The organism is Arcanobacterium wilhelmae, assembly GCF_029632765.1.
Lineage (GTDB): Bacteria > Actinomycetota > Actinomycetes > Actinomycetales > Actinomycetaceae > Arcanobacterium > Arcanobacterium wilhelmae.
In genome coordinates, this window is sequence record NZ_CP121247.1 from 1,436,931 (window position 1) to 1,494,601 (window position 57,671).

Here is a 57,671-nt window from a genome sequence, read left to right on the forward strand (position 1 = left end):
CCAAAGGAACGAACTTCGCCACCATCACCGATGCCCAAGTCCAAGAAGCCCAAGACGAACTCAACAACCGCGCCCGCGTCGTCCTCAAAGGCGCCACCCCACATGAGACACTAGCCCAACAACTAAATGATGCATTGACCGCCTGAACCCGCCGCAACCCCTCACCCAACTGATTGAGTTCTGCACACAACATCAGCAACGCCCAGACGCAAGCCGCACACCGGCGTCGCAAGCCGCACACCGGCGTCGGCGGGAAAACTTCTACGGGCGCAACTCGGCAGCCAAACGCACCTCGGTGCCGCCCTCAGGCCGGTTCGCCCACTCGATCGATCCCGCAAGCTCACCCTTGACCATCGTGCGGACGATCTGAGTACCCAAACCCGAACCCGGGCCCTTCTCACCGATCCCTGTGCCGTTGTCACACACCGTCACCACAAGCTCCTGGCCGAAGCGGCTCGCATCGATCTCGATCGTCGGATCAGCCTGACCATCACTCAACCCGTGCTCAATCGCATTCGACAGCACCTCATTCATCACCACGGCGAGCGCCGTGGCCTGCTCGGCCCGCACGCGGCCAAACGAGCCGTTGAACGTGGTGCGCACATCCACATCCGTCACCGCGGCGTCGCGAATCAGGCGCATCAACGGGACAAACAGGTGATCGAAATCCACCACCTCGTCGATCGTCTCCGACAGGCGCTCATGCACAAGCGCGATGGTGGACACGCGGCGCTGGGCGTTCGCCAGCGCGTCTGCCGTCTCCTTATTCGTCGCGCGCCGACCCTGAAGCCGAAGCAGCGCGGAAACCGTTTGCAGATTATTCTTCACGCGATGATTAATTTCGCGAATCGTGGCATCTTTCGTCATCAGCTCGCGCTCTTGACGGCGAAGCTCCGAAATATCGCGGCACAAGATCACGGCTCCGGTGCGTTTGCCCTGGTAAAGCAGCGGAACCGCGCGCAGCGAAACCACCACGCCGTGCGATTCCACCTCGCTCATCCACGCCGCACGGCCCATCAAAACAACTGGAAGTGACTCGTCGACGTCGTGAGAATCGAGATGCGACGTGACCGCCTCGGCAAGCACCGAACCCATCAGCGTGTCGTCCACTCCGAGCCTGCGAAAATGCGACACCGCGTTCGGCGACATGTACAACACGTGCCCCGCGCCGTCGATATGCACTACGCCGTCGGACACGCGCGGCGTGCCGTGCCGGTAGCCGGTGGGCGAGCCCTCCACTGGGAACGCGCCCGAGCGAACCATCGTCAGGAGCTCGTTGGCGATATCCTCGTACGAAAGCTGCGCCTGCGAGGGCAGGCGGTCCGGTTGCGGCGCGCTCATGATCGCAAGAAGCGCGATCGGCTGTTCTGGAATACGGCACACCGGCACGATCACCACGCGCCTGTCCCCCAACTGCGTGTGAACCATCTTGTTACGAAGGTAGACGTCATCGAGATCATCGCTCGCCTCCTCCGAGGCCGGCATCCCCACCACGTCATACTCGTAAAGTGTGGCCGCGGTTGCCGGGCGAGTTTGCGCCGCAATCGTGTACTGGTTGCGATACGACACCAGCAGGAGCACGTCCGAGAACGTGAGATCTGCCAGTAGCTGCGAATCGCCGATGAGGCGGTGGAGCCAATCACGATCATCCTGGGTGAATTCCGGGATGCGTTCAAGAATCTTCGTTAAAGTAGGCACAAACTTAAGAATAGGCGAAATGCCTGAATAAGGAGTGAACTCATGGAGTTTTCGGCACGAGTCAAGTATGCGGGCACGCCCCAGGAGGTTGCGGGTTTGCTGGTGAGCCGCGAGCTGGCGCAGGCGCGTGCCGCGAAGGCAGGTATGGGCGAGTTTGAGTATGCCGTTGAGGACGGCGCCACGGTGGTGCGGGTGCGCGTTGGCGGGGAGGCATTGCCCGATTTTGCGCGCAAGTTCGCCAAGGGCGGGCTTTCTGGGCAGATACAGGCACGTTCCGAGGGGAACGTTGTGCGGCATCTGGTGAAAGTTGCGGGCATGCCGGTTTCGGCGCGCTTCGACGTAGTGTTGTCACCCGACGCCGGTGGCACGGTTGGCGAGGTGCGCGGCGAGGTGACAGTGTCGGTGCCGTTCGTGGGCAAGAAGATCGAGGAGAAGGCGGTGGTTCACGCACAACGGGCTGTGGAGGAAGATGCCGCGATCGTGAACTCGCTGCTGGGGTGAGTGTGTGAACTCGCTGCTGGGGTGAGTGTGTGAACTCGCTGCTGGGGTGAGTGTGTGAACTCGCTGCTGGGGTGAGTGTGTGAACTCGCTGCTGGGGTGAGTGTGTGAACGATGCCGCCCGCCGGATTCGGCGGGCGGCATCGTTCTTCCACATCGCAGGCCTGAGGAATAGACGCTGATTATTCCTTGAGTGAACTGCGCTCAACTTTTCTTGACATTTCAATTTCGTGGGCGCATGATCGATATCAGTTGAGGCGATGGGGATCCTCCCCGGAGCCTGTGGGAATATTGGAGGCTAAAAATGGCACGCATGAATGATCCGTTCCGCGAGATTGAGCGCATGATGACTGGCTCGCTTCGCACCGCTGGTTCAAACGTGATGGACCTGTACCGCTCGGGCGATGAGTTCGTGGCAGAGGTCGATCTTCCGGGAGCGGATCCGGAATCGATCGATCTGGATATTGACGATCGCACGCTCACGATCCGCGCGGATCGCAAGGCGAAGGATTCGGATGTGCAGTGGCTCGTTCGCGAGCGCGCAACCGGCACGTTCGCACGCCAGCTCTCGCTCGGCCGCGACGTGGACGTGGAGAAGATCTCCGCAAACTATGAGGGCGGAGTGCTCACGGTCCACATGCCGGTGGCCGAGGAATCGAAGCCGCGTAAGATCGCAGTGAATATGGGCGGCACCTCACAGGTGATCGAAGCCGAGTGATCTGATCGGTCAACTGATCCGATCAGGCAAGTCATTTGATCGGACAAGTGATTGGTTCGGCCAGGCGATCGCATTTCAGTGCGAGAGTGTGACCGACTCGTGGTGGCCGGGGCGGTGTTCCGCCCCGGCCACCACGTTATACACTGACGGCATGATCGATCGACAGTACGAGGATCTCCTCGAGGACGTTTTGGCAAACGGAGCGCTCAAAGGCGACCGCACAGGCACTGGCACTCGCTCGGTTTTTGGCCGCCAGCTGCGCTACGACCTAGCGAAAGGCTTTCCCCGTATCACCACCAAGTTCGTGGCCATGAAGGCCGTGAAGGGCGAACTACTGTGGTTCCTGCGCGGCGAGACGAACATCGCGTGGCTCAAGGAGCACGGAATCACAATCTGGGACGAGTGGGCGGATGCGAGCGGAGAACTCGGCCCCGTCTATGGCGCACAGTGGCGAAGCTGGCCCACGCCGTCGGGAGAACATATCGACCAGATCGCGAAAGTCATCGAGCAACTCCGCACCGATCCCGATTCGCGCCGGATTATCGTCTCCGCGTGGAATGTGGCCGAACTGGACAAAATGGCACTCGCCCCCTGCCACGCGTTCTTCCAGTTCTACGTGGCTGACGGCAAACTTTCCTGCCAGCTCTACCAGCGCAGCGCCGATCTGTTCCTCGGCGTTCCGTTCAACATCGCCTCCTACGCGTTGCTCACCCACATGGTCGCCCAGCAGACCGGGCTCGAAGTAGGCGACTTTGTGTGGACCGGGGGCGACTGCCACATCTACCTCAACCACGAGACACAGGTGCGCGAACAGCTCATCCGCGAGCCCTACCCCTTCCCGACCCTGCACCTGCGCAAGGCCGATTCGATTTTCGACTACCAGATGGACGACATCGACGCCTCCGACGGCTACCAGCACCACCCTGCGATCTCGGCACCGGTGGCGGTATAACAACGGAGGGCAACCCCGCAGCGAAACGTGACCGACCGGCGTCGGGAACCAGAACCAGGAGGAACCGCATGCTTGGTGCGATTTGGGCACAGGGCCACGGCCGCGCGATCGGCGCGGGCGGCACCCTGCCGTGGCACCTGCCCGAGGATCTGGCTCTGTTCAAGAGGGCAACCCTCGGCTGCGACGTGATCATGGGCCGGCGCACATGGGAGTCGATTCCGCAGCGCAACCGTCCGTTGCCTAGGCGGCGCAACATTGTGGTCACCAGCGCCGACGCCGGGGCGGGGCTTTTCGACGGCGCCGAGGTGGTCCGCTCCGTGGAGGCGGCCGTTGCGGCCAGCCGAACCGACATTGTGTGGTGCATCGGCGGGGCTGGGCTGTTCGAGGCGCTCACGCCGCGGGCCGATCTCCTCCTTGTGACAGACGTTGACGTGGACGTACCGGATGCGGATACGTTCGCGCCCACATGGGATCTGGCGGCTTTTGACGTGGCACAGGCAGCGCCGGCGCGCGGCTGGCTCACCTCGCGCACAGGGCTTCGCTACCGGACCACGCTCTATGCACGCCGCGGCGTACGGGCGCCGGAAATCGAACTCGAGTAAACACATGCGAGCAACTTAGGGACAGCTCACCCCGAATAGACGCCACAAAAATGTGACCCTGGTAACGTTGGGTTATGGCAAAGTTACTCATTCTTGGAGGCGGTACCGCTGGCACGATGGCCGCCAATCTGATGCGTGCCAAACTCGATTCGTCGTGGGAAATCACCGTTGTCGACGCCGATAACGCCCACCACTACCAGCCCGGCTACCTCTTCGTGCCGTTCTGGATGAAACCCTCACGCGTGGTTCGCAAGCGGACCAAGTTTTTTAACGACGGCGTGACCTTCGTTGAGGACGCCGTGACTCGCGTGGAACCCGAGGCAAACACGGTTCACCTCGCCTCCGGGCGCACCCTGACCTACGACTATCTGATCGTCGCCTCAGGCACGCGGCCCGTCCCGTCCATGGTGGAGGGCATGGCCGAGGAGCTCGAGCGCGGGGAGAAAGTTTTCCAGTTCTACACGCTCGACGGCGCGGCGGAGCTCCACGATGCGCTCGAGAAGTTTGAGGGTGGCAAGCTCCTCGTTCACATTTCCGAGATGCCGATTAAGTGCCCGGTTGCTCCGCTCGAGTTCACGTTCCTCGCAGAGGATTACTACCGCAAGCGCGGGATCCGGCACAAGGTAGATATCACGTTCGTAACCCCGCTGGACGGCGCCTTCACGAAGCCTGTTGCAACGCGCGAGCTCGGCAACATGCTCGAGGATCGCTCGATCCGCCTCACCACTGACTTCCAGGTGGAATCCGTGGGCGACGGCGTGCTGGCCAGCTACGACGGGCGCGAGCTCGATTTCGACCTGCTGGTGACGATCCCACCGAACATGGGCCAGCAGTTCATTATCGATTCTCGCATGGGCGACGCATCGGGCTTTGTTGAGACCGACAAGCATACGTTGCGTTCGGTGCGTTGGGAGAACGTGTTTGTACTCGGCGACGCCGGTAACCTGCCGACGTCGAAGGCGGGCGCGGTTGCGCACTTCTCGGCAGAGATCCTGGTAGAGAACTTGTGTGCCGCGATCAACGGTAAGGAGCCGGAGGCGTCGTTCGATGGGCACGCGAATTGTTTCGTCGAATCCGGGCGCGGGCAGGCGATGCTGCTGGACTTTAACTACGAGACCCAGCCACTGACCGGCACGTTCCCGCTCCCATTCGTGGGGCCGATGAGACTGCTCAAGCCGAGCCGTATCAACCACATGGGCAAGCTTGCGTTCGAACAGATCTACTGGAATATGTTGCTCCCCGGGCGGCCGATCCCGTTGCCGTCTGCCATGATGACCGCCGGTAAGAAATTCCCGAAGGAGGATTAAGATGCCCACAAATACGCTGGGAAAATACAGCTTTGAGGTGGATTCGGAGGGCTTCTTCACCGTCTCGAGCGAGTGGAGTGAGGATTTGGCGCGCGAAATGGCCACACTCGTGGAGATTGAGCTGACCGACGAGCACCTCGCCGCACTGAACTTCATGCGCAAAGACGCGGCAGAAACTGGCGCGACGCCGACGCTTCGGAGAATGCAAAGCGTGGGAGGCTTCAAGATCAAAGAGCTCTATCAGCTCTTCCCCGGAAAAACATTGAAGATGATGGCCTGGCTTTCCGGGCTGCGCAAGCCGGTTTCGTGCGTGTAGGAGGACACCATGGCGAATATTCCACAAGGTTTCATCATCCCCGATTTCGGGCCACGCCCGGGAGCAACCGGTGCAGGGGCTGCGAGTGGAGCGACTGGCGCCTCCTCGGGTGGCGGAGTGCCCGCATACTCCGGGCCGCGCAAAATGGCGTTCATCTGTTCGAAGGGCAACCTCGACATGGCCTATCCTGCGCTCATTATGGGCAACGCGGCGCTCGCTGAGGGCGTGGAGGTGCATATTTTCTTCACGTTCTGGGGCCTGGATATCGTAAACAAGAAGACGAACAAGAATCTGAAGTTCACGATGGCCGGGAACACGGCCATGCATATGCCCGATTTCGGGCGGATTAAGCCCGGGCTCGAGCATTGGTCGATCCCGCAGAACATGGGCAACCTGCCGGGCATGACGGCTTTTGCCACCCGCTACATGAAGAACGAAATGGCGAAGCTGGAGATCCCGGACATCCCGGAGTTCCTCGATCTGCTCCAAGATTCGGGCGCACACATGTACGCCTGCAAGCTCACGTTCGACATGATGAAGCTGCTTGCCGCGGATCTGCATCCGGGCGTGGAGGGCGTGATCACGGCCGGAGATTTCATCGGGATCTCCGAGGGTGCGCAGATCGTGTTCGTATAGTCGAAGCAGATGCAGTGGTGGCCTTCCCTCGTGTGAGGGAAGGCCACCACTGTGCCATGCAATCAGCCGTCACTTACCGGCAAGCGGAGCACCGGCGTCGGGAAGCAGATGCTCCTGGCGGGCGATGCGCGCCCGGCTCACGCCGAAGTAGGCCACGAAGCCGATGATCAGTGCAAGGATCACGCCGATATTGCCGAAGGCCCACGGGCTTTCCTTCCCGCCAACCATCCACAGCAGGTAGCCCTGCCAGTTGTTCCAGGCGGCGTCCTCGGCGAAGCCGTTGATCACGAATCCCCAGCCAACAACGCACGCCACGGCCATGATCACGAGCGCACCCCAGTTGAACGCCCCGTAGCGGCCGGCGGAATCGAAGAGCGCCCGCTCGTCGTAGGAGCGTCGGCGCAACGCAATATCGGCCATCATGATGCCAGCCCACGCCGCCAGCGGCACACCGAGCGTGATGAGGAACGACTGGAACGGCCCAACAAACGTGGGCGAGAAGAACACCACGTAGATCGTGCCGAGAGTGAGGATCACGCCGTCGATTAGGGAGGCAAGCGGGCGCGGGATCTTAATGCCGAGGGTCAGCAGCGTCAGGCCCGAGGAGTAGATGCCGTTGATTGCGCCCGAAAGCAGGGAAAGGATCGCGGTGAGCAGGAACGGGATGAGGAACCAGGTGGGCAGGAGCGAGGCGAGCGCGCCCACCGGATCGTTGCCAATCGCGTCCGAGAGCTCGGGCGAGGAGCCAGCGAGCATCAGGCCAAAGCTGATGAGCACCACCGGCCCAAGCGAGCCGCCGAACGTGTTCCAGAAAACGATCGCGGAGCCTTTCGCATCGCGCGATTGGTAGCGCGCCCAGTCGGCGGCGATGTTCACCCAGCCCAATCCCATGCCTGTCATCACCATCACGCCGGCGCCGATCATTTGCGGCACAGTGCCGTTAGGGATCGCTGCGAGCGCGGCCCAATCAATATGCCCGAACACGAGGATCACGTAAATGATCGTGGTGATTCCGGTGAGCCAGGTGAGCACGGCCTGCATTTTCATAATGATGTGGTAGCCGGCCACGGCGCCGAGCACGATGAGCGCCGCCACCACGATCGCGGCCACGATCGAGATGGCCGTGTGATCCTCCCCTACCCAGCCGAGCCGCTGGAAGATAGTGGCGGTGGCGAGCACGGCGGTGATTGCGAGCATGGTTTCCCAGCCGATGGAGGTGAGCCAGGAGATGATGCCGGGCACTTTCGCGCCTTGCACGCCGAACGCGGCGCGCGACATCACCATGGTGGGCACTGAGCCACGCTTACCGCCAAGCGCGATCACGCCGCAGATCGCGAAGGAGAGGATTACGCCGACGGCGGCCACCACGAGCGCCTGCGTGAGCGAGATTCCGAACCCGAGCACCCAGGCGCCGTAGCTCATGCCGAATACCGAAATATTCGAGGCGAACCAGGGCAGAAACAGGCTGCGCGGGGTTGCGGTGCGTTCTTCTTCTTTGACGATTTCGATTCCGGTGAGCTCGATTCCGCCGGTGCGGGCGAGCGTTTGTTCAGACATGGGATCCTCCTTGATTCCGCTACAGTTAGAGCCATGATAGCCGTGCGGGTAAGCGTTTTGCCTGCGTTTGGAGGGAGTGGCAATGACGCCGGATTCTTTTGCTCAGGTTTTGATCGACGACGCCGATCGCGCAGGAGGCGAGATCTTGGCAAGTTTCGCTGGGGAGATTGACGCCCTGGTGGTGCTGGGTTCGGGTTTGAGTGTGGCCGCGGATTTGTGGGAGGCGGTTGGCAGCGGGCGGCTGAGTGACCTGCCGGGCGTGAGTGCTCCGGTTGCGGATGGGCATGTGGACGAGTTCCGGATCGTCGAGTTTCCGCGTGCCGACGGCGGCGTGACGCGAGCCGTGGTGGCGCTCGGCCGCACGCACGCCTACGAGGGCGCACCGGCGTCGTCGGTGACGGCGATGGTGCGAGCCGTGTGGGCGGCGGGCGCGCGCACGGCGGTGCTGTGTAATGCGAATGGGTGCCTGCGGGAGTGGGCGCTTGGGGATGTGATGGCGATCGAGGACCACGTGAACTTTTCGGGGATTTCGCCGTTTGAGGGCACGTTTTTCCTGGATACGTCCGCGTTGTGGGATCCGGAGTTGACCGAGCGGATCGCGGGCGTGTGCGAGCGACGCGGCACGTACGCGTTTCTGCGTGGGCCGGAGTATCAGACGCGGGCCGAGACCCGCCTACTCGAGGCGGCCGGAGTGGACGCGGTGGGGATGTCGACGGTACTTGAGGCGTTGATGGCGCACGCCCTGGGGATGCGCGTGTGCGGGATGAGCGCGGTTGCGGATCTATCATTCGCGCCTGCGCCTACCGATCCACAGGCGGTGGTGGAAGCTGGTGCGAGCGCTGCCGCGACTGTTGCGCGTGGAGTGCAGGCGGTGGTCTGTTAGAGAAGGTAAGTAGCGAGGAAAGCGGAGTGTCTCTAATTTCGTATGTGGTGGAATCGAGCATCTCCACCAAACAAAAGCGCTATACTGGAATCGATACAGAAAATGGACTACCCCCAATGCTTCCATTTTCCCCGCTCAACGAAAGGAACATTCTCATGGCAGACGCATTTACCGCCTCCCCCGTTCTCGGCGAGAGCCTCCAGAAGGTCCTTGCAGACGTCACCGCATTGTCGCTAAATGCCAAGCAGCTTCACTGGAACATTGTGGGCCCAGGCTTCCGCGCACTCCACCTCTATCTGGACGACGTCGTGGCCATTGCCCGCGAGGCGTCGGACGAGGTGGCCGAGCGCATGCGCGCAATCGGACTGACCGCCGACGGCCGGCCGGATTCCGTAGCATCGGCGAACACCCTGCCGAAGCTCGGCGAAGGAAAGATTAGCGACGTTGACGGCGCCGCGGCCGCAGTTGCCGCAATCACCGCCACCGTCGGGACGCTTCGCCAGGTACACGAGAAGGTGGACGTTGAGGATCCGGCGTCGGCCGATATCCTCCTCGATTACGTGCGTCGCCTCGAGCAGCAGGCATGGTTCATCGGCTCGGCAATCGCCACCGCCTGAGGCAAATACCCAGCGCTTCTCGCGTTTCGCACCCCTGAGACTGTGGTTCTCTTCAACAGAAGACGGATCACAGTTTCAGGGGTGCGATTTTTCTTCACCGTGAGCTTTTGTGTTAATACAATCATTGTGTTGGTACAAAGTTGCCGCCTGGTGCCGGCGCAAACAACGGAGGAAACGATGGAGTTTTCAGATCTCATCGGCGTGGCAATCATCGCGGCCGTCGCGTTTCTTTTCTACGCCGGATCAATGACACGCCAAGGAATAGCGAAGCTGACACAACTGCGCCAAGCGCCCCCCGAAAGGCTCGCTCCCACTGCCCATACCCACACCAGAATTTGTTCAGCGCTTCGAACGCCGAAGCCAGAGGGAAAACCGCGCGACCTTCGTCGCGACCATCGCCATCGTCGTCGTCGGACTCGTAACGGTCAAGGTAGTCACAGGCGGCCCACTCCTCATCCCATTCATGCTCGCCACAGTGCTCGCGGCTCGCGTGATCGCGAACGTGATCGACCGACGCGAAGAACTCCGCCGCGCGCCCCGCGACGAAGTTCGCTACTCACGTAGCCACTACACGACACTGCTGGACTACTACCCCGCCACACATATCGCCGCTTTTTGGGCCGTCGTCGCGCTCTTCGAGATCGCTTACGTTGCACTCAGCTACCGCAATATTTCACAACACCCTGTCCAAATCATTGCGCTCGCTTCGACGCCAGTGCTCAGCGGGGTGATGTGGGGCATCACAGCGTGGATTGCGAGCCAGCCGGTCTACGCCACCAGCGAGGCTGACCTGCGATGGGAAGACAAACTCATCGCCGACGACGTCCATGTCCTCCCCATGTACGGGTTCGTTATTCCGGCAGTCGCCCTCCTGGTCAGCACCGGGACCAACCTCAGCAGTGGGTGGGCAGCGCTCTACGTCACCCTGTTCATCGCCGCCGCGCTTGCCCGCGGCGCAATCGCACTCAGCGCGGCCGGAAAATCTGCCCGGCACCTGTGGCCAACGCCGGAAGAAATCGAAAAGCAAGCCCAGGCAGCGAAATGATTACCATCGATCCACAGCTCCCTGCGCCACCGTATGAGCAACTCAAGCAACACATCGCCGCTCAACGCGCGGAGATCAATTCACGCGTTCCCGAACCTGCCGAGGATGATAGTGTGCGACGCCTGCCACCCGTGCGGCGCCTCGCCCTCGAACTCGGGCTCGCCACCGGCACTGTTGCTCGCGCTTATAAAGAGCTCGAACGCGATTCGATCGTTGCCACGCGCGGCCGATACGGCACCTATCTCACCACGTCCGATGCTGTTCGGAGCGAGTCTCCCGAGAAACTCGCCACTGAGTTCGCTACGGCCGCCCGAACATCAGGGCTCACACAAGAGCAGGCAATTTCGCTCATCCGTGCGGCTTTCAACGCGTAAAGGTTGTGGCCGGGTTCGACAACCCGACCACAACCTTAATGCGCTACTTTTTCAGCAGCTGATCGAACGAGGCGAAATCCTCGTACAACTCGCTCGGATCCGTGTGAATCAGCTCGTCCTGGCTCATGCCCGCAAGGCGCGTTGCGCCGCGCTGCTTCGGCTTCGCCGGGGCCTCACCCACTGGGCCAGCCGCCGCACCAACAGTGCCAGCTGCGCCCGCAGAACCTACGCCCGCAGCGCCAGCCGCCGCACCGGCGTCGCCGGACAACTCCCCGCGCTGCGCCGCCACCGCGAACGCCAACTCGCGCCCAGCGCGAGCGATACGCCGCTCAAGCGACGCACCGCCAGCGCCGTCAGAATCGGCAGCCGCCGCGCCCCAATCCTCCATCGCCGCATACACAGCCGTGGGAACCACGTGCGCATGCAGGTAAGAAAACATCGGACGAAGCGCATGCTCCGTGATCAGCGAATGGCGCGGAGTGCCGCCCGTCGCGCCGATCACCAACGGCTTACCCTTGAGCGTATCCTCATCCATCACGTCAAAGAAGCTCTTAAACAAGCCCGACATCGACGCATTGTACGCGGGCGTCACCGCCACAACTGCGTCGGCGTTGAGCACCTGATCGAACGCCTCCTCCAGCGCGGGAGCCGGGAAACCGGCCAGCATCGCGTCCATGATCTGGTGCGCGTGCGTGCGCAGAGAAATCACCTCATACTCGCTGCCCGGAGCGGCCGCCACCGCCGCGCGGGCCAGCTTCTCCCCCAGCGCGTCCGTGGTCGAATTCTCCGACAGCGACGCCGAAATCACCACAATATTCATGCACGCTTCTCCGCAAACTTCAAGAGGTTATCGGCATGCTCAACCGACGCCTCGTCGTTCGCCTGCTGCTCGTACGGGGCGGCAACGCCCGAAACGTTGTCCGGCTCGCCGAACACCGTCGAATCATGGGCGCCGCCGCGGGCCGCCACCAGCGACTCGTGCGTTGGCGCGTCCGGCACGCCCTCCTTACGCATCGCCGAAAACTCCTTGCGCAGCGTCGGCAGGATCTCACCCAGGTAATCGAGCTGCTCGTGGACCTTTGCCAGCGGCAGGCCGGCGTGGTCGATCAGGAACAGCTGGCGCTGGTAATCGCCGATCGACTCACGGAAGCTCAACGTGCGGTCGATGACCTCCTGCGGGGAGCCGACAGTAAGTGGCGTTTGCGAGGTGAAATCCTCCATCGACGGGCCGTTACCATACACCGGCGCGTTGTCGAAGTACGGGCGGAACTCGCGCTTGGCCGTCTGCGAATCCTTCGCCATGTAGAACTGGCCACCCAGACCCACGATCGCATCCTCCGGACGCCCGTGCCCGTAGTGCGCGAAACGCTGACGGTAGAGCGCCACCATACGCTTCGTGTGGCTCATCGGCCAGAAAATATTGTTGTGGAAGAAGCCGTCGCCATAGTAGGCCGCCTGCTCGGCGATCTCTGGGGAGCGGATCGAGCCGTGCCACACGAACGGCGGCACGCCGTCGAGCGGGCGCGGCGTGGACGTGAAGTTGCGTAGCGCCGTGCGGAACTGGCCCTCCCAGTTCACGACGTCGTTATCCCACAGCTCGCGCAGGAGCGCATAGTTTTCGATCGCCAGCGGGATGCCCTGGCGGATATCCTTGCCGAACCACGGGTAGACAGGGCCGGTGTTTCCGCGGCCCATCATCAGATCCACGCGGCCGTCCGACACGTGCTGGAGCATCGCGAAATCTTCGGCGATCTTCACCGGATCCTGCGTAGTGATCAGCGTGGTAGAGGTGGAGAGGATGATCCGCTTGGTCTGCGCCGCGATGTAGGCGAGCGTGGTGGTGGGCGAGGATGAGAAGAACGGTGGGTTGTGATGCTCGCCGATTGCGTAGACGTCCAGGCCAACGTCCTCCGCGTGCTTTGCGATCTCGATCGAGGCCTTGATGCGCTCGTGTTCCGTGGGCGTGTGGCCCGTGGTGGGGTCGGTTGTGACGTCGGAAACGGAGAACACTCCGAACTGCATATCCATGGAATTCTCTTTTCAGATCAGGGAAAAGGTTGTTTCTGGTTGAGAGATTACAGCAGTTTCATTAAACGTTCAACTATTGAGAGTTTGACGGACGACGACGCCGGAGTGCGACCGGCGAAAACAATCAGCGACGCCGGGGCGCAAGTGAGCGAGCAACTTCAGCGAGCCCGTGCATAACTCCGTCAATCGGGCCAGGCGTTGCTATATACGCAACGCCTCACGGAACTGATTGAGTACTGCACGCAAGCCGCGCCCCGGCGTCGCCACCCGAGCCCCGGCGTCGGGAATCGCACTTTCACCGATTAGGCCGCTCCCCCGCACGGGACTAGAATTGACCCCGGTTACAGGAGGAAAAATGTCAAATGTGAACGCCGAGGAGCCGATCCAGGACGATCCGCGTATCGACGCCCCGTTGCGCGCCGCGGTCCGCCGCCTCGCCACCCTGCTGGGGAACGTACTCGAAGAGCATTACGGCAGCGACGTGCTGGAGCTGGTGGACGACATCCGCCGCCGCGCGAAAGACGCCGCAGACGACCCGAGCGATGCGATCGGGAGCGAACTGCTTGCCACCCTCTCAACGCTCCCGCCCGAACAGGCAACTCTCGCAACGCGCGCGTTCGCACAATACTTCCTGCTCGCGAACGCGGCCGAGCAGAGCTACCGCATCCGCTCCATTAACGAAGCCGACGACGCCGACGCCTGGATCCCCGATTCGGTGCGGCAAATCGCGGACGCGCTTGGCGCCGAGGGCCTGCAAGAAACGATGGATTCGCTTGAGACGCGGCTCGTGTTCACGGCGCACCCAACAGAAGCCTCGCGGCGAGCGATCCTGCGTAAGTTGCGCGCAATCTCGGAAATCCTGGACGTGGACACGGTTTCCGGCACACTGGCCCGCAAGCGCCAAAACGCGCGCCTGACGGAAATCATCGAAAGCCTATGGCAAACCGACGAAATCCGCTCCGAGCAGCCCACCCCGATCGACGAGGCCCGCAACGCACTGTACTACCTGCGCCAGATCTACCTTGATACGATGCCGAACTTCATGCGCGATCTGGAGAGCGAACTCAAGGCCGCCGGCGCGCACGTGCCTGAAACCTCGAGCCCACTGATCTTCGGAACGTGGATCGGCGGAGACCGCGACGGCAACCCGTACGTCACCCCCGAGGTCACGGCAACGGTGCTCCGTCTGCAAGCCGATACGGCGCTGTCGATCATCTCCGAGCTGATCACGCAGCTGATCGAATCAACCTCGGTCTCCGCGGTACTCACTGGCATCGACCCGGAGCTGGTTACCTACCTTGATCAGCACTATCACGACTACCCGGGCGACGAAGAAATCCGGCACATGTTCGCCGACGAGCCGTACCGCCTCGTGCTCGGCGCGATCCGCCACAAGGTGGGCATCACGCGCGAACGCTTCCTCGAAGGCACGCCGTACGACGGGCGCGGCTACAAGAACGCCGAGGAGCTGCTCGCCGAACTGGGCATGGTTCGCGACGCGCTCCGCCGTCACCACTCGCGCTCCGCCGACGGCGCCGTCGCCACCACCATGCACGTGGTGCGCGCAGTCGGCTTCACGCTCGCAACAATGGACGTGCGCGAGCACTCCGAAAAGCACCACGACGTGCTCGCGCAACTCTACGACCGCCTCGGCGAGTTGGAGACGCCGTACGCACAACTTTCCGCTGACGGCAAGCGCGAGGTGCTTTCGCGCGAGCTCGCCTCCGCGCGGCCGCTGGCCGGCGCGATTTTGGACGACGACGACGAATCGATCCTCGAACCGCTCGAGCGCATCACGTTCAACACGTTCCGCGCGATCCGCGAGGCGCAACGCACCTACGGCACCGGCGTCATCACCACTTACATTATTTCGATGACGCACGGCGCTCACGATGTGCTCGCCGCCGCGGTGCTCGCCAAGGAGGCGGGGATCCTGGACTTATCGTCGTCGAACAAGCGCGCCGACGTCGGCTTCGCTCCCCTGCTGGAAACCACGGTGGAGCTCAAGGCTGCAGGGGAAATCCTCGACCAGCTGCTTTCCGACCCGTCCTACCGCGAAATCGTGCGCCTGCGCGGGGATCGCCAGGAAGTGATGCTCGGTTACTCGGATTCGAACAAGGAAGCCGGCGTGTTTACGTCGCAGTGGTCGATCCAGAAGGCGCAGCGCGCCCTTCGCGACGTCGCGGCGAAGCACCACGTGAAGTTGCGGCTGTTCCACGGCCGCGGTGGCTCGGTTGGCCGCGGCGGCGGACCCACGTTCGACGCGATCATGTCGCAGCCCGCGGGGGTGCTCGAGGGCGAAATCAAGTTCACCGAACAGGGCGAAGTGATCTCCGATAAGTACCTGCTGCCGGAGCTCGCGCGCGAGAACCTGGACCTGTCGCTGGCCGCGGTAATGCAGGCGACGGCCCTGCACCGCACCCGCCGCCACAGCGACGAGCAGGTGAAATACTGGGATTCGATCATGGATCTGATCTCGGACGCGTCGTATCAGGCGTACCACGAGCTGGCGTCGAACCCGGATCTGCCGGAGTACTTCGTAGCATCGACGCCGGTGGAGCTGCTGGGCGATTTGAACATCGGCTCGCGTCCGTCCAAGCGCACGACGTCGGAGAAGGGCTTGGACGGGCTGCGCGCGATCCCTTGGGTGTTCGGCTGGACGCAGTCGCGCCAGATCGTGCCGGGCTGGTTCGGTTTCGGCTCAGGTATTCGCGCGGCGCGTGAGGCCGGGTACGGCAACGAGCTTCGGGAGATGGTACGGACCTCGCACTTCTTCCAGTCCGTGCTGTCGAATATTGAGATGACGCTGGCAAAGACGGATATCGAGATCGCCGCGCACTACGTGCACTCGCTGGTGCCGGAGCGGTTGTGGCCCATCTTCGAGTTGATCAAGCGCGAGCATGAGTTGACGATCGAACAAGTGGCGTGGCTGACCGGCGCAGATACTCTGCTCGATAACCAGCCCACCTTGCAGCGCACACTCGCCGTTCGCGATCGCTACTTGGCGCCACTGAACTATATGCAGGTGGCGCTGATGCGAAAGGTCCGAGAGGCCGAGATCGCCGGAACGGGCGTGGATCGCGAAACCCGCCGCGCGTTGCTCATCACCGTCAACGGTATTGCCGCCGGAATGAAGAATACGGGCTAAACACTGCGTGTGGGCGTTTCGGCGCTTGGAGGCCAGTTGTTTGGTTGCCAGGTGCCCAGGCGTTCCGATGCCACGCCAAGTTTTCAAACTCTCAGGTACTTGGCCTATGGGGGTGGAGGTTTGCGACCGCAAACCTCCACCCCCCCCCATTTGCACGCGTGCACAAGTCCATCAATCCAGCCAGGCGTTGCACCTACAGCAACGCCCGCGCGAACTGATTGAGTTGTGCACGCAGCTACAGCCTAGGCGAGGTGAGCACTCGGGCGCGGGTGCGCCCGAGTGCGAGCACCGTGACGAACGCCAGGAAACCCAGCGCCGCAAGGTAGGCAAACACGGAGTGGAAGCCGATGTACTCCTCGAGTGTCGAGCCGAGCATCGGTCCGGCGAGAGCGCCGAAAATGCCGTATCCGGCGAACACAAGCCCAAAGATCTGCCCGAAATACTTGAAGCCGAAGATTGGGGTGAGCAGTGAGGGCGCAGTGGTGAACATTGTGCCCAGGCCGATGCCGGCGATGAGCGCGACGATCGTCAACACGGCCTGTCCTTGCAGGAAGATCAACGCGAGATAACCGGCTCCCACCGCGAAGAACGCCAGAGCGGCGATGACGATCGGGCCGACTCGGTCCAGGATGAACGAGATCGCGATACGGATCAGGCCGTTGCCGGCGGCGAATGCGGTGACCACGGCCACCGAGTTGATGGCGGCTCCGTGCTCGTTGAGGTAGGAGGAGTAGGTGGCTGCGAAGGTGAGCATCGAGATGGTGGCGGCGCCGGCCGCGAACCAGATCACCCATACCTGCCAGAACGACGCCGAACGCACGGCCTGCCCCACGGTGGCGGATGTGCGCACGGGGCCGGAAGTGTTGGCGCGGGCGAGTTCGGCAAGTTCGGCGATGCGGGCTTTCTCGAGCGGGCGCGGGGTGGACAGTGCGATTGCGGCGAGGGAGAAGACGACGATGACCGCACCGAGTATGTAGAGGGTACCGGTGAAGCCGAAGGCAACGACGGCAGACGCGATCGCGGGCGCGAGGAGGGCGGCCCAGCCGGCAAATGAGACGTTGATCAGGCCCGTCACGAGCCCGCCGCGGAGGGGGAACCATTCTTGGACGGCAGAGAGCGAGGGCGAATAGGCGAACGTTGTGGACGTGCCGGCGATCGCTGCCCATGCGTACACTGCGGCGAGCGAGCGGGGAAAGATGAGGAGCAGTGCGAGGGCGAGGAGTTGGAGGGCCAGCGAGATCACATACATTGCACGGGTCCCCCAGCGACCGCGGGCGACGCCTGCCACGTACGTGAAGATTCCCGAGGCGAGCACGGCGAAGGTAGTGACCCAGCCGAGCTGTGCGTTTGACGCAGGGAGTGCCGTTTTCCAGTATGGGATAAAGAGCCCGGGGAGGGCGAAGAGGATCACGCCTGGGAACGCCGTGGCGAGGATTCCCGCGACGACGGATGCACGGGCTCGGAAAGTAGTTGAATTTAACACTAAATCAGAATACACCCGTGAGCGTTTCGCGGGTAGAGTCTGTTCCAACGCCGACGCCGGGGCGCGGCTCACGTCCGAGGCTCACCCCGACGCCGGACCGCGGCTCACGTCCGAGAGGTTTCGCGAGCCGTCATATCAGCTCCTGTCGATGACCGTCGAGGGTAAGCGCCGAGTATGTCGGCGAGATAAAACAACAGAACTGGCAATTGGCTCAGCCCAACACGAAGGAGAATCATGCTTGCAGCGATTACCGGCGCCGGCCTGGCGGCAGCCGCCGGCCTCAACGCCTACATCCCTTATCTGTTTGTGGCTGTGCTCGCACGGTTCACGAACGTGATCGAACTACCGGCGAGCCTTTCCTGGATTTCGTCGTGGTGGTCGATCGTGCTGGCCACGCTCCTCCTGCTCTCAGAGATCGTGCTGGACAAGATTCCGGCCATCGACACTGTGAACGACGCCGTTGCCTCTTTTATTCGCCCAGCAACAGGAGGGCTAATCTTCGCCGCCACCACCGCGGCCGCGAATTTCGAGAACTCCTCACCATTGTTCACTGAGCACCCGTGGATCGGCGTGTTGCTCGGTATTGTGTTCGCCGGCATCACGCATGGCGGGAAGATGGCGGCGCGGCCGGTGGTGAACGCGGGAACGTTCGGGCTGGGCGCGCCAGTGGTCTCCACAGCGGAAGACACTACCTCGGCTGCACTCTCTCTGACAGCCGTGTTCTTCCCCGTAATCGCGCTGATCATCATGGTGGCGCTGTTCGGCATGATCATCTGGGTGGTGACGAAGCTCGTGCGCAGCGCGAGGGCATTGCATGCGCGTAACCACGGCCCGCGCGAAGGCAGCAACATTATCGAACCACGCATGTAAACCGGGAGCGGGCAACAACGGTTAGAGCAGGCAGCACTGGTGAGCCGTAGACGTCTGGCGAAAGCAGGCATCGCGTAGTGTCCGCGTGAAAGTTCCCAGCGCAGAGCGTGGAACTTCGCAATGCGCAGTTCAAAACTTCCCAGCGACTGCGTGAAACGAGGGCGGGGGTTCGCGATTTTTGAACTGTCCCCTGTTTGTTGGACTGGTTTAATGGTAGCCGTCCTTTAGGCTGCGAGGGCATGATTCCTGTATTGGTTGGGAGTCATGCCCTCGAGTCGTTCTTGGATCCTGGTGTTGTTGTACCAGCGGATGTAGGCACGGATCTCGGTAGCGAGTTCCTCGCAACAGCTAAAAGAGCGTTGGTAGAACAACTCGGACTTGAGATGACCGAAGAAGTTCTCCGCCAGGGAGTTGTCGTAACAATTCCCCTTGCGAGACATTGACTGAGTCGCACCATGTTTGGCCAGGATTTCTTTCCATGCGGCGTTTTGGTATTGGAATCCTTGATCAGTGTGAACCACAAGCCCAGGCGCTGGCCGTGCTCGTGCGAAGGCTTGCTCCAGACTCGAAGTTGCCAGTTCCAGATTCGGTGAGGAACTGATCGAGAACGCGACCACGCAATGGTCATACAAGTCGATAATGGGTGACAGATAGATCTTCTTGTCACCAACCCGGAACTCAGTGGCGTCGGAGACCCATTTACGATTCGGCCCCGGGGCATGGAAATCACGACGTAACACGTTCGGCGCGATCGTTGAGACTGTTCCTCGATACGAGTTGTAGCGTTTCTTGGCACGTACCTTGCATACCAGTCCTTCTTCACGCATTAATTTCGCGGTGAGTTTACGACTGATCGTGATTCCCTGGCGCTGCAAGGCAAGGCGGATACGCCGATGCCCGTAACGCTGATGAGACTCTATGAAGGCGTCCCTGATCGCAGACCGTAACTGGGGATGCTTAGGTCTTTGGTCAAGACGTGATAGGTGGTAGTAGAACGTTGAGCGGGCAAGCCGAGGGTGTCAAATATTTTGTGTAAGTGGTCAATCTAGGAGAAAGAAGATTGACTATGTCTATGACTAAGAATTCGGGTTCAGAGCCGGTGGCTCGTCAGATTCGTCGTGAGTTGATTGATGATGAATTACTTGACCAGCTCGTGAAATCCACATCTGATCGCGGGATCGAGCTCACGGGTGAGGGTGGGTTCTTACCTGAATTGATTAAAGCTGTTCTCGAGCGTGGTATGAAAGCCGAGCTCACACAGCATCTGGGATATGACAAGCACGAGGCTGCTGGTCGTGGGAGTGGGAACTCGCGCAACGGGACCAGCCCGAAAACGGTCACGACCGAGGTCGGTCCGGTCACGATTGACCAGCCCAGGGACAGGGCAGGGACTTTTCATTCCCGCCTTGTCCCGCCCGGCCAACGGCGCTTGGGTGGTTTGGATGACATGATCATCTCCCTATATGCCGGGGGAATGACGATCAGGGAAATCCAACACCACCTCGCGGCCACGATGGGGAGCGAGCTTTCTCATGAGACGATCTCCAACATTACCGACGCCGTGTTAGAAGAAGTCGCCGCGTGGCAGACCCGGCCCTTAGAAGAGTTCTATCCAGTGATGTTCCTCGACGCGATCCAGGTCAAGATCAAGAACCAGAACAGGGTCACGTCCCGTGCGGCACATATCGCGATCGGAGTCGATCTCGATGGTGTCAAGCACGTGCTCGGGATCTGGGTCCAGGCCAGTGAAGGAGCGAAATTCTGGGCCGGGGTATGTGCCGAACTCGCTAACCGCGGGGTGGGTGACGTCTTGATCGTTGCTTGTGATGGGCTGACAGGGTTTCCTGAAGCTATCGCAGCGACCTGGCCAAACGCAGTGGTCCAGACCTGTGTGGTCCACTTGATCCGTTCCTCGATGAGGTTCGTGGCCTACCAGGACCGTAAAGCCGTCGCGGCTGGCTTGCGCCCGATCTATGCCGCGGTCAACGAAGAAGCCGCGCTCACGGCCTTGAAAAATTTCCAGGCGAGCGCGTGGGGAGTGAAGTATCCCGCGACTGTCGCGGCCTGGGAACGCGCCTGGGACCGGTTCATTCCGTTCCTTGCGTTCGGGCCAGCCACGCGTAAAGCGATCTATACAACGAACGCGATCGAGTCGTTAAATTACCAGCTACGTAAGATCACGAAGAACCGTGGCCACTTCCCCTCCGATATGGCAGCGGTCAAGCTCTTATGGTGAGCGATCACGAATATTGAAGACAAGCGCGCCCGTGAGCGTGCCAAGGAAGCCGGCCTTCCCAAAGGCGCTAAAAGGAAAGCACCCGGCCGGCTCATCCAAGGACAAGGAATCCAGGGCTGGCAAAAAGTCCTCGGCGAACTCGCGCTCCACTACCCAGACCGATTCCCCCAAATATAAGAAAGAAGAAAACAAGCCACTTACACAAAAAACTTGACAGGCTCGGCAAGCCCAGCACGCGCAAGGAGGTCATCGAGACGGAAACGGGACTTCAACTGGGTAATCACGCGTGTTAGGACTCGCGCTGAGAGAGGTTGAAGTCCCTCAACGCTTTTAAATACGCGTTTTCCATCTCAAGCCACTCAACTCGGCGTTTGAGTTGGTCAACCTCACTCACCGGCCCCACACGGCGTGTTGTACTACCCCGCGGTCTGCCCTTGGGTTTGGGGTGTAGACCGTTCTCGCCCTGGTCACGATAGGCCTTGACCCACTTTTGGAGCAGCTTTGGCGAAGACAGCCCGAGATCGCGTGCGATGGCAGGTTTGGACTCCCCAGCCAGGAAACGCTCGACAGCGGCGAGTTTAAACTCAAACGAATACTGTGTTTTATGCGGCTTACTCACAAGAGCTAGCTTGCCATGAATACGCCACCGATCCCACAAGTGCATGGCAGATTTCTTTCCACACTCCACGATCCGTGCCGCAGCTTCATACCCGTAACCGGCCTCGAACAACACCACCAGCCGAACACGCTCAGCCTCACTAATCTTCGAATGCTTCAACATGAAAATACTCCCCAGAAGAAGGAACCGAATTAACCAGTCCAACTTCCGGGGAGCACTTCATTTTTTCGCGAACCCCCGCCCCGGCATAGCTCCCCGAGAGATGATGCGATGTGGCCGGCGAGCAGGCCACCACCCTCGCATCACACCCGCGTGCTAGCTTTCCTTGCGGCGAGCCGCGATCGCAGCTCCGGCGAGCACGAGCCCGCCAGCGACGACGGCGAGCACGCCTGCCGCGCTACCCGTGAAGCTCAGCTGCTTCTGGTTCGGGGCAGCGTTCGGCTTCTGGGACGCTTGATCCGTCTTCTTCTGAGGATCGGTTTCCTTCGACGCCGGATCCTCGCTCTTCTTCGGCTCAGGGGACGCGCTCTGGGACGGCTCCTGACTCGGCACGACAGCTGGCGCCACCGCATCCCACTGGCCGACCAGCAGCACCGACAGAGGTTCAACCTCAACAGTGCCGTCGGATGCAACCTTCACTGGCGACGCCGGAACGGCGGCATCCTTGATGAGCGCGCCGTATTCCCCTGCCACGAGATCCGCGTTCCATGCTTCCTTCGAACCATTGACGAACACCCAGGCACTCGCGCCCTTGCCGAAGGCGTCCTTGACCTCGTAGGCGATGTGTTCGCCATCGACAGCCCCACCGGCAATACGATTCGCGATCTCCTCATAGGAGGCAATATGGAGCCACGGCGACTTCGCACGCAATGCCACCAGGCCCTTGAACAGTGCTTCGTTCCCCGGATAGGTTGCAGCGCGATCGTAATCGAGCTCGTTGACCTTATCGGGAGACTTGTACGAGTTCTCATCCCCGCCTTTCGTGCGGAGGAACTCCTGGCCCGCATGCACGAACAGCGTTCCCTGCGACAGCGCCTGCACTGTGGTGGCAAGTGCGTGACGACGAGCAATCTCCGAATCCGGCGCACCCTCGAGCGCGGATGTGGCCTTCAACTTGTCGTAGAGCGTGAAGTTATCGTGCGCCTCGTTGTAGACCACCGACTGGTAGGGTGCTGCGAAATCGAACGCCTCGGGGGAGCCGAGTACGCCGTCGTAGACGCGCGCCGCATCCTTTTCGCTGTTCGAGCCGGAGGCGAAACCGGCGGCCTTGGCATCGAACACCGAGCCCTTCATCGCATCTCGGAAAGCGTCGTTGAAGTGCGAGATCCCGGGGATTTCCCCCGGATGGCGGTAATTCGATGGCACAACGCCCTTCGGGTGGTTACCCATCTCCCAGCCCTCACCGAGCACAATAATGTTCGGATCGATCTGATCGAGGGCGGCACGCACCTGGTTCATCGTCTCAACATCGTGGATTCCCATCAGATCAAAACGGAAACCATCGAGGTTGTATTCGCTTGCCCAATACTTCACCGAATCGACGATGAACTTTCGCATCATCGGCTGCTCCGAGGCTGTTTCGTTGCCGACACCCGTGCCGTTCTGGAAGCCACACTCGTTCGTCATGCGGAAGTAGTAGCCAGGGACCGTGAGCTCGAGTGGGCTCTTCGCTGTATCGAACACATGGTTGTACACCACGTCCATGATCACGTGAAGCCCAGCATCATGCAGGCCCTGAACCATCTGCTTCATCTCGACGATTCGCGAAGTCGGATTCTTCGGATCCGTGGAATACGAGCCCTCAGGCACATTGTAGTTCGCCGGATCGTAGCCCCAGTTGTACTGGGCACCCCACGACAGATCTCCCGTCTCATCAATGGACGCGAAATCGTACATGGGGAGGAGCTGAACGTGGGTCACGCCCAAGCCCTTGAGGTAATCGAGCCCCGACGGGTTACCCTTCGCTGTCCGCGTGCCCTTCTCCACCACGCCGAGGAACTTGCCCTTATTCGTAATTCCGTTGTTTTTCCTGATCGTCAGATCGCGAACGTGGGCTTCGTAAATCACAGCCTGCGAACGATCCTTCAAACCAGCAACACGCTTCGCGGACCAGCCTGCAGGCACAGTTTTCGCCGAATCCACCACCACAGATGCGGCGGAGTTTGCTGTTGACGCACGAGCGTACGGATCCGAAGAGACGTTCACTGTACCGTCTTCAAACGTGAGTTCGTAGCGGTACACCGTGCCCGCCTGATCACCGGCAAGCGTGTACTCCCAGGTGCCCTTCTCCCCCGCTGTCATCGGCAGGGACTTCCCCGTAGTGTCGTTGAGCAAGTTCACCGACACGGCCGTTGGCGCCCATAGGCGGAACGTTGTGGATGCGGGTGAATACAGCGCACCAAGCTCACCATCGTAGGCGTACTTATCGTTGAATTCCTTGGTGTGAAGCGCCATGCACTTGCCTGGCTCGGCAGGCGTAGGCTTCGCGATCGACGGATCCGGCTCACGCGTGAGGGTGAAGTTCTCCTTATCCTGGTACGTCGCCGAGATCGCTGACGTGCCGACGATTTCCTTAAAATCGGCCGTCTGCCACTCCCACTCGTTACTCGAGGTAGAGCGGCGCACGATCACATTGACGGTGGTTTTCCCTTCCGGAACCGGGATCGAGGCGGTCAGATTCCCTGCCGCATCTTTGCCAGTAAACGGCATCGACACGCCATTACCGCCCGTCGGCCACACCCACAGGTTGTACTCCCCCGCGGGCACAGCCGGATCCGGCGTGAACGTGATCTCCACCGGCCCAACCGCGGCTTGCGTTTGCGCCGACGCCGGCACGGCAAGACCGAAAAGCGCCAATAACATTGCGATAAGCGCGCCCGTTGCGCGCCGAGTTGCGATCCGCATAATCCTCCTTGATTTCGGTGTGATTCAAGCCTACTTCGGGGGTATGACAGTTTTTCGCGATCACTCCAGTTTCCAGCGAACTCCCAGCGGCGACGTCGTAGCTCAGCCGACCCACCGGCGTCAGCAAAACCACCGGCGTCGGGCACCCGTCTGCGCAAGAAAAAGCGGTGGCTGGATCACCAGCCACCGCTTGGTCAACAAATACTTGATGCTACGCGTGCTTCACCGCGACCGTCACCGACAGAGGCGCCACTTGCGCTGTTCCCTCAGCCTCCGCCCCGACGCCGGTGCGCGAGTTCGCGACGACGGCACGATACTCCTCGCCCAAGCCCGTTTCCCACGGCTCCTCAGCTGCGTTAATGAAAATGCGCGCCTCCTGCCCACCGGCGCGAACCGTGTACGAAATGCGCGAACCAGTGGCCTCGCCCAGCTCGTAAGCCTCGTCGATCGCCGCGAAATCGCCCAGGCGCAGCCACGGGCTCTCGGCGCGAAGCTTCAACAACCCGCGTACCAGCTCACCAAACCCGGCAAACTTGGCCGCCCGATCGTAATCAAACTCGTTCACCGAATCCGGCGACGCATACGAATTGCGCAGGCCGCCCTTCGTGCGGCCAAACTCCTGGCCTGCATGCAAGAAAGCGATCCCCTCACCGAGCAGCTGCACCGTGGTGGCCAGCTCGCAGCGCCGGATCACCTCATCCTCGCTCGCCTCCGGGAAGGTGAGCGCCAGCTTATCGAACAGGGTGTAATCGTCATGCGCCTCGTTGTAGATCACCGATTCCACCGGCGCCTGGAACGGGTAACGCCCACGCGAGCCGCACACGCCGTCGAAAATCGCACCGGCGTCGTCGGCGGAACCCGATGCAAACCCGCGTGAGCCCTCCTCGAACGGGCTGCCCTTCATCGCGTCGCGGAATGAATCGTTAAAATGCGAAATGCCCGGCATCAGATCCGCATGATCGTAATCGGCCGGAATCACGCCGTCGGGATGGTTCCCCATCGGCCAACCCTCGCCGATCACAATAATCGACGGATCGATCTCGTCCAGAGCAGCGCGCACCGCGTTCATCGTCTCGACGTCGTGGATGCCCATCAGATCAAATCGGAAACCATCCAGCGCAAACTCGCGAGCCCAATAGGTCACAGCGTCCACGATCAGGCGGCGCATCATCGGCTGCTCGGACGCCGTCTCGTTTCCGCACGCCGTTGCGTCCGCCCACGAACCGTCCTCATTCAAGCGGAAGAAATACCCCGGAACCGTCATCTCGAGCGGGTTCGTGCCGGCGTCATACACATGGTTGAACACCACGTCCATCACTACGCGCAGGCCAGATGCATGCAGGCGATCCACGGTGGCCTTCAGCTGGCGAATCCGCGCATAGGGCGTGCCCGTATCCACCGTGTACGAGCCCTCCGGCACGAAGTAATTCATCGGATCGTAACCCCAGTTGTACTGGGCACCCCACGACAGATCGCCCTCCTCATCCACCGAACCGAAATCATAAATTGGCAGAAGCTGAACGTGAGTAACGCCCAGGCTCGTGAGGTAATCCAGGCCCGAGGGATTACCCGCGGCCGTGCGCGTGCTAGGCTCCGTCAGGCCCAAGAACTTCCCCTTGCGCTCGATCCCGTTCTCGCGGCCGATCGTCAAATCGCGCACGTGCGCCTCGTAAAACACGGCGTCCGCCGCACGGAACTGCGGCATACGCTCACACGGCTCGGTGGCCGCTACCGGATCGATCACCACGGATGCCTTCGAATTCGGGGTAGAACCACGCCCCCACGGGTCGAACGTGACGTTCGTGTGCCCGCCCGGGAACGTCAGACGATACCGGTACACCGACGCCGAACAATCATCTTCCACACGAGCTTCCCACACGCCACGCTCCCCGCGCGTCATGTCAATCAACTCCGCACCATCCTCGCCCAGCATCAACTCCACCCAGGTGGCGGTGGGCGCCCACAGGCGGAACGTGGTGGCCTGCGGCGTATACTCCGCGCCTAGCGGGCCGTCGTAGGCGAACTTCTCGTTGAATTCGTTGGAGTGCAGCTCCCGCCAATTGGCGTGAGCCTGTTGATCTTTCAAAGGCGTTTGTTCCATCACGCGCCCCAGTTTATCCGACTACACCGCCAAAATATTTGGCCACGCGGAGATGAAATCGGGGGTTGCCCGGGGCTTTCACCCCGGGCAACCCCCGCACCGATTCTTGCGCGCTCACAGCACCTTCGAGAGGAACTCTTTCGTGCGCGGATTTTGTGGATTCTCGATCACGTCCGCCGGCGTTCCGGCCTCCACGATCTGGCCCTCATCCATCAAGATCACCTGATCAGACACCTCGCGTGCAAATCCGATCTCGTGGGTCACCACCACCATGGTCATGCCCTCTTTCGCCAGATCCTGCATCACCCCGAGCACCTCTCCCACAAGCTCGGGATCAAGCGCGGAGGTCGGCTCATCGAACAGCATCAAATCCGGATGCATCGCGAGCGCACGCGCGATCGCCACGCGCTGCTGCTGACCGCCCGAAAGCTCCGCCGGATAGTGGCCTGCACGCTCCGCAAGCCCCACGCGCGCCAGTAGCGCCTCCGCCTCGGCCTTCGCCTTGTCCTTCGCAACACCAAGCACCTGAACCGGCGCCTCCATCACGTTTTCCAGCGCCGTCATGTGCGGGAACAGGTTAAAACGCTGGAACACCATCCCGATTTTGGCGCGCTGGGCAGCCGCTTCCTTCGAGGTCAGCTCAAAAAGCTTTCCGTCCTTTTCCTTGTAGCCCATGAGCTGGCCGTCCACCTCAATCCGCCCGGCCTGGATGGTCTCGAGCAGGTTGATGCACCGAAGCATGGTGGACTTGCCTGAGCCGCTCGGCCCGAGAATCGTGGTGACCGTCCCCGCCTGTACGTCGAACGACACACCCTTGAGCACGTGCAGATCGCCGAAGAACTTGTGGACGTTGTCCACATGTACTGCGTTCGTCATTGTTTTACTCGCTTTCTTCCTCGCCGATCAGGGCGTGTACTCAATGAACGGATCGTCCGTGGTGGTTCCCGACGCCGTGATCGCGGCCTGGCGAGAAACCTTCGCCTTCGCGCTCGCGCGCCGCCCAACTTTACCGGCGTCGCGGTTCGCACCGCGCCCGTAGTACTTCTCCAGATAGTACTGGCCCACCATTAGGATCGACGTGATCACCAGGTACCATACGGCTGCCACCAACAGGAATGGAACGGGGAGGAACGACGACGAACCCTTCGCCGACGTGGTCGCCGTCAGTTCCAGCGTGAGCGGCACGGCCGTGACCAGCGAGGTGGTTTTCAGCATCGAGATCGTCTCGTTGCCCGTGGGCGGCACAATCACTCGCATCGCCTGCGGCAGGACCACCCGGCGCAAAACCTGCCCCGACGACATGCCGAGCGCCTTCGCTGCCTCTTCCTGCCCGGCGTCCACAGAATTCAAACCCGAGCGTACGATCTCGGCCAGGTATGCACCCTCGTTCACGCCCAGGCCGACCACTGCATAGAAGAACATTGTGGCGTTCAGCCCGCCGAACATGTTCCCGGGCGTCACGGTGAAGAACTCGATGCTCGTGAACGGGATGCCGAAAGTCATTGTGGGCCACAGCGTGCCCATCAGCCCCCAGAAGATCAGCTGCGTGTAGATCGGGGTGCCGCGGAAAAACCAGATATAGAACGTGGCCACGCCGCGCAACACCGGGTTTTCGCTGCGGCGCATCACAGCCATCGTCACGGCGAGTAGCACGCCGAGCACCATCGCACCCACCGTCAGCGCCAGCGTGAAGCCCACCGCCTGGCAAATATCGGGCGCGAGGAGGTTCGCCGCCACCACGTCCCAGTGGAAGTTCGGGTTGACGATCACCTGGTAAGCCAGGCCGACGGCCAGTAACCCAACAACCACCGCCGAGACCCACCGGCCCCAGTGCCGCACCGGCACCGCTTCAATCAGTTTCGTTTCCATTGCGTTTTCACTTCCGTTGAGTAGACGCACGACGTCGCCCGCCGGCTAAGGAGCGGAGGGCGACGCCGGGGCCAGGCTTACTTGGCTGGGTTCACGTTGGCCTTGTCGTTCAGGCCCTCGGTGATACCCCAGTTGTTGAAGATCTTCTTCAGGTAACCGTTGTCCATGAGGTACTGGAGCGCCTTCTGGACGGCTTCGGTGAGCTTGGCATCGTTCTTTGCCACGGCAACACCCATGCCACCCTTGTCCATCAGGTCGCCGATGGTCTCGGTCTTGTCGCCGGTGAGCTTGCCGGCGTAGTCGGCTACCGAGCCGTCGGTGTACATGGCGTCGATCTGGCCGCCTGCGAGGGCGAGCGTGACGCGCGCCTGCTGGTCCTGCTTCTGGATCGTGATCGGCTTGGAGGCGCACTTGTCCTTGTTGAGCGCCTCGAGCGCTTCATCCTGCGCTGTGCCGGTCTGCACGCCGATGACGGCGCCGCACGGATTGTTCGGGTCGAAACCCTTCGGGTTACCCTTTTGCACCGAGAAGCGGGAGCCGTTCTGGAAGTACTCGACCATGTTGACGACCTTCTGGCGCTCGGCGTCGATATTGAAGGATGACAGGCCGACCTCATACTTGGTTCCGATTGCCGGGATGATCGACGCAAACTCAGCCGCCTGGGTTTCGGGCTCGAGGCCGAGCACAGTGGCGATTGCCTTAGTGAGGTCGATATCGTACCCAAGCTGGGTCTTCCCATCCGGAGCGTAGAACTCGCCCGGCGCGTACGAGAGCTCGGCCGCGTTGGTGAGCTTGCCGTCCGCCTTCACGGCGTCCGGCACGAGGGCTGCGATTTCGTCGACTTTCTTCAGGTCCGAAAGATCGGTGGACTGCGGGGTGGTTGCGTTTGCCGACGCCGCTGCGCCGGATGCACCTGCCGCGCCGGTTGCGCCATTGGAGGCGGTTCCGCCACAGGCCGAGAGCGTGAGTGCGAGGGCAATGGCAGTGGTGCCGAGAATCTTCTTCATTGCGGTCTCCTTGGGGGTAGAAGTTTGTTCCTGCGAGAAAATATACGCGCCTTAGGATAGTTATACAAGTTGCGTTGGCGAGAATTTTAGTTAGGGCCGCCACACCAACCCGGGCTCCGACGTCGCAGGCCACGAGCGACCACCCCGTGCACAACTCCGTCAATCCGGCCAGGCATTGCTATATACGCAACCCCTCACGCAACTGATTGAGTTACGCACACAAAACACGCTCCGACGTCAGCAGCCCACGAGCCACCACCCCCGTGCACAACTCCGTCAATCGGGCCAGGCATTGCTATATACGCAGGTAGGTTCTTGGGGTCAATGCACTATCTGATTGGGGTGTGTTGGTATGGCCGGGAAGTGGCTTTGTGTGAAGCCTGTGGTGTTGGAGTGTATTCGGGGTGGGGAGAGCGCGTCGAGTCTTTCTCGCCGGTTGGGAATGTCACGGGAAACGATCCGCAGGTGGTGTCGTGAGGCGGGTCTAGTCCTCGCGACGGGCCCGCATGGGTCTCTTGCCCAGGTTCGTGAGCGTGATCGTCAACGTGCGATCGAGTTGATTGGCCAGGGATGGACGAATACTGATATTGCGCATGAGCTTGGGTATTGCCGTGAATGGGTCCGTCAATGCAGGGTAGCGTTAGGCGACATGGAAAATGCGTTACGACGAGGCCGCCGTGGCGGGACTCGTCATCTTGCAAGTGTGGACCAGGTTGGTAGCGGCAACGTTGGGCGCGGGCGTCGTATCACGAGTAAAGAACGTGTCGCGATCGCGTTGCTGTTAGACCAAGGATACTCTGGCCGGCAGATCGCGATCCGCCTCAAACGCTCCCCGTCAACGATCACGCGTGAGATTAACCGTTCCCAACGCGTGGATGGGTCCTATGATGCGGGTGTGGCTTCACGCAAAGCATTCGAGCGTAGGGCACGTCCTAAACCATTGAAACTCCAGGCCAACACGCGTCTTCGGGAGGTTGTGGTGGGGTTGCTCAATCAACGGTATTCACCCCAGCAAGTCGCGGTACGGTTACGACACTTGTATCCAGATGATAGGGAGATGCACGTGAGTGTCGAAGCGATTTATCAAGCCTTATATGTTCAAGGGGTAGGTTCACTCGCGCAGGAACTGAAACGTGAAAAAGCGTTGCGTTCGGGACGGAAGAATCGTATTCCTCGGTCGCGTCTTGCAGGGCTTCCGGGGCGTGGGAGGAAAACATGGGTCGAAGGTGCCCAGATCTCGATGCGCCCTCCCCAGGCCAGTGATCGGGCTGTTCCTGGGCATTGGGAAGGCGATCTGGTTGTTGGTGGTGGTAAGGATGGGCATGGGACAGCGTTGATCACGCTCGTTGAGCGGCGTTCACGGTTTGTGTTGATGCACCGGCTCGGAGCGGGACGTGACTCGAAGACTGTGGTCGATGAGTTGGTCACGATGGTGAAGTCTTTACCCGGGAAGTTTGAAACGATCACGTGGGACCAGGGCTCGGAAATGGCTCAAACCCCGTCCTTCACGATCGCGACGGGAGTGAAAGTGTTTTTCGCTGACCCCCACTCTCCCTGGCAGCGGCCCTCGAACGAGCGACTCAACCGTGACATCCGCGAGTACTTCCCCAAAGGAACGAACTTCGCCACCATCACCGATGCCCAAGTCCAAGAAGCCCAAGACGAACTCAACAACCGCGCCCGCGTCGTCCTCAAAGGCGCCACCCCACATGAGACACTAGCCCAACAACTAAATGATGCATTGACCGCCTGAACCCGCCGCAACGCCTCACGGATCTGATTGAGTTCTGCACGCAAGTTGCGCCCCGGCGTCGGGAAAAATCCCAACCGGCGCGCACGCTGGGCGATTTTCGGCCCTAATCAATGAAACTCCCAGCTTGGACTGCCAAAATGGGGATAAGCCACAAAAGAAAGAAGCTCAACGTGACCCAACTTCTTGCCCTTCTTGCTCACCCGGCAGGGCACTCACTGTCGCCGCGGATGCACAACCTTGCCGCCCAACTCACCGGGGCAGACGTGCACTACATGGCATTTGACGTCACGGATCTTGCGGCAACAACAACCGGCCTGGTCGCCATGGGCGCGCGCGGCTGGAACCTGTCGATGCCGCACAAGCAGCGTGGGCTCGAGCTCGCCGACGTGGCCTCGCGCGCCGCCGAACTTATCGGCGCCGCGAACACCATTGTGAACCTCGGCGGGCGGCTCACAGCACACAACACCGACGGCGTCGGGGCGATGCGCGCGCTCGCCGCGAACGGGTGCGAGATTTCCGGACGCTCGATCGCCGTAATCGGCGCGGGCGGCGCGGCGGCCGCAATCGGCGTGCAGGCCGCCCTCGACGGCGCCCGCCACGTGCACATCATCAACCGATCGGCCAAATCCGCGATCCATTTGGCGCGGAAAATAGAGGAGGCTGGCGCCCGCACGTCCGTGCACCCACTCAGCTCGAATTGGCACCGCGAAATTGGCGGGGCGGTGGCGCTCGTGAACGCAACAAGCGTTGGTATGGCGCCGCATCCCCGAGCGACGCCGGTGGATCGGGTCGGCGAACTGCCCGCAGGGATTTTCGTGATGGACACCATTTATGCGCCAGCGGAAACCCGGCTCGTGCTCGAAGCGCGGGCCGCGGGCTACCGCGCCGAGAACGGGCTGCGCATGCTCGTTGAACAGGGGGCTGAAGCGTTCCGCCTATTCACCGGCGAGGATATGCCGGTCGACGTTGTGCTGGCGAACCTGCGCAAAGTGCAGGAAAAAGAGATCCGACGCGCCGAAAAACGCGATTCGAACGAGGCGAAATGAGCGCGAGCACAAGCGTTCCCGCGGATTTCGCGGATCGCGTTCCTGCGATAATTGTGCCGGTGTCGCCGAGAGAACTGGGTGATGTGCCGGGCGAGCTTGAGGGGGCGAAGGGCGCACACTGGATCGAGTGGCGCATTGACGCACTCGAGGCGATGGAGCTCGAAGAACGACTTAAGGTTGGGCGTGCGATCCGCGCGGGGACGGCGCTTCCGGTGCTCGCCACTTTCCGAAGTGTCGCTCAGGGCGGGGCTCGCGATATCGATGCACTCGAATACGTGGAGTTACTGCTGGCGATCGCGTCGAACAGGATCGCGGACGCCGTGGACGTGGAGATGTTTTCGGGCACTGAGTGGGAGGCCACACACGAGACGCCCACGCGCCAGGGTGAGGCATCGCCTGCGTGCGTCCATGCCGAGACGCCTGGTGGACTGGCGCGTCACGGGGAGTCATGGAGCGGGCCGGTTCCAACGATCGACCAACTACTCGTCATGCTGGGTGAAATGAGATGCACGGTGGTGGGATCGTGGCATGATTTCTCCAGCACGCCCAGCTCGAAGGAAATCGAGGAGCGCCTCGTGGCGATGGCTCGGCACGGCGCCGATTTCGCAAAAATCGCAGTGACTACACGCTCTCCCGCAGACCTTGAAGCGTTGCGAGACGGGGCAAACGCAGCGCGTGAACGTAGGGTTGAACGCATCATCGCGATCGGTATGGGTGAAGCCGGCGCAGATTCGCGGATTCACCCTGAAAACTACGCAAGCTGCGCCACGTTCGTGGCAGGTGCATCGGCGTCGGCACCTGGGCAGCTCACGATCCCCCAGCTCAACGCCGCGCGAATGAACCGCTAAAACAACGAAGTCTCCGGGGGTGTAGTTTTTCGCCTGCCCAAACTGCGTCTTAGCCACATATAGCGCTAAGCGCCGAAATACGTTGGCCAAATAGTAAATCCGCCGAGTATTCGCGGAAAATGATGACGGTGCGGGGCGCGAATTCGTTTCGCGCCCCGCACCGCCAACACATCAGCTCATGTTCGCAGCTACAAGTGGTGTCCGATCACTCGGTAACGCCGAGCTCATCCCACAAAGCCATGATCTCGGCGCCCGAGCCCAGGCGGAACTTTCCGCCCTCAGCCTGGTACTCCTCACCGTGCTTGCCGAGATAATGCTTGACCATCGGGCAGATCGCCACCGCGGTCTTCCCCTCGTTCTTCGCCACTTCGAGGCCCTGCGTGATCAGGAGCGTGCCTAGGCCGCGGCCCTCAAACTCCGGTCGCACACCCGTGTGCGGGAACAGGCGCTCATCGCCCTTGTCCCAGAACTCAAACTCGCCGGCCGGCTGGCCGTCCACAAAAAGCAAAATATTGTGGCCCGAATCGTCCAGCTTCATCTCCACCGGGTGGCCGTTCTTATCGGTCAGATTCTCAAACATCAGTGTTCCTTTCGTTACCTGGTGTCAAGTTTATGGTCTCCGAGCATGAAACGTGTGCCGGCGGCGCACTATTCCGCCCACAGCGAGCCCGCCAGCCAACCGCGACGAACGAGCCCGCCACCCAACCGCAACGAACGGGCCTGCTACCCAACCGCGACCAACGAGCCGCAGGCCCGACCAACGTCGCGAGCCACACTCCCGCCGCTCGCGGACGCAACCCGGCCCCGCGACAACGCGAGAGGCCCGACGCCGGCTGCGCACCGACGTCGGGCCCTCACCACTTCCGAACGTTCCGCTAGCACCGGGCGCTACTCGCCCTTCTCGCGCTCCTTACGCTCCTTGCGCCGCTCCTCGAAACGCTCAATCCGCTCCACGAACGCCTCCTTGCGCCCCGCCCAGGCCTCGCGACGCTCCTCGCGCTTGGCCTCCTTCGTCGCCTCCTTGATCGCGCTCTTGCGCATCGAATCGTCGCGCAGGCGCAAATAATCCTGGTGGCGATCCAGATGATCAAGCACATCGTGAATCAAGCCCTCCACCGTGTAGCCCATCACGTCATAATCCTGGGCCTGCTCATCCGTATGCACCTCGAGGCGCGTGTAGTAATCTTCCTCGGTCGCCACATGAACGCCGTAAACCGGCTTCGGCACCGCAACAGCCAGAATGCGATACACAAAATCATCCGACCCTGTGCGCACCGTGAACTTCAGGCGATCATACACATGGCGACCCTCGGCAAGATCCGGGATCGGATCGTCGTCACCACGCTCCACCAGCGCGCCGCCCGGGATCTCCGCCGCAAGCTTCTCGAGCGCCGGCTGGGCCACGTCGTTCAAGAAACGCACCGCCTGCCACGGCGTGACCTCGCCAAACGTCCACGCCACACGCTCACGCCAGGTGAGGGTAGCCGGGCCACCGGTGGGAACATTGCGAGCCGAACGCTCGCGCGACTTCTCCGTGACCGTCTCCTCGCGAAGCGCCTTCACCATCGAGACCATCACGCCCACAATCACGAACGCGAACGGCAAGCCCATCACGATCGTCGCATTCTGCAACGCCGGAATACCGCCCACAATCAACACGCCGATCGTCAGCGCGCCCGTGAGCACCGCCCACAGCAACTTCACCGACGTGCGCCCGTCCGTCTCAGCGTCAGGCAAGCGCGACGAAAGGTTCGCCATCACCAGCGCGCCCGAATCCGCCGACGTCACGTAGAAAAGGAACGCCACCGACGTCGCCAGCAAAACCACAACGAACGGCCACGGGTAATCCTGCAGCAGCGTATAGAAGCCGAACTCGGGGCTATCCATAGTAGCCGCACCCCACTCGCGGCCCGCCTCCGACGAACGGACCTTCTCCAGCGCCGAATTACCGAAAATCGACACCCACATCACGATGTACACCAGCGGAAGAATCAGACAGCCGAACACGAACTCGCGGATCGTGCGGCCGCGCGAAATGCGCGCCAGGAACATGCCCACGAAGCTCGCCCACGCGATCCACCACGCCCAGAAGAACAAGGTCCAGGCGGCCATCCACTCGGTGCCCGCAGTGAAGGCGAACGTCTCGAGTGCCATGCCGCCGAAGCCAGACACCAAATCACCGACATTCATCACCATCGCGTTCAGAAGGAACGGGGTATCGCCGGTGAATAGCACCCACGCGGCCAGCAGAAGCGCGCCGAACACGTTGAGCTGCGAGAGCACACGAATGCCCTTCGCCACGCCCGACCACGCCGAAATGCCCGCCAGCGCCACTGCCACCGCGGCCAGCAGGATCTGCGGCGCCAGGCGCACCTCGATCCCGAACAGGATCTGCAGGCCAACGTTGATCTGCACCACGCCGATGCCCAGGGTGGTGGCCACGCCAAAGATCGTGCCGAGGATCGCGGCGGCGTCGACCATATCGCCAGCCAGGCCGTGCACGCGGTTGCCCAGAATCGGGTAAAGCGCCGAGCGTACCGCCAGCGGCTTGCCGCGCCGATACGCGAAGAAACCGAGCGCGATCCCCATCAGCGCATACATCGCCCAGCCCGTGAGCCCGTAATGGAACAGCGTCCACACGGTTGCTTGACGCGCAGCTTCAATCGTTTCCGGCTCCCCCGACGGCGGTGCCAAATACTGCGTGACAGGCTCGGCAACCGAGAAGAACATGAGGTCCGTTCCGATGCCCGCAGCGAATAGCATCGCCGCCCACGTCGGGAGGGAAAACAAGGGCTTGGAGTTTTGCGGGCCGAGCTTCATATTGCCGTAGCGAGAGAACGCCAGCCAGAACACGAACACAACGATCGTGCCTGCGAGCGCCACATAGAACCAGCCGAACCAGGTGGCGATCCACGTCGTGGTGGCGGCCAGCGCATCCCCGGCACCCTTCGGCGCGATGATCGTCCACGCCGTGATCGCCGCGATCACCAGCGCCGACGTTACTAGCACGGGCGTATTCAGCGGGGCTTTATCGCGTCTTGGCTTTCTACGGAAACGGATCTTGTCTGTGACGGCCATTCGGTCCTCCTGGAAATTTTTCGCGTTCTCCAGCATAGCGGGGTTTACGCGGCGGCGCGTCACTAGTTCTAAGCTTGCTCAGTCCTCGAGGCGGGCGGCGTGGCCGTCGGCCTGCGCGAGCTCGTCGCGCAGCAGATCCGGAACGGGCGGCAAATCGCGGCGCGAGACCACGAAATACGACACCACGAGCACCACCATGTAGGGCACGCCCGCATACCAGGCGACGGGCATGAGCCAGAGCAACGCCACATAGATCGCCACCGATGCCAGCATCACCAACACGTTCACCACCGGCGCGCCCCACAGCCGACGCTTGGGCAACCACGCGCTGGCGGCCTTGCGTGCGCCGCGGAACTTCAGGTGCGTGTACATCGTGAGTGCCCAGGTGATGAGAATGCCGACGGTGGCGATGCCGGCGAGCCACAGGAAGGCGCGGTCCGGAGAGACGAGCGCCAGGACCGCCGCCACAGCCATTCCCAGGGCGGCAGCGTACACTGCGCCGCGCGGAGCACCGTTCGGTGCGGTGCGGGCAAGCGCGGCGGGAGCCTCGCCGTCGAGTGCGAGCGAGTGGATCATACGCGACGACGAGTACAACACGCCGTTCGCGGCAGAGAGAGCGGCAACGATCAGCACCGCGTTCATGATGTGAGCGGCCGCGCCGACTCCGGTGAGCTCGAGCGCCTTCACGAACGGCGACTCTTCTAGTGCGCCAGAACCGGCCGCCGTTTCGGTCCACGGCTGGAGCGCGAGCACCACGCCCACGGCGAGAAGGTAGAAAATGATGAGGCGATAGATCATCGTGCCGGCGGCACGTGGGATGTCGCGGTGCGGGTTCTCGGATTCGGCGGCGGTCACGGACACGTTCTCGACGCCTCCGAACGCGAACACGGCCATGCAGACCGCGGCGAGCACGCCAACCACTCCGTTAGGCATGAAGCCGCCGTGTGCGGTGAGATGGCCAAGCCCGATCGCCTCGCGCCCGGGCACGACGCCCACGATGAGCGCGAGCGCAAGCAGGATGAACGCCACGATCGCGATCACCTTGATCATGGAGAACCAGTATTCGGAGCTGCCGTACAGGTGCACGGAGGCGATGTTTAACACGATGATGAACACGGCGCATCCGAGTGTGCCGGCCCAGAGTGGCACGGACGGGAACCACCAGCGAATGTAGGTTGCGGTTGCGGTGACTTCCGCTCCCATGGCCACGGAGAACGTGACGGCGAAGTTCCAGCGGGCAACGTAGCCAGCCATGCGCCCCACGTACGACGACGACACGGCACCGTATCCGCCGGCTACCGGGTGCACGGTGACCATTTCGGCGAGCGCCCACACCACAGCGAGCGCGAAAAGTCCAGCGATCGCATAGGACACGATCGTGGCAGGTCCAGCAAAGGAGATGACAGAACCTGACCCCAGAAACAGGCCGGTGCCGAGCGCACCAGACAAACCGATCATTGCAACTTGGGCGGACGTGAGCCCGCGCTTGAGTGACGTACTAGTCATCATCTCCTCTTTCTGTGGGTGGTGTGCGCTGGCGCGAGCGTGGACGCGCATTCGCGCAGGTAGGGCGCACCGTGCCCATGCTAGGAGCACCGTGCGCGAGTTTCGCCCCGGTTTCACTATGTGGACAGCACGCGTCCGCGTCACCGGCGCCCCGACGTCGGGGCGGAGCGAAATTTCATTTAGCCCACGGCGCGAGCCGTTCGCTCGTACATTAGAAGAGATGAACGATCTCACCTCACACGATATTCAGGCGCTCGACGCCGCGAAGCTGTATTACTCCGGTCTCACGCAGGCGCAGGTCGCCGCGAAGCTCCACGTGGCGCGGCCTACTGTGTCCAAGTTACTCGCTCATGCGAAGCATCGCGGGTTTGTAAAGATCGTGGTAGTGGATCCGCGCGACCACGACGAATCACTGGTGGACACGCTGATCGCCCGCTATCGCCTGCTCGACGTCGTGCTGGTTTCGCCAGCGGATCCGTCGCCTGCGGCTTTGCGAGCCGCGCTGGGGGCCGCGGGCGCCAAGTTGCTCGCGCGCCTAGTTCGCGACGGCGATGCGATCGGCGTCGTCCCGTCGCGGACCCTCGCGGTAGTGGCGGACCACCTGCCCTCCACGCCACGAAAGAACGTGCGTGTGGTTCAAATGTCGAATGGGCTCTCCGATCCACAGCCGCGCGGCGGGCTCACCACTCTGGAGCGAATCGCTGGGGCGTTCGACGCACAGTGTATGAAGTTTGGTGCACCCACGTTCGTCAATTCGGTGGCAGAACTCAATCAGCTCACCACTGCTCCCCCAGTCCGCAGGGTTTTCCAGGCGGCGGGCGAAGCACGTGTGGTTGTGTACACCACTGGTGACATCGCCACGAACCGGGCGCTTGTGGAGGCGACGCCGATGTCTACCACCGACCGCGCGGCGATCCTTTCCCGGAGTGTGGGCGATATCTGCACACGGTTCGTCGACGAGCGCGGCCGCATCTGCTCCCCCGATTTCAACAACCGCACACTGGGCATTTCACTCCCGGACCTTCGCTCAAAGGAACAAAAGATTTTGGTGGCCGGTGGAGAGGCGAAGGCGCCTGTCATCCGCGCTGCCCTCGAGAACGGCTACGTGAACCGCCTCGTGATCGATTCGGCAACGGCTCGCATCATTGCGGGCAACCCGGGTGAGCTTCGCGAATGGGACTTCATCAACGCGTAAGGCACCAGCATCGGGGAGCACGAGTGTTCCCCGATCCCTGAACGTCACGGAACATTTGTGCCAGGCGGGCACCTCCGCGCCAACTTAGCGACGCCGGTGCCGAAACTGACACACCTACGTCGTTTCCACCGCAAAAATACGCCACTTTACCGGCGACTCCACAAAAATACGTACCGCTTCCTTCCACCACCTCACACCGGTAGTTTGTGAACTGTCACACCGAAAACATCGACGTTCTTCGGTCATCCCCCACCGCATGCAATGAGGCAGCGGCAACAACAGGACGAATGTTCCCCAATCTCGAAGGCGAGGCAAACCCCGTGAGCGCTACCCAAGAAACCGGCGTGAAGAATACGTCGTGGGGCCTGATTAAAGACCCCTCACGCCAACTCTCCGACGGCTACCTAGACCGCACCCCCATCTTCCAGTACATCCTGCTGTCGATCTGCTTCCCCATGTGGGGCGCGGCGGCCTCGATGAACGACATCCTCATCACCCAGTTCAAATCCGTGTTTGACCTGTCCGATTTCGCCTCCGCATTCGTGCAGTCCGCGTTCTACGGCGGCTACTTCGTGCTGGCGATCCCCGCCTCGCGCGTGATCCGCAAGTGGAGTTACAAGACCGGCATCCTCATCGGCCTGTGCTTCTACATTATCGGTTGCACGCTCTTCTTCCCGGCCTCGCAGGTGGCCACCTACTCGGTGTTCCTCGTGGCACTGTTCGCAATCGCCACCGGCCTGTCCTTCCTTGAGACCTCCTGCAACACCTACTCCACGATGGCCGGCCCGCGCCGCCTGGCGACCTTGCGCCTGAACATTTCGCAGACCTTCTACCCGCTCGGCTCGATCTTCGGCGTGCTCCTCGGTAAGTGGCTGGTCTTCACCGACGGCGAAGCGCTCCACAAGCAGATCCAGGGCTTGAGTGGCGACGCCCGTGCACAGTTCATCTCCGAATCCCTCGGCCGCACCCTCGCCCCGTACCGTTTCATCATCATCGTCCTCGCCGTGCTGTTGCTCCTCGTGGCGATCACCCAGTTCCCGCACTGCAAGCCGGTGCGCGGCACCCAGGAGCTCAAGGCAACCATCGGTGAGACCCTGTCCTACCTGGCCCGCAACTCACGCTTCCGCGAGGGCATCCTCACCCAGTTCCTGTACGTCGGCATGCAGACCGCCGTGTGGAGCTTCACGATCCGCCTCGCGCTCAACCTCGATTCGTCGATCAACGAGCGCACCGCATCCAACTTCATGATCTGGGCATTCGTGGCCTTCTTCCTCGGCAAGGTGCTCGCCAACCTCCTCATGACCCGCTTCAACGAGGACCTGGTACTCATCGGCTACTCGATCGCCGGCGTCGCCGCCCTCGCAGCCGTGATCCTCATCCCGAACATCGTGGCCGTCTGGTTCGCAATCCTCACCTCGGGCCTTTTCGGCCCCTGCTGGGCCACGATCTACGCCCGCACCCTCGATTCGATCGAGGACAAGCGCCACACCGAAACCGGCGGCGCAGTGATCGTCATGTCCATCATCGGCGGCGCGGTTGTGCCCGTGATCCAGGGTCTCGTGTCGGACATGACCGGTTCCATGCAGTTCGCGTTCACCGTCTCGCTCTTGTGCTTCGCAGCGGTACTCGTGTACTTCCTGCGCCAGTACAAGACGTCGAAAAACGTGGCGTGAGCACCGGCGTCGTCGCTCCCGCCCACACAAACTGAACGAAAAGAGAGAAAAATGTTGAAAATACACCTCCCCAAGGCCCTCTTCGACGGCGAAGAGAAGCTGATCGCCGAAACCGGCGAGATGCGCGTAACCGTGAAAAAGTACCGCAAAGGCATCGAATCGCTGACAATCGCAAACGCGCGCGGACACGTGGAAGTGCTGCCGTTCATGGGCCAGATCATTTGGGACGCCGAATTCGACGGGCACTCGCTGCGCATGAAAAACATGTTCTCCGAGCCGACGCCGGCGCGCGAGATCGTTGAAACCTACGGCTGCTTCGCGTTCCACTCCGGTCTGCTCGCCGCAGGCGTTCCCTCACCTGAGGATACGCACATGCTCCACGGCGAGTTTGCGACGGCGCCGATGGATACGGCGTGGCTGGAGGTCGACGGCGATCGCGTGCGGATCGTTTCCGAGTACGAGTACACAATGGGGTTCGGACACCATTACCGCGCCCGCCCGTCCGTTACACTCGAAGCCGGCTCGGGCCAGTTCCACATCGGCATGGAAGTGACGAACCTGTCCGAATACGCGCCGATGCCGCTTCAGTACATGTGCCACATGAACTACGCGTTCGTGGCCGACGGCGTGATGCGCGAATCGCTGCCCGAGGGCGCGTTCGCCCTGCGCCGCACGATCCCCGCCCACGTGACCCCCACCCCGCGTTGGGAGGAGATCAACGAGGCGATCCTGGCCGGAAAGATCGACGGGCATTCGCTCGCCGGGGCCACCGAGTTTGATCCGGAAATCGTATATCTGGCCGATGACCTGCCACAATACGGCCCGGAGGCGACGTTCGAGCTAGAGGGCCCCGACGGCGTCACGTTCACCACGCGCTTCGCCACCGACGAGTTCTCCACTGCAACCCGCTGGATCCTATACAACCCAGACCAGCAGGTGGCAGCCTTCGTTCTTCCGGGCACCTCGCGCCCGGAGGGCTTCCTGGCCGCGAAGAAGGCCGGAACGCTCATCATGCTGGCGGCCGGGGAAACACGTACGTTTGATGTGACCACTGGAATCAAGGAGGACTGACGATGGATATCGCCGTTATTGGATCAAATATGGTGGATCTCATTTCCTACATCCACCGCATGCCCAAGGAGGGCGAGACCATCGAGGCTCCCGATTTCAAGCTCGGGTGCGGAGGCAAGGGCGCAAACCAGGCCGTTGCTGCCGCTCGTCTCGGCTCGGAGGTACTGATGCTGACCCGCGTTGGCAACGACATGTTCGCCGACAACACGATCGCAAACTTCGAAGCCAACGGGATCGATACGCGTTATGTGCTTCGCACTGAGGCGACCTCGGGCGTGGCACCGATCTTCGTGGATCCCGAATCGCATAACTCGATCATCATTGTGAAGGGCGCGAATGCTCGGCTCACGCCGGCCGATATTGACGCCGCCGCTGAGGATATCGCGCAGTGCAAACTGATCGTTCTCCAGCTCGAGGTTCCGCTCGAGACGGTGTATTACGCGATCGAGTTCGGCAAGAAGCATGGCATTCCGGTTCTTCTCAACCCGGCCCCGGCGGCCCCGGACCTGGTGCTCGAGAAGGTCAAGGACTGCACCTACTTCGTGCCGAACGAATCGGAGCTGTCGCTCCTGACCGGCATGCCGGTGGAGACGATCGACGACGTTCGCAACGCGGCGTCCGCGTTGCTCGACGCCGGAATGGAGAACGTGATCGTGACCCTTGGCGCTCGCGGCGTGATCTGGATCAGCGAGGCTGGCGAAGTGATGATCGAGGCCGAGAAGGTGGACGCGCGCGATACCACAGGAGCGGGCGATGCGTTTATCGGCTGCTTCTCGCACCACCTTGTTGCAACTGGCGACGTCACGGCGTCGATGCGGATGGCGAACAAGTATGCGGCCGATTCAGTGACCAAGCTGGGCACGCAGACGTCGTACGCCACTCGCGAGGAATTCGACGTCGTCGCGAAGTAGCTTTTCTCCCGCAGCGCATAGTACTTCTCTCGGAGAAACTCACTCTCCTCCCAGAGTAAGTAGCCTTCCCCTCACAGTGTGCCCCGGGATTCCCCGGGGCACACTCGTGCACACCTGACATTTTCATGTAGAAATCGCGTTTCCATTGCAAATACTGCAACCGAAACGCGAAAACAACACAAAACTGCCGGAGCGGCGCACTCTTCCAGACTGGACGGGGTGGCAGGCCCCCGACAGCGGGGCTTTATTCCCCGTTTGCGGCGTCAACCCAGATTTTTACGCGCTCGGGATCGACAGGAGAATCCCACGAGTCACGCACCGCCGATCCCACATGGAACATGCGCACACCTGCCTCGCGTAGCGGTGCGATGTGCTCGAGTTTCAGCCCGCCACCAACCATCATGCGCTCGGCGACTCCGGGACTCTTGAGAGCTTCGAGGAGCTTGGGCATGCCTGTTTCTACGCCGTTCTCTGAGCCGGCTGTGAGTACCGTACTGACGTGCGGATAGTCGCGAACGCTGGCGTCTGCTTCCTGTCCCGCGGCGCGAGCGTCCGCGGCGACGTGGCCCGTCCCCCTCGTGCCGGAGGCGAATCGAAGCACGCGTTCCCAAGCTGTGAAATAATCCTGCGCCGAATCAACAGCGCGGTGGATAGTGATATCGCCCGAACCGGCACGCTGAGCGATCTCGCGAATCAGGACCGTATCTAATTCTCCCCCAGCCAAGTACCCGAGCACGAGGGCCTGCGCTCCGGCGTCGAGCAAAGCCGCACCGAGGTCTGCGAGAGCGTCAACATCCCCCGCCGCAAACCCGCCCTGGTCGCGGAGCATCGCCCGGATCGGCAGGTCGCAATGCGCACGGAACTCGCGCACTTGTTCCACGCTTGCCGAGAGCCCGCCGTCGGCCATGGTTCCCACGAGTTCGACTCGCGCCGCTCCTCCCGCTTGTGCTGCCGCACCGTCGCGCGCGCCCTGCGCAATCACTTCCAGCATCGTTCTTTCCTCGCTTCGTCGTAGTCGCACCTATTATATTGCGTCACCGCAGGTCCTCTTGCTTCGAATGACCGCCGACGACGCCGTCACGCGGTGACACCAGACGTCGCCCGACCAGCGCTTGCGAAGGGCGACGGCGCCGGACGCGGGCGTATCCTTGTGGCAGTAGCATCAAAGGAGAGCTCATGCGTATCGCGATTTGCGGGATCCATATCGAATCGTCCACGTTCACGCCGTATACGTCCACGGCGGCGGATTTCCGCGTGCGGCGCGGCGAGGAACTCCTCGAGCGCTACCCTTTTATTACCTACGATCCGGTGCCGATGGCCGAGCGCGTGTCCGACCTGCTCGGCGGCGTGGACCGCGAGGCGGTCGGCGTGCGCGAGTGGGAAGAGGGCGTGGAGTGGGTGCCGATTCTGCACGCAGCCGCACTACCCGGAGGCGTGGTACAACGCGAGGCGTACGAAGCGTGGAAGCTCGAGATTTGCGAGGGGTTGGCACGCGCGGCCGGCGACGCCGGGGCGCGAGTTGATGCCGACGCGCCAGTGGAGACGGACGCGGCGAGCACCGATGACGCGAGCGGAGCACCGGCGTCGGATCACACACAGGTGCCCGGCCTGGACGGCATCTTTTTCGACATCCACGGCGCGATGAGCGTTCAGGGAATGGACGACGTGGAGGGCGATCTCATCACCGCAATCCGCGAGGTCGTTGGGCCGCAGCCTCTCGTCGGCGCGTGCATGGACCTGCACGGTAATGTGTCCGAAACCCTGTTCCACGAAACCGACCTGCTCACCTGCTACCGTATGGCCCCACACGAGGACGCGTGGGTGACCCGCGAGCGCGCCGCCCGAACTCTCGTGGAGCGCGTGCGCTCCGGGCGCGGAAAACCGGCGAAAGCCCTGGTGCACGTGCCGATCCTGCTGCCGGGCGAGAAAACCTCCACGCGCATGCAGCCTGCCGCGCGCCTGTACGACGAGGTTGCCGAGGCCGCCGCACTCCCGGGCATCATCGACGCCGCGTTCTGGATCGGCTTCGCGTGGGCAGACCAGCCGCGTTGCTCGGCCGCGATCGGCGTGTATGGCGACGCCGACGGCGAGACGGACGTTTCCGAGGTGGCGCTTGCAATCGCGAAGGACGTGTGGGAGGCGCGCGAGGAGTTCGAGTTCGTGGCGCCGACGGACACGATCGAGGAGGCCCTCGAGGCGGCCTGCGCGCCGGATGCTCCCCGCCCGTTCTTTATCTCGGATTCTGGCGACAACCCGGGCGCGGGAGGCGCCGACGATGTGACGGTGGCGCTCGCCGCCGCGCTGGCGCGGCCCGAGATCGCCAGCGGTGAGGTGGGCGGGATTGTCGCCTCGCTGGTGGATCCGGCAGCGGTAGACGCGGCTCGCGCGGCCGGCGTCGGCGCGCGGGTACACGTGGAAGTGGGCGGAAAAATAGACCAGCTTGCGCCGCCGGTTCCCCTCGACGCGCAGGTGCGCGCTCTCACGGAGGACCCGACGGGCGGCTTGACAGCAGTCCTGCGGGTGGGCCGGCTGGACGTGATTGTCTCCACCAACCGTAACCAGTATGGCGAGGCCAGCCAGTTTGCCCGGCTTGGGCTAGACATGCGCGATGCCAACATCGTGATCGTGAAGATGGGCTACCTCGAGCCGGATCTGCACGCTGCCGCGAACGGCTGGCTGCTTGCACTCACGCCCGGCGGAGTGGATCAAGACATTGTGCGGCTCGGCCATGCGCAGATTCGCCGTCCGATGTTCCCCTTCGACCGCCCAGAAACCGTGGATTTGCGCGTGATCCGTGGCTAAAGTTCGTCGATGCTCGGCGGGTTCGCACCCTCGCGCGAGCACGTGATCGCGGCGGCGCGCGCGGCGAACTCACAGATCTCAGCGAGCTCAGCGGCGCCGAGCGTGTTGAGGGCGGCGCGGTTTTTCGCACCGGTCAGGCCGCGCCGGTCGAGCTGGTAGATCAGTGCCGCCATGAATGAATCGCCAGCGCCGACCGTGTCCACAACGTCCACATCTGGCGCGGGGACTCGCACAATATCGCCCGCGCGGTTGACGGCGATCACGCCCTGCGAGCCGCGGGTCACCGCGACGAGCGCCGGCCCTGTGGCCGCGAACTCGTGCGCGTAGGCGATCACGGCGGTTTCATCTGGCACGTCGGTGTCGAATAGGTACGCCAAATCTTCGTCTGAACATTTCACCACGTCCGCGAGAGCGATCAGCTCGCGCACGCGCCCGCGTACGGCCACCATATCCTCAATCAGTGCGGGGCGAATATTCGGGTCGTAGGAAACCGTGGCACCGGCGACGCCCGCGCTTTCGGGCGAAACGTCCGCACCGGCGTCGGGCTCCGTACCAGCACCAACGCCCCGGGCCCGCCGCACCAGCTCGAGCACCGACGTCGCGCCCGGCTCGAGGAGGGCACCAATCGAGCCGGTGTGAACGTGGCTCACGCGGCTCACGTCCACCGCCGCGCCCGCGAGATCCCAGGCGATATCGAAGGTGTAGCGCGCCGAACCGTCCGCGCCGATGAGCGCCGTCGCGCTCGCCGTGCGCTCGGCGGGCGCACGCTCGACGAACACATGGTCTGCGCCCAGCCAGTCGATGAGCGCTTCCCCGCGCGCGTCGTCGCCAAAACTCGTCAAAAGCCGCGCTGGGATCCCCAGCCGCGACACCCCGATCGCCACATTCGCCGGGCTCCCGCCCGGACGCTCGGTCACCTCGCCACCAGCCTCGATCACATCGATCAGCGCCTCGCCAATCACCAGCAAACTCATCGTTCCTCCGCTCCGTCCGCGCCTGCGGCACGCTCCTACTCTAGATGACGGCACGCAGGATCATGCACCCACGCGCCTGCGCCCGTATCCTTAAAGGGTGATGTGTGATGCGCGCCTGAACCCTGAAAATCCGCCGGCCCGTTGGCGTTTGGCGCCGCGCGCCGCCGCGCTTTTTGCTGCGCTCGCGTTTCTGCTCGCGCTTGCGTGGCCTGCGGTTGCGCAAGCCGCACCGGCGACGTCGGGTACGCCGCCGACGTCGGACAGGCAACTCGCGTCGGCTAGGCAACTCGCTTTCGAAACCCTGCCAACGGCGGTATTCCCTGGCCCCGGTACGCGGGCTGAAGCGTCAGCGTCGGGCACGGCATCGGCGAAGGCGACCGAGCACGTGCTCGTCCTCCTCACGAGCGGCCTGAGCTGGCGTTATATCAACGCAACCGACACCCCAAACCTCGCCGCGTGGGCGGCGGGGGGCACAATGTTCAATATGGTGCCCCCGGCGGTGCGCGAATGGGGCTGCCCGGAAGACGTGAGCCTCGCGATGAGCGCCGGCACTCCGCTCACCGAGGCGTCAGTCAACCACTCCCCCAGCTGCTCGATCCAGCGCATGTTCTCCGACGCGCCGCTCCCACTGTGGCAAGACGCCAACTTCGCCACCATCGCCCAGCATCTCGGCAACACACACAAGATCGGCGCGTTTGCGCAGGCGCTCCACGAGGCGCGTGTGGCGTCACGCGCAATCGGCACGCAGGCCGGGGCACTCCTCGTCACACCAGACGGCCTCGCACCCACGGGATATTCCACGGATCGTCTCTCCGACGAAGTGATCGCCTCGCGCATCTCACACGCCGCAGCCGTCTTCCCACTCACCGTCGCCGACGTCAACGGCGCGAACTTCGAGGCCGACCCTGAACGCTCCAAGGCGTCCGCTGCGCGCCTGCTTCCACTGGGCCAGGCCGACACTCCGCCGTCAACCGACTTCCCCATCCTCATGCCCACCGACTACTACCGCGACGTCGCCGCCCGCACCTCCGCCGCCCGCGCCGAGGCCGTGATCTCCCAGGTGGCGCCCGGCACCAAGGTGTATTTCGTCTCGCTTCAGGCCCTCGCGGCCACCGAAGTACTGCAACCCGGTTTCGTTTCATACGGGCCGGGCGCGGCGGCTAGTTCAGTGTCCGGCGACGGCGGGGCTGGGGATCTCAGCGGTGTTCCAGGGACCCGCGGGCTCGGCTGGTCTGCGCAGGTACGCCAGGTCGGCAACATCCACTACTCGTCGATCGTTCCCGCGATCTTGGCCGATTTCGGCGTCGATACGCTCGCCGCGCCGGGCGCAAGCTCGGTGCCAGTGCCGGCGTCGGCGTCACCGTCGTCCTTCGACGAACTCGCGAAAATCGGGGCAGATATTGACCCGCTCGCATCGCTACGGGCCGCACCAATGAGCGCCGTCAGTTCCGACGCGAGCGGCGCCGAGCGCGCGGCGGAGCTGGCCAGCCTTGCGCGGAAGGCCTCGATGATCGTACCTGTTCGAGGCAGCTTCGTCTCTACGCTCACGCAGTTCACGATCGTCTACACGCTCGTCGCCGGCCTGATTCTGCTGCCGGTGGTGCGCAGGCGCATCAGAAAGCGAGGAGCTACAGCGCCGGTCGTATCGGTCACAAAGAACCACACCGCGAATCCGCCGGTCGCGGGCACGGCCACAGCCGACGCCACTGAGTCGAACCACGGGCCGGCCCCCGCGCCGGCATCGAACACTGGGCGCGCACATACTCGTGATCCTCGCCGATGCCAGGTTACCCGCTGGCTCACGCGGACGGCCAACGGCGTCGTCTCGGGCGGACGATGGGCCAGCGATTTCGTGCGTATCGCGCTGAGCGTGCGGCCCGTGCGCTGGGTGTGTGCGCTGCTCGGCCTGTGGATCGCAGCTCTACCTGCGGGCGCGCTGATCTCCACCTGGGCGTGGCCGTGGTGGATGAGCGGCTCGCCGCAGTACGCAATGTTCGCCGGCACGTACGCGGTGGCGGCGCTGATCGCTGCCAGTGCGGCCGTGACCGGACGTTGGCACGCAGGGGCGCCGATGATCGCGATCGGTACGGTGACCGCCGCCGTGATCCTGGGCGACGTCGCCACCGGCTCGCGTACCATCGCCGACTCCCCCATTGGTTTCAATACTCTCCTCGGCGCCCGTTTCTACGGACTCGGTAACGAGGCGTTCTCCTTCGAGTCGACTGGCGTCTTGCTCGCGCTGGGCGGGTTGTTGGGTTGGGCGGCGCGCAAGCACGGCTCGTTTACCCCCGACGCCGTGGGTACGGGTGGGACTTCCGGCGAATCGAGCGCAACTGGCGCGGCGAGCACTGCTAACGCGACTCGTGGGAATGGCGTCGCTGGAGGCAGGCGGGCGCCGTGGTGGGCGCTCGCGATGGCGGCGCTCGTCGGGGTGGGAGCGATCGCGATCGGCGTGTGGCCAACGTTCGGCGCAGATTTTGGCGGCGCGATCGCCCTCGTGCCGGCGCTGGTGGTGTTGTTGCTGCTGGCGTCGGGGCGGCGCGTGCGCGTGCGTGTGCTCGTGATGCTCGGCGTGGGCGGGCTTGCGCTGTCGATGCTGATTGCGCTCGCCGACTGGCTTCGCCCCGCCACCTCGCGCACGCACTTGGGGAACTTTGTGCAGGCGTTGATCGACGGCGGCGCATGGGAAATCGTGTGGCGCAAACTCTCGGTGAACCTGCGGCTTCTGGTGAGTTTGAGCCACCGGTGGATCGCGCTCGCCGGGCTCGTGTTCCTGGTGCTCGTGGCGTGGCCGTGGCTCAAGGAACGCTACGCACGGGCTGTGGAACAGGTCGGCCGCGCAAGTGCTGGGCGCGACGCCGCTGGCCCCACCGGCGTCGTCGCTGGATCTCCCGGCAGCGTAGCTGGGTCTCCCGGCAGCGTGAGTGAAACCGCCGGCAGCACGAACGGGGCCACCAGCGTGAGTGAAACCGCCGTCGGCGGGTTCAGGGCGACGCTCGGTGCCATCGTGCGACAGCCGCTGGGCTATATGCTGGCCTCAGTGCTCGTGTGTACGGCAACTGCGTTCGCGGTGAACGACTCCGGGATCGTTCTGCCCGGTTCCACGTTCCAGGTACTGATGCCGGCGCTCGCCGCCACGGTCTTCCTCGAACCCCAACATTTTCGCAGGTCAGACGCCAAATAAATAAAATAAAAAAGAATAAAAAAACTAGGATAGAATGACCTCATGGTCATCAACCCTTTCAAACCTACGCTCGGCGCAACCCCACCCGCACTGGTTGGTCGCGAAGCTGTTCTCGACGAGTTCCGTTTCGCGCTCCGAAACGGACCGGGTACGCATGAACGTGTCAGTGTAGTGACAGGGCCACGAGGGATCGGAAAGACTACCCTACTCAATGCGGTCGAGGATCTCGCAGCGGAAGAAGGCTGGGTATTTTTCAGCGAAACTGCTACCACTGGCTTCGTGAATCGTCTGATTGCCCAAGCAATGAAGGAACTTGCAGGATTTTCATCAAGTAGGCGCGTGAGCGGTGCTGGCGTCCAAGTGATGGGCACAGGAGTGAACGTCCAATTTGAATCACAACCGGGGATGGCACAGCTTGAGCTACGCTCCGTGCTCACGGAACTGCTTGACCATATTGACGAACGCGATAAAAAATTCGGCCAGCATACCGGCCTCCTGATCACGCTTGACGAACTCCATCATCTCCAGCGCAAAGAGGTGATCGATCTTGCCACGGCGGTTCAGCATCTTGTTCGCGAAAATCGCAACATTTCGCTGGTGATGGCCGGTATCCCAAGCTCAGTTGTCCCGCTTCTTGCGAATGAAGATGGGAACAACCCAATTACATTCCTACGACGTGCAAATCGTGTTGTCCTTGGCAATGTTAGCGATTCATATGTCCGGGTCGGGCTGGAGAAACCGGTGACTGACGCAGGCTACCGATGGGAGGGCCCCGCGCTCGACTCAGCAGTGAATGCATGCGCGGGCTATCCGTTCCTCATTCAGCTCGTTGGGCAGTATTCTTTCGCGAACGCCAGCGACGGCGTGGTGACGGCCTCGAGCGCAGAGAGCGGAATCGAAACAGCACGGCGTAAGATCGGACAGCTCGTTCACGAACCAGCGTTGGCCGATCTTTCCGATACTGATCGCACGTTCCTGATTGCGATGTCTCAAGATGATGGGCCTTCCGCAATACGCGATATCGCCGAACGCTTGCACGTTTCCCCACAGTACGCGAACACTTATCGCAAGCGTCTGATCGAAGCGGAGATGATCGAGAGCACGGAACGCGGATTCGTTGACTTCACGTTACCGTATATTCGCGAGTACTTGCGTGAGCATTATGCACAGCACGTCTTTTTCGACACTGACGGAGAATCAGACGCCTAACTTTCACATGAGTCCCAACATTTCCGCAGGTCAAAAGCCAAATAAATAAAATAAAAAAGAATAAAAAACGCGCGGGTAAAATTGGTGGGATGAACGTTTCTTTCGATCCGGCCGGCTCGCGCGCGGTGTTCCATAAGCGCGCGGCTCATCGAGCGCGGATCGAATAAAAGGTGAGGGGCAGCCGATTGGCTGCCCCTCACCTTGCTGGCACGTCATTCACCAATGACGGCCGGCCGATTGCGGCGGATGTAACTCACAAAAACCATTCGCCGCGCCAGCGCGTCACCCGGACTGCACACTCACGGGTGCCGCGCCACGTTTCACGGTTCGGGTGGGCTCGCGAGGGGGCGAGCCCGCCCAGCCTTCGATCACGCTACCTTGGTTTCGCGACGTGCAGCCCAAACGCCGCCCGCCAGGACCAGGAGACCAGCGACCGCGTAACCGGCAACACCCGCACCACCAGACTTCGGCAGATCACCGGTGTGGAAGTTGGCGATTGCCACGCGAGCGACCGTGAGGTTATCAACCTCGGTGTTCCAGGTGATGAACGAGTTGTTCGAGTTCTCGCCCTTCGGTGTCACTGTGTAGTCACCAGCAGAGTTCTTCGCCACGGTGAACACGATCGGAGCATGGAGCAGAGACTTTCCGCTCGGAGCCTTCGACTCCACGAGGTAGTAGGCTCCAGTCTGAATCTCGCTCTTTGTGGTGTCGAACCTGTAGCGCAGCACCGACTTCTGGTCGCCGTTCAGCTTAGCCAGTTCCTTGCCGCCCTTCGCAGGGTCGCCCTGGTAGAGCGTGAACTCGGAACCGTCGAGGATCTCATTCTTGTCGTCGCCGTTCACCTTAGTGAGCACGAGCTCGAGGCCGTGCTTTTCGGTGCGGTCACCACATGCCCAAGCGAATTGCTCTTTGCTACCCGACTTCAGGGTTGCCGTGTTGAACAGTCCCTTTTGCGGGGTGTTGTGGCCGGAGCACTTCTCGTAGTCCACGCTCCATGACTTGCCTTTGACGAACTTGAACGGAACAGTGACCGTGAAGGTATCGATCTGGCCTGCATCGATCTTCTTTTCAAAACCGTTGTCGCGTCGGTTCTGGAATACCGGGAACGGCCCCGCTACACGGCTTCGCTGCCCTGAATGGGCCGCATGTGGCAGCGACGTTCGTGATCCAGTAGCGATCAACGTGGTTGTCTCCGGATTCGTGGAATTCTTGTACGAGTATGCAGTTCGTACAGCGTACTTCGGGTCACCACCACGCGGATCAAGGGGACCAACGAAGGTGCCAAAGTCCTTCTCCCAGGTGTAATCCACCGAGGCGTCCGCACTCGTCACTACGCGAACTGACTCATCGAATTGCGGAGTGTCGTTCAAGGAGTATGTGGTCTGCGCCTTCCCTTCATTGGTCACGGTGATCGTGTACTTTGCAGTGTAGACACCGTTGTTATCCGCGTCCGAGACTGAATCGAACTTCTTCTCCACCTTCACCGGCGGACACTCCACGCCGGACTCGCCAGCTGAGGTCATGCCGTAGGTGTTCATATCGGTCGGACCACCAACGGTCTGCGAGTGGCCAACAATCTCACGAGGGACGTAGAACAGGAATCCTTCATAACCTGGCTTAGCGGTCACCTTGCCGGTGCGCTTGTCGAGGTTGAAGTAAACCGGGTCTGGAACGAAACCAGTGTTCTTGAACTTGTCGTAGGCCTCCTGCCCCGTCAGACCGGTGAGTTCGTATACTCCTGAATCGACGGCCACACGACCATCAGCACGGTATCCGTAGATCGCCACGAAATGGTGGTTGACGAACGCCAGACCGAACGGGGTCAGTGCGTCTGCCGAGGCCTTGCGGCTCGCGAATGGGTCATTTGAGATTCCGGTCAGCGGGACAGTTCGGGTTCCACCATCGTTTCCACCGAACATCGATGGCGGAATCACTCGACCAATGATGTTTTGAGCCTTCAGTGAGCCGTCGGCATTCTTAGTGAACTGGTAGATGAACGATTGCTGGGTTGCCCCGTAAATCTTTCCATCTGCAGCAGTGACGAAGTCGCCGCCCCAGCCTGCGGGGCGTCCAATGCCTTGAGTGCCGTCGTTCTTCTCCGGCCCGTTTCCAGGAACAATGTTCTGAACAGGCTCGCCATTGAGGCGCGAGTATCCAAACAACGGCACCTTGATTTCGGTGGAACCGTTAGAAACGATCTTATGGCTCGTCGGATCAATCCTGGCCTCGTATGCCGACTGGTTGAACTGTCCACCCCAAATGAGAGTCGGGACATCATTGTTCTGGCCAGCGAAGCGATAGCTCAGAGAGTTAACGGAACCACCCTGGTAGTACGGCTGGTACGCGTTGAACTTCGACTGCGAGACCCCAGTATTGAAATCTTGGAGCCACTCCAGGCTCGTTGCTTTCCCTGAAGAATCACGGACAATCTTGAATGCACGAATCCAGACGTTATCGGTGTCGCTCTTTCCGTTGGCCAGGCCGTACATGTAGGTGTTGGTCGGGTCAACAGCAATATCTTCCGTGAACGCCGAATCCGGCAAGTTGGACTCTCCACGGCGGATGTTGGACAGAGCAAGGTTGGACACTGTTGCAGTGTTATTCGATGAGGCAGTGTCATCTGCATTCGGCTCGGTCGAGAGCTCAACGTAACGCATGGGCTGTCCGGAGGAGTCGAAACGCGGACCGGTCGAAATCCAATAGGTGTTGGACTTTACCTGGCACTGCTCAGTGGTTCCGTAGCTCGGCGGCTCAGTAACAACCTTGGTTGCTTTCGGAAGCACCGGGGGGTTCCACTGCTTGGGTGCCTCGGGCTTGACCGGATCCGGTGCGATCACTGGCGCCACTTCGGAAGGAAGACGTGCCATGTCGACAGGCCGCGGAGTACCGAAAGCGAGGTGCTTCTGGTCGATGGTGAGCGTTGCCCAGTTAGGCTGCATCGCGGCGTACCAGCCGTCAGGATTGGCCGAGAAATCAACCTGCTTACCGGCGTCGGGCTGGCGGGTGCCAGCGAGCATCATGGTAGAGCCGTTGAGATCAGCCGGGTTGAGGAGGATCAGGCCGTTCTGCCCGTTGCCGAGCGGATCGGACGAGAAGCCGCCCTTGAAGTCCAGTGGTGTCGCCTGCTGCTGCCAGCTCAGCGCCGCCTTGGGGACGTCGTAGAACCGGGAGAAGCCAGTGACGTTGCCGACCATGATGCGGACATTACCTGCGGCATCGAAGTCGATGTCGCCGTACATCGGCGCGGACGGGTCCACGCCCTTCGGGGCGTAGGAGCCGAGCGAGCTCAGGTTCCACGGCTGGTCCGACGACGCCGGAGGGGTCACCTTGTAGAGGTCGATGATGACCTTTCCGTTCTCGACGCGGCCCGTCTGAATGACGTACGCGTTCGTCTCAGGATCGATTGCGCCGCCGATCACATGTCCACCCTTGAGATCCGGTAGCTCACCGAGCTGGAAGACCTTGTTGTTCTCCGGGTTGAACATGAGGATCGCCTTGTCGCCACCAACGGCGAAGGCAAGATAGGACTTCTCACCGTTCTTGCGCATAGCGAGACCTTCGTAGTTCGGCATCGCACACTTTCCGGCACCAAAGGAGAAGACGGGCTTCTGGTCGGGGCTGGGCACGTTGTCTTCTGAGACGTGGTAAACGTTGCCGTTTTGGGCGAGCGCGTAGCCTTCCTGCTTTCCTGCAGCGCCAAGGCCGAGGGTTACTGCCGGCGCTGAGGACTGGGTTCCATCCACTGTGCCTGCGGAAGCAGCATCGCCTTGTCCGCCTGGTGCGACTGGCGGCTTCGCCGGGATTTTTCCGGAGGGAACCGCGAGGTCGACGGAGACTGCCATCGACGGCGGGAGCGTCGCGTTCTGCAGTGTGAATCCGCTACCAGGGGCAGGGTAGTTGATGTCCTTTTCTTCGGCGAAGCCGTCTTGCGTGAAGCTGGCAAAGAGACGTCCGTCGAGCATGGCGATGCCGTCACGACCGTTAACTGCGGAGAGGCCGCCAGGAATGTATCCCGGCTGTGCACCATTCTCGACGGGGTTGTTGGTGTTCCAGCCGGAGAGGACCGCGAGCTGGTAGCCCGAGCCTTGCAGGTTCACGTCCTTGTAGCTGGTGTCGTACCCACCACCCCATGACAGGAGGAGGTTGCCCTTGTTGTCAAAGTCAATGTCACCGGCGATCGGGTATTGCTTGATGGAGTCAAGGGTCGGGAACTGGAGTGTCCACCAGTCGTCCGTGCCCTTGCGATCAAATGTTTGAGTCCACAGGCGCTTGTCCTGCTTGGTCACCGGGTCGAACTCGTAGAACGAGATAACAGTGGCCCATTGCTGGAGCTTGTGGTCTTTGTCTCGCTGGCTTGCAGCCAGGCCATCGACGGTGGCGTAGTAGTACTTTCCGTCCTTCATCGCCGCGCCAAGCACGTAGTCACTGGTGGGATCGAAGTGGCGTCTGCGTGACGCTTGATCGCCGAGATCTTCGGTTGTCGCCGAGCCGAAAACCTGGCGGTAGACGTGGTTGTCCGAGCCGAGAACGTAGGCTTCGAGCTGGCCATCGGCGTTGAACTGCATTGCGAGGCCTTCGAACGTCGTGTCAGGCTTAGCAAAGTTGAAGATCGGGAAAAGATTGGGCAGGAGTTCCTGCTTCTCCCCCATCGTCACCTGATAAACAACTCCGTTCTTGCCAAGCGAGTACACCTGTCGCATTGTTGGCGGCACGGCAGCCTCGGCGGTTCCGGGAGTTGCGCCGACGACGGAGAGCTTAGTCCCGTCGGCAGGCGTGTAGACGCACTTTTCGGTAATGACGCCGAGGGGGCCTTCCGACTTCGGGGTCGCGTCGATCGCGTCTCCGCCCGGCTGTGCCGGAGCGTCAGGCGCCTTGAATTCGTGGGTCCAGCTCCAATCTCCGGAGCCGGAATTCGGGCTCTTCGTCAGGGCGTATCCTTGTGCCGCCTGTGCTGTGATAGTCACAGTTCCAGGGTTGGTCACGTCATAGGTGTTCCCCTGCTGCAGAACCTGGTCTTTAAGGAGGTATTCGACACCGGCCTTGGTTGGCACAGTGTAGGAGCCTGTGCCGTCATTGTTGTCGTTAAATTGCACAGGATCAGGTGTGACAGTCTGCACAGGTTGTTCAGCCGGCGCATCAGCCGACGACGACGGATCCTGCTTGGGCGCCTGAGTTGACGGATCCTGCTTCGGCTCGGCCGGCTTCGGCGCGTTGTAGGTGTATGGTCCGAACTGGCTGGGGGCCTGCGGATCGAGTTGATATGGATCAACAGCAATCGCACGAATAGCCTTGATAGTCTGGCCATCCTTGAGCTGAATGACACCGTCTTGTCCAACAGGGATCTGTTGTCCGTTTTCGCCAATAAGCTTTGAGTTTTCAGCATTGACGTACTGGACGCCGGGCACGCCATGAATGGTCAGACGGCCGGTGTTGGAATCAAAAGTTGGTTCGATTGGCTTGACGGTTTCCTGCGGAGCATTGACCGCGTTCCACACATCCTGGATATTCGAACCAGTCGGCGCTGAGAACACGTCAAGGCGTACGCCACTGAACTTGTAGACGTTGTTCAAGTTCAGGAAGGCGTTAATGTACTTACCATCCTGCAGGGCGGTGTTCGCTGGGATAGTCCAGCCGTAAACGGCGTTCCTCGTGTTCGGATCGTTGACAACGGTGAAGTCTTGGAGTTCTTTGCCATCCTTCGGGACTGCGGTGTTGGTGGCATCATATTGAGCGTACGACCTAACCAGGTTGTCGGGCTTCTTGTTGATGTCTTTCAGGGTCAGGAACACGAACGCCTGTTGGCCTGCCGGCGGGCGGGGAGTCTGCGGAGTGATTTGAAGGTAGGAACCCACCTGAACATAGTTGTTTGCCGTGTCACGCGCATCGGAGGTTCCGATCACGCCGATTTGGCTACGATCGAGTGCTGACGCGCTCGTCCCACCAAACACGACCGGGGAAACGAGCGTTGCGAGAACGAGGGCGAGCACGGCGAATAGCACGCCGGCGGCTTTTGCCGCCCGCGATCCCATCGCGTCACGCGTGGCCGCAATCGCGGCGGTCATCTGCGTTTTCATCGATCGTTCTCCTCATCGTTCTTGCGTCGTTTGGCGGCCAGCAGCGAGCCGGTGCCAATAAGTCCAAATGCTGCGATTCCTGCGGCAGCCACGGAGGCGCCTGTCCACGGAAGTCGGGGCGGGGTTGGGGGTGTGCCGGTGGGCGGCAGCGGCGGCGGGACCGGCGGCACGCCCGGGGGCGGGGGCACTGTTGGGGGCACCGTCGGCGGTGTGCTCGGTGGCGTCGACGGCGGAGTGGTGGGTTCGGGCGTGACGTCGAAGTGTGTCTTGGCCGCGATTTCGACGGAGCAGTCCCAGTGGTCGCCTTCGCCGAGGGGCACGGACACGATGAACGGATCCATCTGGCTCACCTTGTAGCCGGGCACGTGCGGCATTGTCGCGCTCACGACGTACAGGCCGATGGGGAGGTTCCCGAAGCGAGCCACCGCGTCCTTGCCGGTCACGGCCACATGAGGCTCCCCCACGAAACCGGCCTTCTCGGCGTCAGCGACGGTGAGTTTGTCGATTCCTGCCCAGTTCGCGAAGCGGGTGAGGTCGTAGCCTTTGACCTGCTTGGCGGTGAGTTCCACGCCGATGCCGCTGGGGTCTTTGAGTTGGCCGGGCGCCACTTTGTCGAAGGGGTTGGGCGTGGGCATGGAGATGGCCAGCGAGCCAGCATCGCATGTCACGTCCGCCTTCGGGGTGTCGCCCGTGATGGTCTGCGCATGCGCCGTGAGCGGCGCGAGCGCGATCACGCCGGTGAGGGCGAGGATCACTGTGCCGCGTCGGGCTGCGTTGTGGTGAGCTTGGAAAGTCATGTGTCCTTCTTTGCTAACGGTGAGTGGGTGGTGAGTATCAGTTGTCGCTGGTGGGCGCAGAGTCCGCGACGTCGGTCGGTGA

General features: G+C 61.9%; 43 protein-coding genes and 2 pseudogenes (2 of these 45 cut by a window edge). 25 read left to right on the plus strand and 20 right to left on the minus strand.

Translation table 11 applies throughout. The annotated features are described in order from the left end of the window. Positions 1-146 carry the end of an IS30 family transposase gene (locus tag P8A24_RS06450; RefSeq protein ID WP_370870586.1) on the plus strand. It extends 166 nt beyond the left edge of the window, so 146 of the gene's 312 nt are visible here — the last part of the coding sequence; its start codon lies off the left edge, out of view; it ends in the stop codon at positions 144-146. Positions 147-261: 115 nt separating this feature from the next. On the opposite strand, the gene P8A24_RS06455 is transcribed toward P8A24_RS06450, so the two are convergent. After that, a complete protein-coding gene (locus P8A24_RS06455; RefSeq protein ID WP_278057793.1) occupies positions 262-1,698 on the minus strand; it encodes a sensor histidine kinase in 1,437 nt (478 codons plus the stop codon). 42 nt (positions 1,699-1,740) lie between these two features. Here P8A24_RS06455 and P8A24_RS06460 point away from each other — a divergent pair, with 42 nt between their 5' ends. The 7 genes from P8A24_RS06460 (at position 1,741) to P8A24_RS06490 (ending at position 6,727) form a co-directional block, all read left to right on the plus strand. After that, positions 1,741-2,199, plus strand: coding sequence for a DUF2505 domain-containing protein (locus tag P8A24_RS06460; protein WP_278057794.1), 459 nt, complete (start codon positions 1,741-1,743; stop codon positions 2,197-2,199). Positions 2,200-2,500: 301 nt separating this feature from the next. Next, the gene (locus tag P8A24_RS06465; protein WP_278057795.1) at positions 2,501-2,914 is read left to right on the plus strand and encodes an Hsp20/alpha crystallin family protein; all 414 of its coding nucleotides are present in this window, start codon (positions 2,501-2,503) and stop codon (positions 2,912-2,914) included. Between the two features lie 151 nt (positions 2,915-3,065). Next, on the plus strand, positions 3,066-3,866 hold the full coding sequence (locus P8A24_RS06470) for a thymidylate synthase (protein WP_278057796.1): 801 nt from the start codon (positions 3,066-3,068) through the stop codon (positions 3,864-3,866). Positions 3,867-3,934: 68 nt separating this feature from the next. Then, on the plus strand, positions 3,935-4,468 hold the full coding sequence (locus P8A24_RS06475) for a dihydrofolate reductase (RefSeq protein WP_278057797.1): 534 nt from the start codon (positions 3,935-3,937) through the stop codon (positions 4,466-4,468). A gap of 74 nt (positions 4,469-4,542) precedes the next feature. Beyond that, a complete protein-coding gene (gene sqr, locus P8A24_RS06480) occupies positions 4,543-5,775 on the plus strand; it encodes a type III sulfide quinone reductase, selenoprotein subtype (RefSeq protein WP_278057798.1) in 1,233 nt (410 codons plus the stop codon). A 1-nt stretch (position 5,776) separates the two neighbouring features. Continuing rightward, a complete protein-coding gene (locus tag P8A24_RS06485; RefSeq protein ID WP_278057799.1) occupies positions 5,777-6,091 on the plus strand; it encodes a TusE/DsrC/DsvC family sulfur relay protein in 315 nt (104 codons plus the stop codon). Positions 6,092-6,100: 9 nt separating this feature from the next. Next, positions 6,101-6,727, plus strand: coding sequence for a DsrE/DsrF/DrsH-like family protein (locus P8A24_RS06490; protein WP_278057800.1), 627 nt, complete (start codon positions 6,101-6,103; stop codon positions 6,725-6,727). A gap of 69 nt (positions 6,728-6,796) precedes the next feature. Here P8A24_RS06490 and P8A24_RS06495 read toward each other — a convergent pair whose 3' ends face one another. Beyond that, on the minus strand, positions 6,797-8,284 hold the full coding sequence (locus P8A24_RS06495; RefSeq protein WP_278057801.1) for a purine-cytosine permease family protein: 1,488 nt from the start codon (positions 8,282-8,284) through the stop codon (positions 6,797-6,799). Positions 8,285-8,366: 82 nt separating this feature from the next. Here P8A24_RS06495 and P8A24_RS06500 point away from each other — a divergent pair, with 82 nt between their 5' ends. The 4 genes from P8A24_RS06500 to P8A24_RS08885 all read left to right on the plus strand — a co-directional run bounded on the left by P8A24_RS06500 (position 8,367) and on the right by P8A24_RS08885 (position 11,203). Next, on the plus strand, positions 8,367-9,167 hold the full coding sequence (locus P8A24_RS06500; protein WP_278057802.1) for a purine-nucleoside phosphorylase: 801 nt from the start codon (positions 8,367-8,369) through the stop codon (positions 9,165-9,167). Between the two features lie 155 nt (positions 9,168-9,322). Continuing rightward, entirely contained in the window at positions 9,323-9,784 is a 462-nt protein-coding gene (locus P8A24_RS06505) for a Dps family protein (RefSeq protein WP_278057803.1), read from the plus strand. A 463-nt stretch (positions 9,785-10,247) separates the two neighbouring features. Next, the gene (locus P8A24_RS06510) at positions 10,248-10,829 is read left to right on the plus strand and encodes a hypothetical protein (protein ID WP_278057804.1); all 582 of its coding nucleotides are present in this window, start codon (positions 10,248-10,250) and stop codon (positions 10,827-10,829) included. Beyond that, entirely contained in the window at positions 10,826-11,203 is a 378-nt protein-coding gene (locus P8A24_RS08885) for a GntR family transcriptional regulator (RefSeq protein WP_307014168.1), read from the plus strand. The genes P8A24_RS06510 and P8A24_RS08885 overlap by 4 nt, the downstream gene beginning before the upstream one ends. A gap of 43 nt (positions 11,204-11,246) precedes the next feature. Here the strand turns inward: P8A24_RS08885 and P8A24_RS06520 are convergent, their stop codons facing one another. Both P8A24_RS06520 and P8A24_RS06525 read right to left on the minus strand, forming a co-directional pair. After that, complete coding sequence (locus P8A24_RS06520; protein ID WP_278057805.1) at positions 11,247-12,023, minus strand: CE1759 family FMN reductase; 777 nt, start codon at positions 12,021-12,023, stop codon at positions 11,247-11,249. Continuing rightward, complete coding sequence (locus tag P8A24_RS06525; protein WP_278057806.1) at positions 12,020-13,231, minus strand: LLM class flavin-dependent oxidoreductase; 1,212 nt, start codon at positions 13,229-13,231, stop codon at positions 12,020-12,022. Before P8A24_RS06525 ends, P8A24_RS06520 begins: the two co-directional genes overlap by 4 nt. Positions 13,232-13,586: 355 nt before the next feature. Here P8A24_RS06525 and ppc point away from each other — a divergent pair, with 355 nt between their 5' ends. After that, positions 13,587-16,379 (plus strand): phosphoenolpyruvate carboxylase, encoded by a 2,793-nt coding sequence (ppc, locus tag P8A24_RS06530; RefSeq protein WP_278057807.1) that lies wholly within the window; start codon positions 13,587-13,589, stop codon positions 16,377-16,379. Positions 16,380-16,614: 235 nt separating this feature from the next. On the opposite strand, the gene P8A24_RS06535 is transcribed toward ppc, so the two are convergent. Beyond that, complete coding sequence (locus P8A24_RS06535) at positions 16,615-17,862, minus strand: MFS transporter (RefSeq protein WP_278057808.1); 1,248 nt, start codon at positions 17,860-17,862, stop codon at positions 16,615-16,617. 234 nt (positions 17,863-18,096) lie between these two features. Here P8A24_RS06535 and P8A24_RS06540 point away from each other — a divergent pair, with 234 nt between their 5' ends. Continuing rightward, positions 18,097-18,732 carry a DUF4126 domain-containing protein gene (locus P8A24_RS06540; protein WP_278057809.1) on the plus strand — a complete coding sequence of 212 codons (636 nt, stop codon included), beginning with the start codon at positions 18,097-18,099 and terminating at the stop codon, positions 18,730-18,732. A 224-nt stretch (positions 18,733-18,956) separates the two neighbouring features. Here the strand turns inward: P8A24_RS06540 and P8A24_RS06545 are convergent. Further along, a pseudogene (locus tag P8A24_RS06545) lies at positions 18,957-19,730 on the minus strand (IS3 family transposase); the annotation flags it as partial. 68 nt (positions 19,731-19,798) lie between these two features. Between P8A24_RS06545 and P8A24_RS06550 the strand changes: the two are divergent. Beyond that, positions 19,799-21,145 (plus strand): annotated as a pseudogene (locus tag P8A24_RS06550) (IS256 family transposase). 112 nt (positions 21,146-21,257) lie between these two features. Here the strand turns inward: P8A24_RS06550 and P8A24_RS06555 are convergent. The 6 genes from P8A24_RS06555 to P8A24_RS06580 all read right to left on the minus strand — a co-directional run bounded on the left by P8A24_RS06555 (position 21,258) and on the right by P8A24_RS06580 (position 29,468). Next, the gene (locus P8A24_RS06555; RefSeq protein ID WP_278057810.1) at positions 21,258-21,749 is read right to left on the minus strand and encodes a helix-turn-helix domain-containing protein; all 492 of its coding nucleotides are present in this window, start codon (positions 21,747-21,749) and stop codon (positions 21,258-21,260) included. A 153-nt stretch (positions 21,750-21,902) separates the two neighbouring features. Further along, on the minus strand, positions 21,903-24,491 hold the full coding sequence (pulA, locus tag P8A24_RS06560) for a type I pullulanase (RefSeq protein WP_278057811.1): 2,589 nt from the start codon (positions 24,489-24,491) through the stop codon (positions 21,903-21,905). A 211-nt stretch (positions 24,492-24,702) separates the two neighbouring features. Then, positions 24,703-26,592 (minus strand): type I pullulanase, encoded by a 1,890-nt coding sequence (gene pulA, locus P8A24_RS06565; protein ID WP_278060232.1) that lies wholly within the window; start codon positions 26,590-26,592, stop codon positions 24,703-24,705. 114 nt (positions 26,593-26,706) lie between these two features. Next, positions 26,707-27,468, minus strand: coding sequence for an amino acid ABC transporter ATP-binding protein (locus P8A24_RS06570; protein ID WP_278057812.1), 762 nt, complete (start codon positions 27,466-27,468; stop codon positions 26,707-26,709). Between the two features lie 27 nt (positions 27,469-27,495). Beyond that, complete coding sequence (locus P8A24_RS06575; protein WP_278057813.1) at positions 27,496-28,461, minus strand: amino acid ABC transporter permease; 966 nt, start codon at positions 28,459-28,461, stop codon at positions 27,496-27,498. A 77-nt stretch (positions 28,462-28,538) separates the two neighbouring features. Beyond that, on the minus strand, positions 28,539-29,468 hold the full coding sequence (locus tag P8A24_RS06580; protein ID WP_278057814.1) for an ABC transporter substrate-binding protein: 930 nt from the start codon (positions 29,466-29,468) through the stop codon (positions 28,539-28,541). A 649-nt stretch (positions 29,469-30,117) separates the two neighbouring features. Between P8A24_RS06580 and P8A24_RS06585 the strand changes: the two genes are divergently transcribed. From P8A24_RS06585 to P8A24_RS06595, 3 genes are all read left to right on the plus strand, one after another. Continuing rightward, a complete protein-coding gene (locus P8A24_RS06585) occupies positions 30,118-31,221 on the plus strand; it encodes an IS30 family transposase (RefSeq protein WP_278057815.1) in 1,104 nt (367 codons plus the stop codon). A 170-nt stretch (positions 31,222-31,391) separates the two neighbouring features. Then, entirely contained in the window at positions 31,392-32,267 is an 876-nt protein-coding gene (locus P8A24_RS06590; protein ID WP_278057816.1) for a shikimate dehydrogenase, read from the plus strand. Then, on the plus strand, positions 32,264-33,115 hold the full coding sequence (locus P8A24_RS06595; protein ID WP_278057817.1) for a type I 3-dehydroquinate dehydratase: 852 nt from the start codon (positions 32,264-32,266) through the stop codon (positions 33,113-33,115). The genes P8A24_RS06590 and P8A24_RS06595 overlap by 4 nt, the downstream gene beginning before the upstream one ends. 205 nt (positions 33,116-33,320) lie before the next feature. Here P8A24_RS06595 and P8A24_RS06600 read toward each other — a convergent pair whose 3' ends face one another. The 3 genes from P8A24_RS06600 to P8A24_RS06610 all read right to left on the minus strand — a co-directional run bounded on the left by P8A24_RS06600 (position 33,321) and on the right by P8A24_RS06610 (position 37,702). After that, positions 33,321-33,695 (minus strand): GNAT family N-acetyltransferase, encoded by a 375-nt coding sequence (locus P8A24_RS06600; protein ID WP_278057818.1) that lies wholly within the window; start codon positions 33,693-33,695, stop codon positions 33,321-33,323. Positions 33,696-34,003: 308 nt separating this feature from the next. Next, positions 34,004-36,193, minus strand: a complete 2,190-nt coding sequence (gene betT, locus P8A24_RS06605) for a choline BCCT transporter BetT (protein WP_278057819.1) — start codon at positions 36,191-36,193, stop codon at positions 34,004-34,006. A gap of 78 nt (positions 36,194-36,271) precedes the next feature. Continuing rightward, complete coding sequence (locus P8A24_RS06610) at positions 36,272-37,702, minus strand: amino acid permease (protein WP_278057820.1); 1,431 nt, start codon at positions 37,700-37,702, stop codon at positions 36,272-36,274. Positions 37,703-37,919: 217 nt separating this feature from the next. Between P8A24_RS06610 and P8A24_RS06615 the strand changes: the two genes are divergently transcribed. The 4 genes from P8A24_RS06615 to rbsK all read left to right on the plus strand — a co-directional run bounded on the left by P8A24_RS06615 (position 37,920) and on the right by rbsK (position 42,549). After that, positions 37,920-38,894 (plus strand): sugar-binding transcriptional regulator, encoded by a 975-nt coding sequence (locus P8A24_RS06615; RefSeq protein WP_278057821.1) that lies wholly within the window; start codon positions 37,920-37,922, stop codon positions 38,892-38,894. 287 nt (positions 38,895-39,181) lie between these two features. After that, positions 39,182-40,567 carry an L-fucose:H+ symporter permease gene (gene fucP / locus P8A24_RS06620; RefSeq protein WP_278057822.1) on the plus strand — a complete coding sequence of 462 codons (1,386 nt, stop codon included), beginning with the start codon at positions 39,182-39,184 and terminating at the stop codon, positions 40,565-40,567. Positions 40,568-40,618: 51 nt separating this feature from the next. Then, the gene (locus tag P8A24_RS06625) at positions 40,619-41,638 is read left to right on the plus strand and encodes an aldose 1-epimerase family protein (RefSeq protein WP_278057823.1); all 1,020 of its coding nucleotides are present in this window, start codon (positions 40,619-40,621) and stop codon (positions 41,636-41,638) included. A gap of 2 nt (positions 41,639-41,640) precedes the next feature. Further along, on the plus strand, positions 41,641-42,549 hold the full coding sequence (rbsK, locus tag P8A24_RS06630) for a ribokinase (RefSeq protein WP_278057824.1): 909 nt from the start codon (positions 41,641-41,643) through the stop codon (positions 42,547-42,549). Between the two features lie 244 nt (positions 42,550-42,793). Here rbsK and P8A24_RS06635 read toward each other — a convergent pair whose 3' ends face one another. After that, positions 42,794-43,540, minus strand: coding sequence for a copper homeostasis protein CutC (locus P8A24_RS06635; RefSeq protein WP_278057825.1), 747 nt, complete (start codon positions 43,538-43,540; stop codon positions 42,794-42,796). A 185-nt stretch (positions 43,541-43,725) separates the two neighbouring features. Here P8A24_RS06635 and P8A24_RS06640 point away from each other — a divergent pair, with 185 nt between their 5' ends. After that, positions 43,726-45,351, plus strand: coding sequence for a M81 family metallopeptidase (locus P8A24_RS06640; RefSeq protein WP_278057826.1), 1,626 nt, complete (start codon positions 43,726-43,728; stop codon positions 45,349-45,351). Here the strand turns inward: P8A24_RS06640 and P8A24_RS06645 are convergent. Beyond that, the gene (locus P8A24_RS06645; protein ID WP_278057827.1) at positions 45,348-46,325 is read right to left on the minus strand and encodes a carbohydrate kinase family protein; all 978 of its coding nucleotides are present in this window, start codon (positions 46,323-46,325) and stop codon (positions 45,348-45,350) included. The genes P8A24_RS06640 and P8A24_RS06645 overlap by 4 nt on opposite strands. A gap of 97 nt (positions 46,326-46,422) precedes the next feature. Here P8A24_RS06645 and P8A24_RS06650 point away from each other — a divergent pair, with 97 nt between their 5' ends. Both P8A24_RS06650 and P8A24_RS06655 read left to right on the plus strand, forming a co-directional pair. After that, positions 46,423-49,509: a hypothetical protein gene (locus tag P8A24_RS06650; protein WP_278057828.1), complete on the plus strand. Its 3,087-nt coding sequence runs from the start codon at positions 46,423-46,425 to the stop codon at positions 49,507-49,509. Between the two features lie 42 nt (positions 49,510-49,551). Then, the gene (locus tag P8A24_RS06655; protein WP_278057829.1) at positions 49,552-50,718 is read left to right on the plus strand and encodes an AAA family ATPase; all 1,167 of its coding nucleotides are present in this window, start codon (positions 49,552-49,554) and stop codon (positions 50,716-50,718) included. Between the two features lie 368 nt (positions 50,719-51,086). Here the strand turns inward: P8A24_RS06655 and P8A24_RS06660 are convergent, their stop codons facing one another. The 3 genes in view from P8A24_RS06660 to P8A24_RS06670 are tightly spaced (at most 37 nt apart) and all read right to left on the minus strand, a layout consistent with a single transcriptional unit that may run on beyond the window. After that, positions 51,087-56,792 carry a SpaA isopeptide-forming pilin-related protein gene (locus P8A24_RS06660; protein WP_278057830.1) on the minus strand — a complete coding sequence of 1,902 codons (5,706 nt, stop codon included), beginning with the start codon at positions 56,790-56,792 and terminating at the stop codon, positions 51,087-51,089. Further along, a complete protein-coding gene (locus P8A24_RS06665) occupies positions 56,789-57,589 on the minus strand; it encodes an isopeptide-forming domain-containing protein (RefSeq protein ID WP_278057831.1) in 801 nt (266 codons plus the stop codon). Before P8A24_RS06665 ends, P8A24_RS06660 begins: the two co-directional genes overlap by 4 nt. A 37-nt stretch (positions 57,590-57,626) precedes the next feature. Further along, positions 57,627-57,671, minus strand: partial view of a class C sortase gene (locus P8A24_RS06670; protein WP_278057832.1) — the 3' portion only. It continues 978 nt past the right edge of the window; only the last 45 of its 1,023 coding nucleotides appear in the window; its start codon lies off the right edge, out of view — the gene reads right to left on this strand; it ends in the stop codon at positions 57,627-57,629.

What these genes read in the sequence shown, in the direction of transcription:
- P8A24_RS06505 (WP_278057803.1), top strand. Translation starts at nt 9,323, where the DNA reads ATGGCAGACGCATTTACCGCCTCCCCCGTTCTCGGCGAGAGCCTCCAG.
- ppc (WP_278057807.1), top strand. Translation starts at nt 13,587, where the DNA reads ATGTCAAATGTGAACGCCGAGGAGCCGATCCAGGACGATCCGCGTATC.
- P8A24_RS08885 (WP_307014168.1), top strand. Translation starts at nt 10,826, where the DNA reads ATGATTACCATCGATCCACAGCTCCCTGCGCCACCGTATGAGCAACTC.
- P8A24_RS06485 (WP_278057799.1), top strand. Translation starts at nt 5,777, where the DNA reads ATGCCCACAAATACGCTGGGAAAATACAGCTTTGAGGTGGATTCGGAG.
- P8A24_RS06555 (WP_278057810.1), bottom strand. Translation starts at nt 21,749, where the DNA reads ATGTTGAAGCATTCGAAGATTAGTGAGGCTGAGCGTGTTCGGCTGGTG.
- P8A24_RS06525 (WP_278057806.1), bottom strand. Translation starts at nt 13,231, where the DNA reads ATGGATATGCAGTTCGGAGTGTTCTCCGTTTCCGACGTCACAACCGAC.
- pulA (WP_278060232.1), bottom strand. Translation starts at nt 26,592, where the DNA reads ATGGAACAAACGCCTTTGAAAGATCAACAGGCTCACGCCAATTGGCGG.
- betT (WP_278057819.1), bottom strand. Translation starts at nt 36,193, where the DNA reads ATGGCCGTCACAGACAAGATCCGTTTCCGTAGAAAGCCAAGACGCGAT.
- P8A24_RS06495 (WP_278057801.1), bottom strand. Translation starts at nt 8,284, where the DNA reads ATGTCTGAACAAACGCTCGCCCGCACCGGCGGAATCGAGCTCACCGGA.
- P8A24_RS06600 (WP_278057818.1), bottom strand. Translation starts at nt 33,695, where the DNA reads ATGTTTGAGAATCTGACCGATAAGAACGGCCACCCGGTGGAGATGAAG.
- P8A24_RS06465 (WP_278057795.1), top strand. Translation starts at nt 2,501, where the DNA reads ATGGCACGCATGAATGATCCGTTCCGCGAGATTGAGCGCATGATGACT.
- P8A24_RS06660 (WP_278057830.1), bottom strand. Translation starts at nt 56,792, where the DNA reads ATGAAAACGCAGATGACCGCCGCGATTGCGGCCACGCGTGACGCGATG.
- P8A24_RS06520 (WP_278057805.1), bottom strand. Translation starts at nt 12,023, where the DNA reads ATGAATATTGTGGTGATTTCGGCGTCGCTGTCGGAGAATTCGACCACG.
- P8A24_RS06510 (WP_278057804.1), top strand. Translation starts at nt 10,248, where the DNA reads ATGCTCGCCACAGTGCTCGCGGCTCGCGTGATCGCGAACGTGATCGAC.
- sqr (WP_278057798.1), top strand. Translation starts at nt 4,543, where the DNA reads ATGGCAAAGTTACTCATTCTTGGAGGCGGTACCGCTGGCACGATGGCC.
- P8A24_RS06595 (WP_278057817.1), top strand. Translation starts at nt 32,264, where the DNA reads ATGAGCGCGAGCACAAGCGTTCCCGCGGATTTCGCGGATCGCGTTCCT.
- P8A24_RS06640 (WP_278057826.1), top strand. Translation starts at nt 43,726, where the DNA reads ATGCGTATCGCGATTTGCGGGATCCATATCGAATCGTCCACGTTCACG.
- P8A24_RS06615 (WP_278057821.1), top strand. Translation starts at nt 37,920, where the DNA reads ATGAACGATCTCACCTCACACGATATTCAGGCGCTCGACGCCGCGAAG.
- pulA (WP_278057811.1), bottom strand. Translation starts at nt 24,491, where the DNA reads ATGCGGATCGCAACTCGGCGCGCAACGGGCGCGCTTATCGCAATGTTA.
- P8A24_RS06645 (WP_278057827.1), bottom strand. Translation starts at nt 46,325, where the DNA reads ATGAGTTTGCTGGTGATTGGCGAGGCGCTGATCGATGTGATCGAGGCT.
- P8A24_RS06575 (WP_278057813.1), bottom strand. Translation starts at nt 28,461, where the DNA reads ATGGAAACGAAACTGATTGAAGCGGTGCCGGTGCGGCACTGGGGCCGG.
- P8A24_RS06475 (WP_278057797.1), top strand. Translation starts at nt 3,935, where the DNA reads ATGCTTGGTGCGATTTGGGCACAGGGCCACGGCCGCGCGATCGGCGCG.
- fucP (WP_278057822.1), top strand. Translation starts at nt 39,182, where the DNA reads ATGTTCCCCAATCTCGAAGGCGAGGCAAACCCCGTGAGCGCTACCCAA.
- P8A24_RS06655 (WP_278057829.1), top strand. Translation starts at nt 49,552, where the DNA reads ATGGTCATCAACCCTTTCAAACCTACGCTCGGCGCAACCCCACCCGCA.
- P8A24_RS06490 (WP_278057800.1), top strand. Translation starts at nt 6,101, where the DNA reads ATGGCGAATATTCCACAAGGTTTCATCATCCCCGATTTCGGGCCACGC.
- P8A24_RS06460 (WP_278057794.1), top strand. Translation starts at nt 1,741, where the DNA reads ATGGAGTTTTCGGCACGAGTCAAGTATGCGGGCACGCCCCAGGAGGTT.
- P8A24_RS06540 (WP_278057809.1), top strand. Translation starts at nt 18,097, where the DNA reads ATGCTTGCAGCGATTACCGGCGCCGGCCTGGCGGCAGCCGCCGGCCTC.
- P8A24_RS06570 (WP_278057812.1), bottom strand. Translation starts at nt 27,468, where the DNA reads ATGACGAACGCAGTACATGTGGACAACGTCCACAAGTTCTTCGGCGAT.
- P8A24_RS06665 (WP_278057831.1), bottom strand. Translation starts at nt 57,589, where the DNA reads ATGACTTTCCAAGCTCACCACAACGCAGCCCGACGCGGCACAGTGATC.
- P8A24_RS06625 (WP_278057823.1), top strand. Translation starts at nt 40,619, where the DNA reads ATGTTGAAAATACACCTCCCCAAGGCCCTCTTCGACGGCGAAGAGAAG.
- P8A24_RS06585 (WP_278057815.1), top strand. Translation starts at nt 30,118, where the DNA reads ATGGAAAATGCGTTACGACGAGGCCGCCGTGGCGGGACTCGTCATCTT.
- P8A24_RS06635 (WP_278057825.1), bottom strand. Translation starts at nt 43,540, where the DNA reads ATGCTGGAAGTGATTGCGCAGGGCGCGCGCGACGGTGCGGCAGCACAA.
- P8A24_RS06500 (WP_278057802.1), top strand. Translation starts at nt 8,367, where the DNA reads ATGACGCCGGATTCTTTTGCTCAGGTTTTGATCGACGACGCCGATCGC.
- P8A24_RS06580 (WP_278057814.1), bottom strand. Translation starts at nt 29,468, where the DNA reads ATGAAGAAGATTCTCGGCACCACTGCCATTGCCCTCGCACTCACGCTC.
- P8A24_RS06610 (WP_278057820.1), bottom strand. Translation starts at nt 37,702, where the DNA reads ATGATGACTAGTACGTCACTCAAGCGCGGGCTCACGTCCGCCCAAGTT.
- P8A24_RS06470 (WP_278057796.1), top strand. Translation starts at nt 3,066, where the DNA reads ATGATCGATCGACAGTACGAGGATCTCCTCGAGGACGTTTTGGCAAAC.
- rbsK (WP_278057824.1), top strand. Translation starts at nt 41,641, where the DNA reads ATGGATATCGCCGTTATTGGATCAAATATGGTGGATCTCATTTCCTAC.